The 57671-nt window shown below is 56.8% G+C and carries 34 protein-coding genes and 2 tRNA genes (2 of these 36 running past the window's edge); 21 read left to right on the top strand and 15 right to left on the bottom strand.

The annotated features are described in order from the left end of the window. Positions 1-221, top strand: partial view of an ATP-dependent zinc metalloprotease FtsH gene (ftsH, locus tag NZ823_02845; protein MCS6804063.1) — the 3' end only. The gene continues 1702 nt to the left of window position 1, outside the view; only the last 221 of its 1923 coding nucleotides appear in the window; its start codon lies off the left edge, out of view; it ends in the stop codon at positions 219-221. 110 nt (positions 222-331) lie between these two features. Here ftsH and NZ823_02840 read toward each other — a convergent pair whose 3' ends face one another. The 8 genes from NZ823_02840 to NZ823_02805 form a co-directional block, all read right to left on the bottom strand. After that, entirely contained in the window at positions 332-3160 is a 2829-nt protein-coding gene (locus NZ823_02840) for a ComEC/Rec2 family competence protein (GenBank protein MCS6804062.1), read from the bottom strand. After that, entirely contained in the window at positions 3153-5165 is a 2013-nt protein-coding gene (locus NZ823_02835; protein MCS6804061.1) for a UvrD-helicase domain-containing protein, read from the bottom strand. The genes NZ823_02840 and NZ823_02835 overlap by 8 nt, the downstream gene beginning before the upstream one ends. A 109-nt stretch (positions 5166-5274) precedes the next feature. After that, a complete protein-coding gene (gene alaS / locus NZ823_02830; protein MCS6804060.1) occupies positions 5275-7926 on the bottom strand; it encodes an alanine--tRNA ligase in 2652 nt (883 codons plus the stop codon). A gap of 311 nt (positions 7927-8237) precedes the next feature. Continuing rightward, positions 8238-9287, bottom strand: coding sequence for a twin-arginine translocase subunit TatC (tatC, locus tag NZ823_02825; protein MCS6804059.1), 1050 nt, complete (start codon positions 9285-9287; stop codon positions 8238-8240). A gap of 9 nt (positions 9288-9296) precedes the next feature. Continuing rightward, positions 9297-9596, bottom strand: a complete 300-nt coding sequence (locus NZ823_02820; protein ID MCS6804058.1) for a twin-arginine translocase TatA/TatE family subunit — start codon at positions 9594-9596, stop codon at positions 9297-9299. Between the two features lie 1042 nt (positions 9597-10638). Then, a complete protein-coding gene (locus NZ823_02815) occupies positions 10639-10854 on the bottom strand; it encodes a hypothetical protein (GenBank protein ID MCS6804057.1) in 216 nt (71 codons plus the stop codon). 72 nt (positions 10855-10926) lie between these two features. Further along, positions 10927-13014 (bottom strand): hydantoinase/oxoprolinase family protein, encoded by a 2088-nt coding sequence (locus NZ823_02810; GenBank protein MCS6804056.1) that lies wholly within the window; start codon positions 13012-13014, stop codon positions 10927-10929. A 160-nt stretch (positions 13015-13174) separates the two neighbouring features. Then, a complete protein-coding gene (locus NZ823_02805) occupies positions 13175-13528 on the bottom strand; it encodes a 4a-hydroxytetrahydrobiopterin dehydratase (GenBank protein MCS6804055.1) in 354 nt (117 codons plus the stop codon). Between the two features lie 339 nt (positions 13529-13867). Between NZ823_02805 and NZ823_02800 the strand changes: the two genes are divergently transcribed. The 14 genes from NZ823_02800 (at position 13868) to NZ823_02735 (ending at position 40016) form a co-directional block, all read left to right on the top strand. After that, positions 13868-15139, top strand: coding sequence for a redoxin domain-containing protein (locus NZ823_02800; GenBank protein ID MCS6804054.1), 1272 nt, complete (start codon positions 13868-13870; stop codon positions 15137-15139). Between the two features lie 432 nt (positions 15140-15571). After that, a complete protein-coding gene (locus tag NZ823_02795; GenBank protein MCS6804053.1) occupies positions 15572-18469 on the top strand; it encodes an extracellular solute-binding protein in 2898 nt (965 codons plus the stop codon). A gap of 459 nt (positions 18470-18928) precedes the next feature. Continuing rightward, entirely contained in the window at positions 18929-19714 is a 786-nt protein-coding gene (locus tag NZ823_02790) for a porin family protein (GenBank protein ID MCS6804052.1), read from the top strand. 442 nt (positions 19715-20156) lie between these two features. Beyond that, a complete protein-coding gene (locus NZ823_02785; protein ID MCS6804051.1) occupies positions 20157-20801 on the top strand; it encodes a TetR family transcriptional regulator in 645 nt (214 codons plus the stop codon). An 8-nt stretch (positions 20802-20809) separates the two neighbouring features. Continuing rightward, complete coding sequence (locus NZ823_02780) at positions 20810-22612, top strand: long-chain fatty acid--CoA ligase (GenBank protein ID MCS6804050.1); 1803 nt, start codon at positions 20810-20812, stop codon at positions 22610-22612. A 60-nt stretch (positions 22613-22672) separates the two neighbouring features. Then, positions 22673-25081, top strand: a complete 2409-nt coding sequence (locus tag NZ823_02775; protein MCS6804049.1) for a 3-hydroxyacyl-CoA dehydrogenase NAD-binding domain-containing protein — start codon at positions 22673-22675, stop codon at positions 25079-25081. A gap of 16 nt (positions 25082-25097) precedes the next feature. Next, the gene (locus tag NZ823_02770; GenBank protein ID MCS6804048.1) at positions 25098-26279 is read left to right on the top strand and encodes an acetyl-CoA C-acyltransferase; all 1182 of its coding nucleotides are present in this window, start codon (positions 25098-25100) and stop codon (positions 26277-26279) included. A gap of 79 nt (positions 26280-26358) precedes the next feature. Next, positions 26359-28143, top strand: coding sequence for an acyl-CoA dehydrogenase family protein (locus NZ823_02765; GenBank protein MCS6804047.1), 1785 nt, complete (start codon positions 26359-26361; stop codon positions 28141-28143). A gap of 92 nt (positions 28144-28235) precedes the next feature. Then, the gene (locus tag NZ823_02760) at positions 28236-29180 is read left to right on the top strand and encodes an MBL fold metallo-hydrolase (GenBank protein ID MCS6804046.1); all 945 of its coding nucleotides are present in this window, start codon (positions 28236-28238) and stop codon (positions 29178-29180) included. 993 nt (positions 29181-30173) lie between these two features. After that, entirely contained in the window at positions 30174-31208 is a 1035-nt protein-coding gene (locus tag NZ823_02755; GenBank protein MCS6804045.1) for an aminotransferase class I/II-fold pyridoxal phosphate-dependent enzyme, read from the top strand. Next, on the top strand, positions 31205-31882 hold the full coding sequence (cmk, locus tag NZ823_02750; GenBank protein MCS6804044.1) for a (d)CMP kinase: 678 nt from the start codon (positions 31205-31207) through the stop codon (positions 31880-31882). The genes NZ823_02755 and cmk overlap by 4 nt, the downstream gene beginning before the upstream one ends. Positions 31883-31959: 77 nt before the next feature. Next, positions 31960-36012 carry a translocation/assembly module TamB domain-containing protein gene (locus NZ823_02745; GenBank protein ID MCS6804043.1) on the top strand — a complete coding sequence of 1351 codons (4053 nt, stop codon included), beginning with the start codon at positions 31960-31962 and terminating at the stop codon, positions 36010-36012. A 103-nt stretch (positions 36013-36115) separates the two neighbouring features. Beyond that, positions 36116-39049: an outer membrane protein assembly factor BamA gene (gene bamA, locus NZ823_02740; GenBank protein ID MCS6804042.1), complete on the top strand. Its 2934-nt coding sequence runs from the start codon at positions 36116-36118 to the stop codon at positions 39047-39049. 190 nt (positions 39050-39239) lie between these two features. Then, the gene (locus NZ823_02735) at positions 39240-40016 is read left to right on the top strand and encodes a SurA N-terminal domain-containing protein (protein ID MCS6804041.1); all 777 of its coding nucleotides are present in this window, start codon (positions 39240-39242) and stop codon (positions 40014-40016) included. 108 nt (positions 40017-40124) lie between these two features. Here the strand turns inward: NZ823_02735 and NZ823_02730 are convergent, their stop codons facing one another. The 3 genes from NZ823_02730 to NZ823_02720 form a co-directional block, all read right to left on the bottom strand. After that, entirely contained in the window at positions 40125-41084 is a 960-nt protein-coding gene (locus tag NZ823_02730; GenBank protein MCS6804040.1) for a hypothetical protein, read from the bottom strand. A 20-nt stretch (positions 41085-41104) separates the two neighbouring features. Further along, positions 41105-45151, bottom strand: a complete 4047-nt coding sequence (locus NZ823_02725) for a carboxypeptidase-like regulatory domain-containing protein (GenBank protein MCS6804039.1) — start codon at positions 45149-45151, stop codon at positions 41105-41107. A gap of 177 nt (positions 45152-45328) precedes the next feature. Then, on the bottom strand, positions 45329-47044 hold the full coding sequence (locus NZ823_02720) for a serine/threonine protein kinase (GenBank protein MCS6804038.1): 1716 nt from the start codon (positions 47042-47044) through the stop codon (positions 45329-45331). Positions 47045-47365: 321 nt separating this feature from the next. Between NZ823_02720 and NZ823_02715 the strand changes: the two genes are divergently transcribed. Continuing rightward, a complete protein-coding gene (locus tag NZ823_02715; protein ID MCS6804037.1) occupies positions 47366-47824 on the top strand; it encodes a hypothetical protein in 459 nt (152 codons plus the stop codon). A 193-nt stretch (positions 47825-48017) separates the two neighbouring features. Here the strand turns inward: NZ823_02715 and NZ823_02710 are convergent. Both NZ823_02710 and NZ823_02705 read right to left on the bottom strand, forming a co-directional pair. Beyond that, positions 48018-48092: transfer RNA gene (locus NZ823_02710), tRNA-Cys, on the bottom strand. 50 nt (positions 48093-48142) lie between these two features. Next, positions 48143-48217 (bottom strand) — tRNA-Gly (locus NZ823_02705). Between the two features lie 199 nt (positions 48218-48416). Between NZ823_02705 and NZ823_02700 the strand changes: the two genes are divergently transcribed. From NZ823_02700 to NZ823_02680, 5 genes are all read left to right on the top strand, one after another. Then, positions 48417-49247 (top strand): DUF4394 domain-containing protein, encoded by an 831-nt coding sequence (locus NZ823_02700; GenBank protein MCS6804036.1) that lies wholly within the window; start codon positions 48417-48419, stop codon positions 49245-49247. Positions 49248-49364: 117 nt separating this feature from the next. Continuing rightward, a complete protein-coding gene (locus tag NZ823_02695; protein ID MCS6804035.1) occupies positions 49365-50174 on the top strand; it encodes a DUF4198 domain-containing protein in 810 nt (269 codons plus the stop codon). 181 nt (positions 50175-50355) lie between these two features. Beyond that, positions 50356-52653, top strand: coding sequence for a TonB-dependent receptor (locus tag NZ823_02690; protein ID MCS6804034.1), 2298 nt, complete (start codon positions 50356-50358; stop codon positions 52651-52653). 158 nt (positions 52654-52811) lie between these two features. After that, positions 52812-53855 (top strand): asparaginase, encoded by a 1044-nt coding sequence (locus tag NZ823_02685; protein MCS6804033.1) that lies wholly within the window; start codon positions 52812-52814, stop codon positions 53853-53855. Further along, on the top strand, positions 53852-54973 hold the full coding sequence (locus NZ823_02680) for an aminotransferase class V-fold PLP-dependent enzyme (protein ID MCS6804032.1): 1122 nt from the start codon (positions 53852-53854) through the stop codon (positions 54971-54973). The genes NZ823_02685 and NZ823_02680 overlap by 4 nt, the downstream gene beginning before the upstream one ends. A gap of 139 nt (positions 54974-55112) precedes the next feature. Here the strand turns inward: NZ823_02680 and NZ823_02675 are convergent, their stop codons facing one another. Continuing rightward, positions 55113-56297 (bottom strand): acyl-CoA dehydratase activase-related protein, encoded by a 1185-nt coding sequence (locus tag NZ823_02675; protein ID MCS6804031.1) that lies wholly within the window; start codon positions 56295-56297, stop codon positions 55113-55115. Next, on the bottom strand, positions 56236-57671 hold the 3' portion of the coding sequence (locus NZ823_02670) for an acyl-CoA dehydratase activase (protein MCS6804030.1). Its footprint extends 733 nt past the window's final position; 1436 of the gene's 2169 nt are visible here — the last part of the coding sequence; its start codon lies beyond the right edge, outside the window; its stop codon occupies positions 56236-56238. The genes NZ823_02675 and NZ823_02670 overlap by 62 nt, the downstream gene beginning before the upstream one ends.

Genomic DNA, 57671 nt, shown 5'->3' with positions numbered 1-57671 from the left:
ATCGAGACGCTGTCGAACGATTGGCGCAAGCCCTGCTGGAACATGAAACCTTAGAAGGATGGCAGATCAAACGGCTTGTCGAAGGCCTGCCACTGGACGATTCCGAGCCGTCTTCGCCGCCCACTCAAGATGGTCAACCACAACCGGAGGAAGCTAGCCCTGGCCTGCTGAAGCCGTCTCTGATTCCACCGGTCCGTGGTGGCACGCCGCAACCAGCATAGGAAAAACAGCTACCCGAGCGGCTTTCACGTGAATTTACCTGGCACGCCTCTAGGCTGTACCCTCGTGGCTTCGTGTGCGCTTCGACTGACTGGCCACTGCGCTCAGGCGGCTAACCCGATGGCTGCCGAACATGCGTGGAAATCTCCAACCGCGTCCCATCGGTTCGGATCGTGATCGTCCCTGAATGGCCGGTCTGCCAAAGTCGAACGCGCCGCGCTCGGTACCGCGCCACCACCTCTTGATGCGGATGTCGGAATGGACTGTGCGCCCCGACCGGAATCACTGCATCACGCGGCCGGACGCGATCAATGAACGCTTCCGATGATGAGGTGCGACTCCCGTGATGCGGCACTTTCAATACGTCGCAGGAGAGATCAGGATACCGCCCCATCAGCACCTGCTCGACCACCTCTGTGATGTCGCCGGTCAACAGAATGCGCCGATGCCCATAGGTCAACTTCATTACGACCGATTCATCATTGCCCCACCCTGCGGGTTGAACAGGGACGCGCGGCGGCCATAAGACATCAACGGCGACGCCATCAATGCTGAATCGGTCGCCGGCGGCAATCGCTTGAATTGGAATTCGATTGGCCCGACGCGCCGATTCCAACAATGTGAACTCGGCATCCTCGGTCGGCAGGCGAGCCAACAAGACACGACCAACGCTGAAGTTGTTGAACACATCGCTGAACCCTTGTATATGATCCGTGTCAGCATGCGTCGGCAGCGCGTAATCAATCCGGGTGATGCCCTGTGCCCATAGGAAATTGGAGACGACTGCCTCGCCGATTGTTTGTGTGTCTTCGATAAAGTCCGATTCCTCAGCGCCGGATGAACCGGTCGCGCGAAATGATGGGCGACCGCCACTATCCACCAGCATGCTCGCGCCCTGCGGAAATTGAATCAACACGGCGTCGCCCTGACCAACATCCAAAAACGACACTGTCAACCAACCCTCTTGATGGCGCACGCTGCCCGGATGGGTCACGATGATCACCACGTTGAAGAGCAGCAACAGAGCAGCCGCTTGATGACGAAATCGCCATAACGATTCTCCAACGGAACCCAACCATGTTGCGCTTGACGGCGCGACGGAACGTAGCCGTGTTGCGCTTGACGGCGCTGTCAGCATCGTCGCGCTGCCAATCCGAAGTGGCTGCCATCTGTGCACGGCAAAGACAAAGAACACGAGTGGGACGAAGTACAGCCCGTAGACCCATCGCGCATCGGATGTATACTCGGCAACGCGAAAGCTCGCCCAGCGAAATTGCAACAGCGGCTGCATACTCTCGTTCATGCTCGAGGCCAACCAATCGGCAAGCTTCACCAACGGGCTTGCCCACGCCATATTCAGTTGCGCGATTGCGAATGCGAGAAAAGCAATGAGCATCAGCAGCGCGATGAACAAACTGACAGTCACATTGAGCAAGACGCCGGCCAATGTCACACGATGGAAATAGAGGATCATGGCCGGCAGCATGACGATCTGCACGACTGATGAAATGACGAGCGAGAGGCAGACAGCCCGCAACAGCGGTTGCACACCAATGAGGCGATTGATCCACTGCGCCAGTGCGGCCTTTTCAACGCGAAAGCGAATCGGCGACCGTTGTTGCTCTCGATCAAAGGCACGTTGATCCCAGTACATCACTTCGGCCAGCCAACGACACCACGGCGGGCATTGCGGCGGGTAGGGCGCTGACGAGGATGGGCGCCACGTCCCAATGGCACGCCATCGAGCGATCAGTGGGAAGGCCAACAACACCATCGAAGCAACGGCCAGGCAGGTCAGTTGAAAGCCGGGAGCAAACAACTCACTCGGTTTGATGACGAGCAAGATGAATGCTGCCACGCCCAGCATATTGGCCGCCTGCGCCTGGCGAAACACAATGAGCGCCACGAGCGCCACCGTTGTCATCACGGTCGCTCGTACAATCGGCGCTTGATCGAGGCCAACCATCAACGTATAAGCCCAGAGCAACCCGCTGACGGCGACAAATTGAAACCAGCGATTCCGCCACAGCGTCGAGAAAATTCCTATCAAGATGGCTGCCAGAAAACTAACGTGTGACCCGGAGATGACCAGCAGATGGAAGGTTCCGCCCGCGCGGAATCTCTCAGCTACATCGCGGCTGAGAAAATATCGGTTGCCGAGAAAGACAGCTTTGAGAATTGCCGCCGTCTGGCCATCGAAGAGGCGATCAATAGCGGCTTCAGCGCGCCGCCGGCCTTCATACAACCGCGCCATGAGCCGATGACCTTGATCGCGCGCAAGCACACTTACTAAGCGTGGACTCTTCAAGACACCTGACGCATCAAAGCCTCGTTGGTCGAGAAATTCCGTGTATTCAAACGAGCCGGGATTGCGATACCGATCGGCCCGTTGCAAGGTGGTGAGCGCTCGAATGCGAACGCCGTAACTCAGCCGGAGCTGATCCGAGAGTTGCTGCATCACCTCGTCGGTCAACGGCAGCATCAGCCGCACACGACCACGCGCATGCTGCTCGACCGTGCGCGACTTGACCCGCTGAACTTCTATGTCCAAATAGACGCGCTCGGGCGCCGCGACAGGCATGCCTGAAAGCACGCCGATGATCTGCACAGGCTCATGGGGCTGAATACGCCCGGCTTGATACAACGAACGAATGCGATACGGCGCCGGCGCCGATTGCTCAAGCCGAAACAATAAACCGCCGGCGCACACAAACCCAATCAGCAGCGCGGCAGACGTCATGTGAGCCCCATACCGACCGGCACGCGATGAACCAACAATCAAGCCGACCAGAGCAATCAAGCAACAGATCAAGGCGAGTCCATACAACATGAGCAGCGGCATGTTCAGACTGCCGGCCAGCGCAATGCCGACGCAGTACGCCGCTGCCACAAACAACATTGGTTGGAACGTCAGAGAGAGCGGGGCGAAACGCTCACGCATGCTCGTCGAAGGGTTCGACTGTAATCATCCATTCGTCCATCAGCGAGGGATCAACCTCCTGAATGAACAGGGATGGGCTGAGAATCAGAGTTCGATGGCGTTCTCGCGCCAGCAACGGATAGCACAAGTAAAGCTCGTCTTTGGCGCGCGTCACCGCGACGTAAAAGAGCCGTCGCTCTTCTTCGATGGATTCCTCGTCTTGCAAAGCGCGAGCTGAAGGAAAGCGGCCATGAGCAGCCCAGACCAGGAAGACGACGCGCCACTCCAAGCCTTTGGCTTGATGAATCGAAGAGAGCACCAAAAACTCCTCTGGGTCGCCGCTCTGCATAACATCTTCGCCATGCAAACCGTCGCGCCAACTGAAGCGCTCAGTGCCGATCAGCGCCACTTCGCTGAGGAACGCTTCCGCCGATTGATAGCGAGCGGCGAACGTGGCCAATTGCCGCAAATCATCGAGCCGCGCCTCGGCGTTGGCATAGTTGGCCCGCACGTGATCCACATAACCGCTATCGAGCACAGCTTCAATCTGCGCCGATGGCGAATCAATATGCTGCACGTCAGTGAGCCGCGCGACCAAAGAAATAAACTCCTTCCAACCAGCCTCAGCCCGCGCCGGCACGAGCCCCAACGTAGTGACTGCTGTCAGCGGGTCTCCTGTCGCGGTAAGCTGTTGCCACACCCGCGTCGCCGTGTTTTTGCCTACGCCGGGTATCAATTGAAGGACGCGCATCCAGGCCAGCTCGTCGTATGGATTGCTGACGAGCCGGACATAAGCCAGCACGTCTTTGATGTGGGCTTGCTCAAAAAATCGCACGCCGGACCGCACAAGGTAAGGAATGCCTCGTCGCACTAATTCGACTTGAATTTCCATCGAGTGATAATGCGACCGATAGAGAACGGCCATCTCGCTCAGCGGAATGCCGGCATCGCGCAGCTCCAACGCGCGACTGACGACGAAATCAGCTTGCTCATACACATCGCGCGCCGGAATGAGCGCCGGCTTCACGCCACCGCGACGCCGGGCGCGTAGCGCCTTAGGAAATTGCTTCTGGTTGCAAGCAATCGAGGCATTGGCTAGCTCTAACACAGGCGGCGTGCTGCGATAATTCACTTCCAGCCGCACCACCTGCGCGTCGGGATACCGCGCGGGAAATTCGTAGATATTGCGAAAATTCGCGCCCCGCCAGCTATAGATTGACTGCGCGTCATCGCCGACGACCATCACATTCCGATGCACGACGGCCAGTTGATCAACGATGTCAGCTTGGATCGCGTTCGTGTCCTGATATTCGTCCACCAGGATGTGCATGAATTGGTTGGCATAGCGATGGTGAATCGTTGGATGCTCATCAAGCAACCGTTTCCAATTCAGCAGCAGGTCATCATAGTCCATCAAATTGTCACGTTGCTTGCGTTGGCGATAGATCGCGCTGACCAGCGCGATGTCCAGTGTGAGCGGCTCAAAATAGGGATAGGAACGTTCGATGACCTGCTCGATCGAACTCGAGGTGTTAGCCGCAAGACTGATGATGTCGCCCAGCACTTCACCTCGCGGAAACCGTCGCGCCTTGATGTCAATCCCTGCCTCGCGCACGCACAGGCTGATCAGGTCGCGGCTATCTTCTGCATCGAGGATTGTGTAATTTGGCGTGTAGCCTAGAAGCTCGGCATGTTCCCGCAAGACGCGATTCGCAATGTGATGAAATGTTCCACCCCACAGTTGCGGCAAGCTGGTTTGCAATAGCGCTTCGACGCGCCGGAGCATTTCGCGCGCCGCCTTATTGGTGAATGTCACCAGCAAAATCCGTGATGGATCAACGCCGTGCTCGATGAGCCAGGCGACGCGATAGGTCACCACGCGGGTCTTGCCCGAGCCCGCGCCGGCGATCACCAACAACGGCCCTGCGCCCGCTGCGACAGCGGCATACTGTTGATCGTTCAACTCAGCCCGATAATCAACGCGCAGTCGCTGCGTAGTCGGACGCTTCAGAACATACCGTCTCATCGCTGCTCGGCAGGGCTTTCTTGCGCCAGTGGTGACGCTCGCTGTTCAACGCTTCGTCTCTTGAATCGCGCACCGCCAAGGCGCTCAGTTCCTCGCGCCGGTGGCGGCGCTAGCTATTCAACAACCGCTCGATCACTTCGACGCTCGCATTCAGCGCGTCGTCCAGCTTCTCCGGCGAACGTCCGCCAGCCTCAGCCAAATCGGCTCGCCCGCCGCCGCCACCGCCGACCTGACGCGCCAACTCTTTGACAATCTGGCCGGCATGCAACCGTCCAACCAAATCTTTGGAAACACGCACGACAAGCGAGACCTTTTGATCTTCGACGCGCCCCAACACGACAACACCGGATTCGAGCTTACTGAGGAGCTGATCGGCCAATTCACGCGCGCCGGCGGCATCCAGGCCTTCGATCCGCTCAGCCAGCACGCGCACGCCGTTGACCTGTCGCACACGTGAAGCAATCTGACCGACCGACTGCCGAGCCAGCTTCAGTTTCAATTGTTCCAACTCCCGCTGCGTCGCCTTCAACTCCGCTTGTAACCGCTCGACCATCGGCACAACCTCCTGCGCCGACGTATTCAACATGGCGGCCAGTTGCGCGAGCCGTTCTTCATCTTCCTGAAATCGTTCGAGCGCGGCTTTGCCGGTAACCGCTTCAATTCGACGCAAGCCGGCGCCGATGGACTCTTCCTTAATGATCTTGAACACGCCAATGTCGCCGGTTCGACTAACATGCGTGCCGCCGCACAACTCGACGCTAAAGCCAGGCACCGTCAGCACGCGCACATGCGTCCCGTACTTCTCGCCGAAGAACGCAATAGCGCCGGCATTGAGCGCTTCGTCCAGCGGCAAAACATCAGTTCGCACATCCGCGTTGCGCAGGATTTGCTGGTTGACGAGCGCTTCAATTTCTTCGATTTCGTCAGGCGTGAGCGGCGCAAAATGCGTGAAATCGAACCGCAAGCGGTCCGGCGCGACCAGACTTCCCGCTTGCTTCACATGCGGGCCTAGCACGGCGCGCAATGCGGCATGAACCAGATGCGTAGCCGTGTGATGAGGCCGAATCCGCGACCGACGTTCAGCATCCACTATTGCTCGGACAGAATCGCCAACCCGAATGTAGCCTCGCTCGACCACGAGCTGATGGACGTGCTTGACATGCAGCGCCGTCCCTTGCTCAGTGAACGTCTTCGATATGCAGTCTGTGACCAAAGCTCTCAGGTGCTCGCCTTCGATCACGCCTGTATCGCCGATTTGTCCGCCAGCTTCGGCGTAAAACGGCGTCCTGTCCAGCACGACATCAGCCTGCATGCCTTCTGTTGCTTCTTCAACTTTTTGTCCATTCACAAAAATGTGGGTGACGGTCGCCTCCGCTTCGAGCGTGTCATATCCTAGAAATTCACTGACGATCTCTTGTTGAGACGTTGCCTCGACGGCCCCTTGTTTGTCGGCCAACGAGGCTTTCCATCCAGCCTGCGCACGCTGACGTTGCTGCTCCATCTCCTGCTTGAATCCCTCCCAATCCACCGCATAGCCGCGCTGGTCGGCGATGTATTGAATGAGGTCCTCGCGCAGCCCGAATGTGTCATACAGCATGAATGCATCCTTACCGGCGATGACCTGCCCGGCCGTGCGCGCCATAACTTCGTCGAGCTTGCGCAACCCGCCGGCGATGGTCGAACTGAACAATTTCTCCTCGTGCGTCACCACGCGCTCAATGGTTGACCGCGCATCCAGCACTTCGGGAAAAGCCTGCCCCATCAGGTCAGCGACGAAGATGGCCACCTTGTAAAAGAACGGCGACTCGATGCCCAGTTTGCTGCCATGCCACAATGCGCGACGCATGATCTTTCGCAACACGTAGGCGCGCGATTCATTGCCCGGAAACACCCCGTCGGCGATCAAGAAGGCAGTAGCGCGGGCATGGTCGGCGATCACCCGCATGGATACGCCATCGTCGCTACTAGCGAGGTAATCCTTGTGCGCCAATGAAGCAATGAACTCAACAATCGGGCGGATCAGGTCTGTTTCATAGTTCGAGCGTTTGCCTTGCAACACCGCGGTGAGCCGCTCCAGGCCCATGCCCGTATCTACTGACGGCTTCGGCAGCGGCGTCATCTGGCCTGTTTCATCACGATTGAACTGCATGAACACCAGATTCCAAATTTCAATCGTCTCATGGCCTGGCCCATTGACCAGCTCAGCGCGATTCTGACTCAAATCGTCGCCCTGAAAGTAGTGAATCTCACTGCATGGCCCGCACGGGCCGGTCTCGCCCATGGCCCAGAAGTTCTCTTTCTCACCAAATCGCAGGATGCGCTCGGGCGCAGCGCCAACTTTCTTCCACAATTCAAATGCTTCGTCGTCGTTTTCATAGACGGTGAACCACAAACGCTCAAGCGGCAATCGGTAATAATCAAGCAGCAACTCCCAGGCAAACTGAATGGCCTCTTCCTTGAAATAATCGCCGAACGAGAAATTCCCCAGCATGGTGAAAAACGTATGATGGCGCGGCGAAGGACCAATCTCGTCCAGATCATTGTGCTTGCCCGATACACGCAAGCACTTTTGCGCGGTGGCAGCGCGGACGTATGGCTTCTTTTCGCTGCCGAGGAAGACGTCCTTAAATTGCACCATACCGGCATTGGTAAACAGCAATGTGGGATCGCTGCGAGGCACCAGCGATGAGCTGGCCACGATCGTATGACCTCGCTCGCGGAAAAAATCAAGAAACATCTGCTGAATTTCCAACCATGTCATAGGCTTTGTTTGCTCGTTGTGCATAGTCTTTGAAACGGCAAAGGATACTGCACTGGCAGAGTCCTGACAACCGGCGCAATGAGCCTGATCGGTTCGGCTTGCTGGGCGCCATTCCACGGCGTGGCTCATCCCTTTCTTAGATGAATCGCTCATCTACCCACACGCCACGAAGGACAAAACCCGCACGTGCCTGTTCGGAACAGGCTCAAAGGCATGCCAAGAGGTATCACACCCAGAGACTCTTTGAGGCAAAAGAGCCTGAGATGATCTGCGCGGTGGGCAATCAACCAGCAGGCCTCCGTTCATCACTTTCAGGAGGAGAGCTCCTCCTGGCGCGGCTTGCCGAATAACCACGCAATCCCGATGCTCAGGATATACAACAGGATCATCGGGAGGGCGAACACCAACAGATTCGGAATGTCGCCGGTCGGCGAGATCACCGCAGCAACAACAAAGATGGCGACTAAGACGACCCGCCACGGCTGCACCATCTTTCGCGGCGTCACCACACCGATCCGCGCCAAGAAAAAGGTGATCGTAGGAATTTGGAACACAGCGCCCAGACCGAGCATGATGATCAGGATGAGATTGAAGTATTCACCAGCGTTGATCAGCGGACGAAACCCACTGGCCAATCCCAACAACCACTCGGCAGCGCGAGGAAAGGCAATCTTGTAGCCGAAGGCCGCGCCCAAGAGGAAAAAGATCGAACCCATGAATATGAACGGGAGCGCGTAACGCTTTTCGTGTTTGTAAAGACCCGGTGAAACGAATGCCCATGCTTGATACAAGATGAATGGCATGGCGAAAAAGATGGCGGCATAAAAGGCTACTTGAATGTACAACGAGAAAGCGCCCGGCACTGTGCTAATAATCAATCGTTCACTGGGTCGAGCTGGCTGGACCTGAACAGGCAGCGGCGTTCCTGCCGGAATCACGGTTTGGCCGACAACCCACGCTTCTTTGGTCACCACTACCAGTTGGCCGTTGCGGCGTTGCACTGTGCCCGGTATGGTGACGCCCGCCGGAATGGGAATATCGCCCAGCCGACTCTCCTCACGGAACGTGTATTGAACGGAATCGTTCTCTTGCAACGACCAGACGGGTGTCGAACGAACGACACTGGCCAACTGAGTACGTTCGACTCGCTCCAACACTTCCAGCACCGGCTTCTCTAAGAAGTGATAGAGACGCTCAGCAAACGTCCAACTGAGGACGAAGAAGACTGCCACCGCAATGGCAGAGTAGGTCAACCGACGGCGCAGCTCGTCCAAATGATCGAGCAGCGACATCTCACCTTCGCGGAGTTCCTCTGCTGCCTCATCCGCGTCCGTCGGCACGCTCACTCGGTTGCTCATCATGGGTTATCATCAGGCGCTGAAGCGCGGGTCTTCCTCCGTCTCGGTGTGAACTGCCGGCGTGGGCGTCACCGACGGTTCGGTGGACACGGCGCCACGCGGCGAAGCAGGCGACGCGGAGGATTGAAGACGTTTTTCCTCCATGGTGATCTCTTGCTCCCAGGAGCGTTTGAAATCTTCCGATGCGCGGCGAAACTGAGCGAGGCTCTCGCCAATCGTGCGACCCAGTTGTGGCAGCTTGCGCGGACCGAAAATAATCAGCGCAATTACGAGGATAAAGATGATTTCAGTTGTTCCCAACGAACCAAACATCGTGGCCTCCGTTCGAGTTTCCCATATCAACCGTCGTTAGGATTTGGGCACGAGCCGGACCGGCCTGTTTTCCCCTACAGTCATTGAATGGATACTATCCGTCACAATCGGAGCTGACGTCAAGGGAGCACAAACAGTGTGGCGTTGCAATGTGACTGCTCGAAAGACGAGATTTCCGTTGACAAGGTGGTGCGATCATCTCGATTGTGCTTTGAAAGCGCCATGCACAGTTGCTCGTGAGTGCTTCTCAGTTGTGTCAATCCGCAACCCACACACAGGGTGAGTTAATTGAAGCGGGTGCGTAAATCCGCCGCGCGGGTGGCGCAGTGAAGTGAGCTCGGTTTTTCAAAGCCAATGGCATGAAGTTAAAAAGCTCATAGAACACGGATGACGCGGATTTGGCTGATCAACGCGGATCAATCGGCGATAATCCGCCGCATCCGCCGCATCCGCGTTCTATCCAAACTCCACGATTAATGCCATTCATGGAACACGGATGACGCGGATTTGGCTGATCAACGCGGATCAATCGGCGATAATCCGCCGCATCCGCCTCATCCGCGTTCTATCCAAACTCCACGAACTAATGCCATTCACGGAACACGGATGACGCGGATTTGGCTGATCAACGCGGATCAATCGGTGATAATCCGTCGCATCCGCCTCATCCGCGTTCTATCCAACTCCACCAACCTAATGCCATCGGCCACACAGGGGCACCGCTACAAGAACGTGGTCTTTCTTTCCGCATACTAAGTAGGTGGACATGGGAGATTTTGGGGGACGTTTTGGCGTGCGGTGACGTGTCACCGCTTTCCGGCCAAAGCTGCGACACATCACAGCACTCCAGAAACGCCCCGAACTTTTTGTCACATTACTTAGAGCGATTTTCAATTACCTTTAGCTTGGGGGCCGCTGATGCACGCTGCAAGCGTGCGCTCCCAAGACAAACTCATTCGCAAACCGCTCTAGGCTCATTTTTGCTGAGCCGCGCCAGCGGCGGCGAGAAGGTAGCCAGACGTGCAACGTCTGGGACAGTAGATCAAACAATGGTGGCGCGTTGGAGACGCGCCAAGACATGCACGTTTGTGGCCAGCGACCAAACAGCATGAACGACCGATGAGGGAACGGGCGGCGCTCCTTCAGGCGTGATGAAGTGGGGATGGCGCCCTTCCAGACGTTGCACCCTACAACCGCCTTTACCCTGCTCTTCGCCCACACAGATGAAGTGGGGATGACGCCCTTCCAGACGTTGCACCTCTGGTGAACTGCTGTTTACGTCTCCGGCGCAAGCTGACCTTGACGGTGCTCACTGGCCACTTGCCGTTGGTCAAGAAGAAAAGCGCAGCCGTTGCTCAATGAGCATGTTTTTGAACCGATCCACCTCAAGCGCGAATTCCGGTGGGATGAACGTCGTCGAGCTATACTCGGTGATGATGACCGGGCCTTTCAACCGGCACCCGACCGGCAAATCATCGCGCGAATAAACGGCCACTGGTTCAGCATGGTCTTTCACCACAACCAACTCATAGCGTGGTCGTGGCCGCTGGCGCGCATCGGCTTGATAGGATTTCAGTCGGGGTTTCTGGACGCGCCCGATGCAGCGAATTCGCGCCGAGACGATCTCCGTCGGTCGAGATGGATCGGCATAGCCGTAACGAATTTGGTGCGCCTGATGAAAATCGCGCTGCCAGCGGTGGCTCCAGGGAATTTCCAGCTCGAACGACTGACCGCAATATCGAACGGCGCAGGCGCGTTCGACACGGACTTGATCGGGATGGAAACCTTCCGACGCTAATTCCTTGCGACCAACCGATTCCAGTCGTCGAAAGACGCGCTCCAGTTGCATCTGGCTGGCTTGCTCCCCTGGCAACATCACGGTCTGCGAATAATCTTTCTGCACATCGGCCAGCAGCGCGCCCAGCGCCGAGAGCGTCCCTGGGCTCAACGGGACAATAATCCGACGGATGCGTAGCGCCTGCGCCAGCGCGCACACGTGCAGTCCACCCGCGCCGCCAAAACACACCAGTGTGAAGTCACGCGGGTCATAGCCGCGCTCGATAGAAATTTTCCTCAGCGCCCCTTCCATGTTCGCGTTGGCTACGTTGACAATGCCAAGCGCCGCCTGCTCGCGGCTGATCTTTCGGCCTGTGGCCTGCGACATAGCCTGTGCAAATGCGTCCATGTATGACGCGGCCCGTTGGTCATCAAGCAACATCTCACCGCCGAGCAACGCGCGCCCGCCAAAGCGACCGAGAATCAAATTCGCATCCGTGACCGTCACCGCTTCACCCTTGCCGTAACAGACAGGTCCTGGATCAGCGCCGGCGCTTTCAGGCCCGACCCGCAGCGCGCCGCCGGCATCCAATCGCGCAATAGACCCACCGCCAGCGCCGACTGTGTGAATGTCAATCACCGGGATCGCGACGGGCAAGTCAGCCACCTGCGCTTCATTGGTCGTCTGTACACGCCCAACGCACAGCGATACGTCCGTCGAGGTTCCACCCATGTCAAACGTGATGATACGGTCAAAGCCGCTCTTGCGAGCCACAGCCAAGGCGCCAACGACGCCGCCTGCCGGCCCCGATAACACAATGCGGACCGGCTCGCGGGCCGCGGCCTCAGCAGACATTGAACCGCCACTGGACTGCATCACACGCAGCCTGACGCCGCCCTCACGCCCCTTTCGTTCAGCTCGTCGCGCGCGCGCCGTGGCGTCAAGTTGACTGATGGCGTCAAGCTGCCTGACGCCATCGAGCAACCGCTGCAAATAGCGCCCGGCCAACGGCATCACATAGGCGTTGATGACAACGGTGCTCGTGCGCTCATACTCGCGATACTCAGGCAAAATCCTATATGAGGATGAAATAGGCAAGCCGAGCGCCTCCATGGCCTTTTCGATCAATTGCTCATGTCGCGGGTTGACGAATGAAAACAAGAGACAAATAGCTAGACTCTCAACGCGAGCTTTTCGCACGGCAGCGACTAGCCGCTCAATTTCCGCAGGCTGTAATTCGATAAGCACGTCGCCACGTGGGCCGATGCGTTCGCGTGCGCCGAATCGCAATCCCGCCGGCACCAGCGGTGGCGGCCGATCCACGTTCAAATCGTATAATCGCGGACGCGCTTGCCGACCAATCTCCAGGACATCTTCAAATCCGGCAGTCGTGACCAGCGCCGTCCGCGCGCCGCGACGCTGAAGCAACGCATTGGTGGCAATGGTTGAGCCATGCACAATATCGAATGGCGCACCGGGCCACATCGCTCGGATGCGGGCCAAGCCCTCTAGCACCGCTTTGGCTGGATCATGAGGCGTTGACGGCAGCTTGAAATGCTGCGCCTGCGCATCATGAACGATCACAAAGTCGGTAAACGTACCGCCCGTGTCAATGCCGATTCTGATCCGTTTGCTCGTCATCCAATCAGTCAAGCGATGCTCGCCCACGCTAACCAACAGAGCGGCAGATGAGCAATCATGTCGCCTGCGCCTCAGAGCGACTTTCAGTTGCCTTTAGCTGGGGGCTCCACATCATGCAGGCTCATGCACGCTGGAAGCATGCGCCGCAGGGCAAACTCATTCACAAACCGCTCTGCTCCAGCGATGAGAAGACCTGGTCAGCTTTGGCTGCCCATACAAAATCGCTTTCGGTCAGCCCGTTGATCTTATGGGTCCAAACCATCAACTTGACTTTCCCCCAAGCCAGATAAATATCAGGGTGATGATTCTGCGCTTCAGCCAACGCGCCAATGCGATTGGTGAACTCGAGTGCTTCACGAAAATTCTTAAACCTGTACTCTTTCTCCAGGTGATGCTCTTCAATCACCTGCCAACCGTTGTTCAGTTGATCGAGCAACGCTTTCAGTTCAGGGCCGGTCAAGGGCGGCACGCCACCCCGGCAGGGCACACATTCTTTGTTGGCTAATTCGCTCATCCGTTCAACCTCCTGACGATGTGTTGAAGCGTTGAGTGTACGCAATGGGCTGCGCTTGAGCAAGCACGTTCCCACTGGGATCATTCACATCAGAACCCGACTGAGAGCAGAATAGCCGCTGCTGCACTCAATCGCCGCTGAGGTGACCAGCCGTGCACTGTGCTTCACAATGGGGACTCTGACGAACCTGGCTCAGTAGTCTCACCGACATGAACTGGTTCATCGGGCATGCCTTTATGCGCTTTTGAAGAGGTGGACGCGATTTATGAGATCGCTTCTAGTGTCCCAATCCTGATTCATGTTACACTCTAGGCCTCCAAGATCATCGAGGTAGCGATTATGAAACTTACAGTCTTGTTGTTTGTTCTTGTATTGACCGTGATGGGCCTACCGGCTCGGCACACGGCTCAATCGAAGCGGTCGGCGCAAGAGTACGTCGAGGAAATCAACCGATTGCTATTTGAGGCCGAAGCGGCGGACATTAACGACCTTGAAGCCGATGCACGTCGTCAGCGCGCGCGCACGCTGGCCGCGCAATATGCAGCCAGAGTCAAAGCCGGCAACCCCACGGGCGCTGATCGGCTGTGGCTCGCTTATTTGTACCTTTTCGCTAACGACACCGAAAGAACCATCGTGGCGTTGCGCGAGCTACTGGACGATAAATCGCTCACCGAGGAATACAAGCAGCAAGCGCGACTCTTGTTGGTTGGGCGGCTCTCCGGGCTTGGACGGATGGACGAGGCCGAAGCTATGTTGTCGGCCATTTCTGCCAGCTCATTCAACGTGGAAGAGGCCCGCACACAAGCCCACGAAGCGCTGACGGTCGCCTACACGCGACAAGGCCAGATGGAGAAAGCCGTGCGCCACCAAGAACAGGCTCTGGCTGATGCCCGGCAATCGGGTCTGATTCCACGCATCTGGTACACCGGCGTGGCGCTCGCACAACTCTATGTAGCGATGGATCGCAAGGCCGACGCCGTTAAACTCATGGATGAGCTGAAAGCTTATTTCGAGCGGCAGATGCGACTGGCCGGCGGCGAGCCATGGGACGCGATCGAAACGGCGTTGGAACAAGTGGAAACAACGATCGCCCAGCTTCAGTTGATTGACAAACCGGCTCCCGACATCGCTCCGGTCAAATGGATTAAGGAAACGCCGACGACGCTGGCGGCGCTGCGTGGTCAGGTGGTCGCGCTAGAATTCTGGGCTGCCTGGTGTCCCGACTGCCGGCAGTTTATCCCGGAATTGCGCAATTGGCACATGCGCTACAGTAAGAGCGGCCTCAAGATTCTTTCTCTGACGCGCTTTTACGGATTCAATGGTCGTGAGACCGGCAAAGCCTCAGAGGCTGAAGAACTCGCCTTTCTCTCCAAATTCAAACTTGGCCGCAATATCCCTTACGGTGTGGCGATTGATGACGGTCAAAAAGGCTTCGACGCCTACCACGCGCGTTCGATTCCGACGCTCGCCATAATTGATCGCGCGGGCCGCGTGCGCATGATCTTCACGTGGCATACGAATCCGGCGTTGGCCGAATACATGATTAAGAAATTGCTAGCCGAAGCGGCGCCCACTCAAAGCAATCCCGAACCGAAGCCGCCATCGGAGTGAAACCTGACAACCGATGATGGTGCCATGAGGATTCTGGCGTTTTTGTGTCACAGCGGCGCACGAGTGTAGGAATGTTGCTAAATGAACGCCCGCAGGCCGTGGACCTCAGTTTGCGCCACTGCCTCCGAAGGAATGAGGCCATAGGCGATCAACCGTCTGTTGCTGTTTCTTGAGTCTTAGAGCGGTTTGCAGATGAGTTGACTCAGCGACCGCACGCTTCCAGAGTGAACTCATTCGCAAGCCGCTCTAAAATCAGAATAGGTTTATTGCTCCCTCAGCGCCGTTTGTATTGCCACACTGAGCCATTTGCTCCGAATGACGCGAGAACAGGGTAGCATGGAGGCTCTAGCACTGATCATTTTTTGCATGGACATTGGCTGAATCGCCACATTACATTTACTAATGACGCATACGCAAAGGTGGATGGGTGTTATGAAGGCGCTGAGCAGACTGATTGCAGTGACGTTGGTATTGGTGGCGGTCTGTTTGGGCACCTCTATCGCTCATGTCGCTGATGAGCCATTGCTGCTGATTCGCATGCCGGATGAACCGCCGGCGTTGACAGCGCCGACAGAAGTTGACATCCGACAATTCACCAGTCGGCATCGCGCTTTGCTGCACAACACGCCGGATGAGCTGCTGAGAGACCCGTCACTAGCACGTCAGGTGCTCGGTCAACAGCAGATCTTCGAGGAATTGGCCATCTTTCAGGCTCAACACGGTGTGCCTGTCGCTGTCAAATTCATCACGTGGGTGGACGCCTTCCGCTACTTCACCGATTACGTCTCAGATGCCAGCAATCCGCCTGTCGTGGCGCAACTGGGTGACACCTGGGCGGCTTACTTCCGCTGGCTCGGCGTCATGCCCTACGAGCAACGACACACCTGGGACGTGCGCGTCCTGTGGTACTGGAAGGACATGGTGCAGGCTGACGCCATTAGCGATGAGCAGGGATTCATTGCCGCCTGTGAACGCTTACGGGCGAGCTCGCCAACATTGATTGCGCCGCTGGCGATTCCCACAGGGCTGGATTGGAATTTGCTTCATGACTTGTCTGTCTGGCTCTACAACGCGGGCTTGCCTTCACTGATCTCGGTAGACAAAAAATTTGGGCTGCTGCCCTGGCGGGAAGCGCGGTTTGGCGGCCCGCAAGGCGAACGTGCGGCGCAATTCTTGATCCGGCTGGCGCGGCACGGCTACGTCGCGTTGCCCGAACAACTGAGCACGGATGTGGTCGAAGATTTTCTGGCGCGACGCTACGCGATGGTCATCCTTGGACCGTGGGCGACGGAGCGGGCGGCTCAACGCTTAGGGCCTGACTGGCAACAGCGCATCGGCCTGACGCTTCCGCCGAGGATCGGCGCCGAGCGAGCGACGACTGTTAAGGGCGGCTCGCTCCTGGTTGTGTTGGACCCCAGCGGTGGTCGTTACCCGGCCGAGCTGGAACGCGCCCGCCGGTTGGTCGAATTTTTTGTCGGGCCGGAAAGTCAACGGCGCTACACGCGCGCGCTGGGCGCCTTACCCGGCAATCCGCAGGCACTGGCTCAATCACCGTTAGCCGCCTTATTTCACTCGGCGCTCGAGCAGGCAAAAACCTATCCGGCAATGCCGGAGTGGGCGCCGATCGTGGAGAATCTGGCGACGCGCGATAACCTCTATGCTTTCTGGAAACGATTGTCGGCGCTGACGACTGTCCATTCCTCGGCCAACCCGACCGAGCAAGCAGCGCGCGAAAAGCTGATCCTGGCCGCGCTCCATTCGGCTGAAGCCGACATCAACAAGGAACTCTCGCCGGGCCGGCTGGCAGAGCTGTGGCCGTGGTTGGCGGCTGTAGTGCTGCTGGCTGTGGTGATCGCCGCTGGCGCTGTTTGGCATCGGCGCGTCGAACGAGACCGCGTCGCTCAACTGCGCCAAGCCCGCGACACATTGGCGACACTGCAACGCCGCATGACCTCATCCAGTGAGGTCATCGCTCAGGATGCAACGCCGTTGTCTGATTCATCCACAGTTGCCACCAAAGGATATCCGGCGCTCTATCTTGACACGGTCAAACGCAAAGTGCTACTGCGCAAGCAGGCGTCAGAGCCGCTTGAAGAGTTGATCCACGGCGCCGAATACGAGTTGTTCCGACACATTCTCGAATGCTTGCAAGTGGGTTGGCACGAAACGCACTGGGTGTGGAGCTATGTGATCTGGCCAACTGCTCAGCCAAAATATCCGAAAGAAGCCTTCGCCACTCATTGCACGAAACTGCGCAAAAAGATCGAAAATGTCTGGGCGCTGGGCAGCATGTTGGGGCGTGGCTCACATCGGGGCGGAGCGATCCCCATTCAGGTGCGCGATGTTCATTTCTACACGACCGCCCAACCGGAAAACGGCGCTCATCCCGTGTGGACATTGTTTGAAACGGTTGAACGCGCGTTCGTCGCGTTCAAATCGCAACGCTGGGACGAGCTCTGCAACCTGCTTGAACACTTGCTGCAAATTGATCAGGACAACTGGTCTGCCCACATGCTCATCGGTCACCTGATCGTTCACGGCCATCTCGACATTGAGCATCGGCTGGCGCGCCAGGCTCTTGAATTCATTCAGAAACAACGCGACTGCTATGAACACGCTGTTGAACGGATCAACCAACTCTCGCCCGACAAACTCAATCCCGAACAGGCTGATCGCCTCCGCGCGCGGCGCGATAGCTTGCAACGCTTGATTGATCAATTGCCGCCGATGCTCATGCTGACCTCGCCCCCGGTGGCGCGAAAACCGTGGCGAACGCGCCAACAATTGGCTGCCTGGGCCAGTTATCTCAGCGGCGACGCGAGCGCCTTGCCAGAAGAGGAAACCAAGGTCCTCAAAAGTATCAAGCGATTCGTTCAGCAACGGCTTCATTGGAGCCCACTGCAAGAAACCGACGAGCGGTTCCGTGAGCTGATCCAAGATATGGCGCTGGACACATCGCGCTGGCCGGATGAACGACTGCCGGTTAGCGAAAAAGCGTTCAAGTATCAAGCGCTCGATCATGTTTTAGCTGGCGTCCTTCATCTCTCTGACGATGCGCAATCACGGTCTGCCACAAAAGCGCAAAATCTGCGGAAACTGTGGAGCGCGCGCGCCAGCTTACGTCAACAGCTCAGCGACGAGCCAACACTAGAGCAATTGGCCGAGGCGTGCCGGCAACGCTATGGATGGACGCGAGCCGCTGTTGACCAATTGCTCAGTTTGGAACAATCGGCTCGGCCGCAAAGGTGGATCGAGAGCTGGTGGTTGGATGAAGACGCCGATGATGAGAATCACGCTGACGCTGACTCGGAGCGCAGCAGGCTGTTCTAGCACGAGTTGGCGAGCACGAAGATGATCGGGAGCCGGGCTGTTGCTCAGACGGGCAGCACGGTCCCCGCACTCATCCTAACATGAGGAATGCACGTCTGCATGAACTATCCAATGCGGCAGATCAAACGTGAACTGAGTAGTACTGCGCATCGCTGCCGTTCCGAGCACGAGACGAGCTGTCGTATGAGGCGGATCGAGTTCCTACGACGGCGTCGCAAGATGAGGATGGAGCACAGGCAGGAATGCCTGCGCCACATTCTTTCAGCAGCACAAGCAAGAATGCCTGTGCCACATTCTTTCAGCAGCACAAGCAGGAATGCCTGCGCCACATTCTTTCAGCAGCACAAGCAAGAATGCCTGTGCCACATTCTTTCAGCAGCACAGGCAAGAATGCCTGCGCCACATTCTTTCAGCAGCACAAGCAAGAATGCCTGCGCCACATTCTGATAAGGAGGGAGAGTGCGGCTCTATCACATTCATCTCATCCGTGTTCTATGCAGAGCGGCGCTGGCACTGATCTTTCTGCTCTGCGCATCGTCCATCGCACAGCCGTGTTTTGCCCAAGATGCGAATCGAGGAGAATGGGTTGTTGCTGGCTATCTTGGGGGCGCGCACACGGCGTCTTCATCACTCCGCATTTCGCAACCGGCGCTGGGCACGAACATTGAGTTCGACGGCGTTCGGTATGACGGCCAGTCGTTCGATCCACCGCTTTACTACGGGTATCGAGTTGGCTACTTCGTGCCGCGAATCTCGTGGCTTGGCGTGGAGGCCGAGTTCATTCATTTGAAGGTCTTCTCTGACCCGCAGCAGCGCGTGCAGGCCACAGGCACGCATCGTGGAGCGTTCATCAATCGTGAGCTGCCGTTGGGTCAGATCGTGCAGCAGTACTCTGTTTCACACGGGGTGAACCTTCTTCTCTTCAACTTCGTGGGTCGCCATCGCGTGGATCGCGGTCGGGAGCATCCTAGAGGCCGTTTCATCCTGGCCGGGCGGTTCGGCATCGGGCCTACTTTCCCTCACACCGAGAGCAGCATTGATGGTCAGTCGCAACAACAATATGAAGTGGGGCGCGTCGGTTGGCAGGCCGCGGGCGGCGCAGAGGTTCACCTGTGGCGCGGCCTATACGTGCTGGGAGAATACAAATTCACCCGGACGCAGCAGCGCGGAAAAATCTTCGCTGGCAAGGCCCAGTCGCTCCTGCGCTCACATCATGGAGTCTTCGGTTTCAGTTATCACTTTTGAGAAAGAAGCTTCTGACACTGCCAGACAAAAAATTTCAGCCCAACACGATGTCTCTCTGCACAGCAGCCAGGAGCGGCTCAATGCGTATAATGAGCCGCTGAGGCAACTTCCGCAACAGCGTGAGACCAAACTCAAATCGGAAGAACAATCGAAGAGCGAATCAAGAACCAGGCGGTGAGAAGTGGTTGGCGCTCTGGGCACCGAAGGAATCGCTCAAGCCGTCAGCACCCTCACTGCGAGTTGGAGGAATGCCTCACCACCTATCCGATCGCCCGGACGAAGGAGCCGATAAGGGACTATTTCGCCTGCTTGCTCTGCTTCATCACACTTGTGCCCTTGCCAATTGATGCGGTCTGCCGTATAGTTTCCGCGCCACTGAATGAGTATTCATTCAGTGACAACGCGGTTCAATTCGTAACGCTCAATCAACACGGAGAGGCTCGTGGCAACAGCACGCAAAGCAGCTAAAGCGGTGGCCGCCAAAGTCAACGATAAACGCACAGCCATTTTGCGGGCGGCGACGCGCGTTTTCGCCCGCAACGGCTACTTCAATTCCAAGGTCGCTGACATCGCTCATGAAGCGGGGGTCGCTGACGGCACCGTGTATCTCTATTTCAAAAACAAAGACGATGTGCTCATTTCGCTGGTCAACCAGATGATGGATGAATTCATCTCGGCGGGACGCGCGCGCATTGCCAAGCTGAAAGACCCACGCGATAAAATTCGTACGATTGCCCGGATGCACCTGGAGAGTCTGGGCGCAGACCGCGACCTGGCTATTGTCTTTCAGGTGGAGTTGCGTCAATCCACGAAATTCATGGAGCAGTTTTCAGCCACCAAGATGGCTGAATACTTTGGCGTCATTCGGCAGGCGATTGAAGAAGGTCAGCGCCAAGGCTTGTTCCGTCGTCAGCTCAATCCGAAGGTGGTCGCCAAAATCCTATTTGGCGCGTTGGACGAAATGGCCACCAATTGGATTCTGAGCAACAAGAACTATGACCTTGGCTCATTCGCCGACCCAGTGATTGATGTGTTTCTGAACGGCGTGCAAACGCCTTCGGGTGGTGACGGCAAGCGCCGTAAATGAGGCTCGCGATGGTAGCTCAGCCGATTACTATCAATCAGCTTATCACGCAGGCGATTGAGCGGTATCGCCACAAAACCGATTGGCTGAATTACAAGCAGGAAGGCCGGTGGCATGCCGTCTCGGCTGATCAATTGGCTGAGCAAGTTCGCGCCGTGGCGCTAGGCCTGTATGCGCGAGGTATTCGTCCGGGCGAGCGCGTGGCGATCCTTTCAGAAAATCGGCTGGAATGGAATCTGGCTGACATGGGCGCGTTGATGATGGGCGCAGTCGTAGTCCCGATTTACGCCACACAAGCGCCGGCTCAAGTCGAGTACATTTTGCGCGATTCCGAGGCGCGGTTATTATTCATTTCGACACCGGCACAACGTGAGCGTGTCAGCGATGTGCTGGCGCGTCTGCCAGCGTTGAGCCATCTGGTGACGTTTGATGCCATCAACCAGCTTGAGCCGCTGAGCAAGCTGCAAGCCGACGGGGTAGCTCTGGCCGCAGCCCAGCCCGACTTGTACGACCAATTATGGCAAGCGGTGAAACCCGCCGACCTGGCCACGCTCATCTACACCTCAGGCACAACGGGCGAGCCGAAAGGCGTGATGCTCACCCACTGGAACATTGCTTCCAATGTGCTGGCGGTGGCTGATGTGTTGAATTACGCCGACAACGACATCACGCTCTCGTTTCTTCCGTTTTCGCACATCTTTGAACGCGCTGCGTTCTATGGCTACCTTCATCAAGGCGTGCAAATCTACTATGCCGAAAGCCTCGAAGCAGTGCCGCGAAATTTGCTTGAGGTTCGGCCGACTGTTCTGGTGACAGTGCCCCGCGTGTTTGAAAAAATCTATGAACAGATTGCTGCGTTGGCTCAACAAGCCTCGCCGTTGAAGAAACGTCTCTTCTCGTGGGCGGTGGCCATTGGCAAGGAATATGCTAAGCGCCACGCGCGCGGCGCGGTTGGCCCGTTACTGCGCTGGCAATACAAATTGGCCTATCGGCTGGTGCTTTCGCGTTGGCGTCCGCGTCTGGGGATGGATCGTCTACGCTGTGTCATTTCAGGCGGCGCGCCATTGTCTCCGGATTTAGCGTATATCTTTCGGGCAGCCGGCGTTGAGATTCTTCAAGGGTATGGGCTGAGCGAGACGTCGCCGGGCGTTACGTTGAATCGGCCGGACGCCAATCGCATCGGCACATCAGGCCAGCCGCTCGGCGGCGTGGAAGTTCGCATTGCTGAGGATGGTGAGGTATTGGTACGTGGTCCGAACGTCATGCAAGGATACTATCGGCGCGACGAAGACAACCGACAGGCGTTTACCGAAGACGGTTGGTTCAGGACAGGCGACATTGGACAGATAGACGAGGACGGTTACCTGACGATCACCGACCGTAAGAAAGACTTGATCAAAACGAGTGGCGGCAAGTATGTTGCGCCGCAGCCGATTGAAGGACGGCTCAAGCTGAATCCTTATGTCGCCGAAGCTGTCGTCATTGGCAATGCGCGCAAGTTCCCTTCGGCGTTAATTGTTCCCAACATGGAGCTGCTTCAGCAGCTTGCCCAGCAACAACAGATTTCCTATCACCAGCCGCAGGAGCTGCTGGCGCATCCTGAGGTGGCCAAGCTGTTCGAGCAGATCATCCAAGATTCGAATCAAACGCTTTCTCGGCACGAACAGATCAAACGATTTGTGTTGCTGCACGAGCCGTTCTCAGTTCAGAACGGTCAACTGACGCCGACGATGAAAGTCCGGCGTCAGGTCGTCGAGCAACAGTACCGCGACGTGATCGAAAAGCTCTATGGTGACAGTTCCGTATCATACTGACCGGCGCGCGAGGACTAACGAATGTCCCTCATCGCCGGTCTCTTTCAAGAGGGAGGCATCATGAAACGAAGCATCGAAACAGCCGCTGTGCTTGGCGCCGGCGTCATGGGCGCGCAGATTGCCGCTCATTTGGCCAACGCCGGCATTGCTACGATTTTGCTTGATATGGTTCCACTGGAACTGACCGACGAAGAAAAACACAAGGGTCTCACCTTACACTCGCCACAGGTTCGCAATCGCATTGTCAACAAGGGTCTGGAGTATGCGAAAAACATCAAGCCGGCGGCATTCTTCTCGCCGGAACTGGCCTCATTGATCACCACCGGCAATTTCGATGACCATCTTGATTGGCTCCGGCAGGCCGACTGGATCATCGAAGCCGTCGTGGAAAATCTGGACGTGAAGCGCCAATTGCTGGCCCGCGTCGAAGCCGTCCGCCAACCTGGCACCATTGTTTCCTCCAATACGTCTGGCATTCCTATTGCGAAGATCGGCGAGGCGCTCTCATTAGAGTTTCGTCAGCATTTGCTGGGCACACACTTTTTCAATCCGCCGCGTTACTTGCGGCTGTTGGAAGTCATTCCGGGTCCCGATACGTTGCCGGAGGTGGTGGAGCGGATCGCCGAGTTCAGTGAACGACGATTGGGCAAAAACATTGTCTATTGCAAGGACACGCCGAATTTCATTGCTAACCGCATCGGCACGCTGGCGGCGATGCATGCCATTCGTGTGATGGTCGAAGATGGCTATACGATTGAGGAAGTGGATGCCATGACCGGGCCGGCTATCGGCCATGCCAAGAGCGCCACGTTCCGCACAATGGACCTGGCCGGATTGGACACTTGCCTGCACGTCGCGCGAAACCTCTACGAGAGCGTGCCGGACGATGAGAAACGGAACCTATTTGTGCCGCCCGATTTCTTGCAAGAGATGGTTCGACGCGGCTGGATCGGCCAGAAAGCCGGCCAGGGATTTTATAAGAAAGAAAAGACAGGCGATGGCAAACAGATTCTGGCGCTCGATTACACCACGATGGAGTATCGTCCGCTGCAAAAGCCAACATTTCCTTCGCTGGAAGCAGCCAAGGGTATTGAGTCGCTGGGCGAGCGGCTGAAGAAGCTGGTTTACGGCGACGACCGCGTCGGCCGATTTCTGTGGAAGACAACGAGTGAAACGTTGCTGTATGCCGCCAATCGCGCTGCTGAGATTGCCGATGACATCGTGCAAATTGATCGCGCCATGCGCTGGGGCTTCAACTATGAGCTGGGGCCGTTTGAAGTCTGGGATGCCATTGGCGTCGAGAAGTCGGTGCAGCGGCTGCGTGAGGAAGGCCGTCCGATTCCGGCGTTGGTGGAACAACTGTTGGCGTCAGGCAAAACGTCATTCTATGAGACGCGCGAGGGAGAAACCTTCTACTTCGATTTTAAGACCGGTCACCATAAACCGGTCGCGCCGCGTCCGGGCGTCATTGTGCTTCGTTCGTTGAAAGACCGCCAGAAGGTCATCAAGAGCAATGCGGCAGCCAGCTTGATTGACATCGGCGACGGCGTCGCCTGCTTGGAATTTCACAGCAAGATGAATGCGATTGGCGGCGACACGATTCAAATGATGAATTTCGCCGTCAAAGAAGTGGGCGAGCGATTCGAAGGATTGGTCATCAGCAATCAGGCCGAGAACTTCTGCGTTGGCGCCAACATTATGATGATCTTGATGGCCGCGCAAGAAGGCGAGTGGGATGAGATTGATCTATCGGTTCGCGCGTTTCAAAAAGCCAACATGGCGTTGCGTTACAGCGACAAGCCGGTGGTGGTGGCGCCGTTTGGATTGACGCTGGGCGGTGGCTGTGAAATCGCGTTGCACGCTGATGCTGTGCGACCGCATGCTGAGTTGTACATGGGGTTGGTCGAAGTTGGCGTCGGATTGCTGCCGGCTGGTGGTGGTACGAAAGAGATGCTGCTGCGGGCGCTGGACTGCGCGCCGAAAGATGAGCAGGTTGATCTGTTGCCATACGTCAGGCCGGTGTTTGAAACGATTGGCATGGCCAAAGTGAGCACCAGCGCCGTCGAAGCGCGCCAGCTTGGCTTTTTGCGTCCGACCGATCAAATCACGATGAACAAAGATCGCCTGATTGAAGACGCCAAGCAAACGGTGCTGGCGATGGTCCGCCAAGGGTATCAAAAGCCGAGACCGCGAACAGACATCCCGGTCCTCGGTGAATCGGCGCTAGCTGCCCTCAAGCTGGGCATTCATCTGATGTACCGCGCTGGCTACATCAGCGAGTATGACAAACATATCGGCAACAAGATTGCCTGGGTGCTCTGCGGCGGCGACATCAAATCGCCGACGACGATGCCCGAGCAGTATTTCCTCGACCTCGAACGAGAAGCATTCGTGCAATTGTGCACCGAACGCAAAACACAGGAACGCATTCAGCACATGCTGAAGACAGGCAAACCACTGAGGAACTAAGCAGGAGGGTATCACTATGCGAGAAGCTGTGATTGTATCTGTCGCACGCACGGCGGTGGGCAAAGCTCACAAGGGAACATTAAGCACCACACGTCCTGATGATATGGCGGCGGTGGTCATTGACGAGGCGATTAAACGAGCCGCTGGATTGCAGCCTGAAGAGGTTGAGGATGTCATCATGGGCTGCGCCATGCCTGAAGCCGAGCAAGGCATGAACGTCGCGCGTATCGCCAGTTTGCGCGCAGGGATTCCTTATACTGTGCCGGCGATGACCATCAACCGGTTTTGCTCATCTGGCTTGCAAGCGATTGCGTTGGCGGCTGAGCGGATCATGTGTGGTTTCGCTGATGTCATTGTGGCCGGTGGCACGGAATCCATGACGATGATCCCGCGGGGCGGGAATAAGGTCACGCCGAATCCTTATCTGATCGAGCATTATCCCGATGTCTACTTGAGCATGGGCCTGACCGCAGAGAATCTGGCGAAGAAGTACAACATCTCGCGCCAGGAGCAAGACGCCTTCGCTTATCGGAGTCACCAACATGCTATCAAGGCGATTGATTCAGGCAAATTCGTCGAAGAGATCGTCCCGCTGACGGTTGAACGCGAGCAGGTCTCAGCCAACGGCGAGCGCCAGGTGGAGTCGGTCGTGTTTGATGTGGATGAGGGGCCGCGTCGGGATACATCGTTGGAAGCGTTAGCTAAATTGAAACCGGCGTTCGCGGCCAACGGCACGGTCACGGCAGGCAACTCGTCGCAGATGAGCGACGGAGCAGCCGCGGTAGTCGTCATGTCGCGCGACCGCGCCAGTCAGCTCGGCCTTAAGCCGATGGGCCGATTCGTGGCATTTGCGTTGGGCGGCGTTGCACCCGAAGAAATGGGCATCGGCCCGGTGGTGGCGATTCCCCGTGTGCTTCAGATGGCCGGATTGCGCATGGACGACATTGACTTGATCGAGTTGAACGAGGCGTTTGCCGTGCAGGCATTGGCGGTCATTAAGTATCTTGATTTGGACTTGAACAAGATCAACGTCAACGGCGGCGCGATTGCGCTTGGGCATCCACTTGGTTGCACCGGCGCGAAATTGACAGCATCGCTGTTGTACGAGATGAAGCGCCGACAGGCGCGCTATGGCATGGTGACGATGTGCATCGGCGGCGGCATGGGCGCTGCCGGCATCTTTGAACGAACGGACTAATTGAGCGATCAGATGATCGCGGATCAGGCAGCAGATGCGTTCGATGTCTGACATCTGATTTTCATGGAGGCATAAGACGATGACAGGTACAACACGTGAATCAACCCGTATCAAAGGCGGCGAATTCCTACTGACCGACACACCGGTCGAGCAGGTGTTCATTCCCGAAGAATTTAGTGAAGAGCATCGCATGATCGCGCAAACGACGGAAGCGTTCGTGAAAAACGAATTGCTCCCGCACGTTGAAGAGATCGAACATCAGAACTTCGAGTTGACACTGGACTTGGTCCGAAAGGCTGGCAAGTTGGGGCTGCTGGCGGCGAACATCCCTGAGAAATACGGCGGTCTGGGCCTGGACAAGATGAGCGGCATGCTGATCATGGAGAAGCTGGCCGGCGTCGGTTCATACAATACCACGCATGGCGCGCACACGGGCATCGGGACCGAACCGATCATCTATTTCGGCACGGAAGAGCAGAAACGAAAATACCTGCCCAAACTGGGCACAGGCGAATGGATCGCCGCCTATGCGCTGACCGAACCGGGTGCCGGCTCCGATGCGCTGGGCGGGAAAACACGGGCTGACCTGACACCGGACGGCAAATACTACGTGCTCAACGGCACCAAGATGTGGATCACCAATGCGTCGTTCGCCGATCTGTTCATTGTGTTCGCGAAGGTCAACGGGGAGCAGTTCACCGCCTTTATCGTTGAGCGGCAGACGCCCGGCTTCAGCGTCGGCAAGGAAGAGAAGAAGATGGGCATCAAAGGCTCGTCAACCTGCGCGCTCAACCTGGATAACGTCCATGTGCCGATTGAAAACGTCTTGGGCGAAGTTGGCAAAGGCCACAAAATCGCGTTCAATAGCCTCAACCTGGGACGGCTAAAACTGGCCGCTGGCGCGGTCGGCGGTTGCAAGGTCGCGTTTAACTACGCGCTGCAATACGCCAAGGATCGTCACCAATTCGGCAGGTCCATCAGCGAGTTTGGCCTGATCAAGCACAAGCTCGGCGAGATGATCATTCGCGCGTGGGTCAATGAGAGCATGGTCTACCGCACCACCAAGTTGATTGACGAGGCGCTCGAAGGCATTGACGTGGACGACACACAGGCGCAAATGGACGCCATCGAGGAATACGCCATCGAATGCGCCATCAATAAAGTCATGGCCAGCGAGGCGCTCGATTACGTAGTGGATGAGATGGTGCAAATTTTCGGCGGCAACGGATACAGTCAAGAGTATCCGGCTGAGCGCGCCTACCGCGATTCGCGCATCAATCGCATCTTTGAAGGAACAAATGAAATCAATCGGCTGTTGACGACCGGCATGTTACTGCGACGCGCGATCAAAGGCGACCTGCCATTGATTCCAGCGGCCAAGGCGCTGCGTGATGAACTGCTGGCCTTCCCCGGCCTGGAGGAAGAATCCGATCAGGTGTTGGCGGCGGAGAAGAAAATCGTCGCCAACAGCAAGAAAGTGGCGCTACTGCTGGCCGGCACGGCGATGCAGAAATACAGAGAGGCGCTGACCGAAGAGCAAGAAATCGTCGGCGCGATCAGCGACACGGTGATGGAAATCTACGCCATGGAAAGCGCGCTGCTGCGCACGCAGAAACTGATCGCTCAACGTGGTGAGGCGGCCAATGGCGCGCCATTGCAGATCACGCGCGTTTACATCAATGATGCGATCGAGCGAATCCAGTCGCATGGCAATCGCGCGTTGGCTGCGATGGCCGAAGGCGATGAATTGAAAATGCTGCTGGGCGCGCTCCGACGCTTGACCAAGCATACGCCGATTAACACGGTCGCCGCTCGACGTTACTTGGCTGATACGATGTTGCAAGCAGGACGATACACACTTTAACAGCCAGCAGCGTTCGGCCTTCCGGCGACCAAACTGGCGTCGCGTCGAGCTGGAAGCTGAGCGCTGCTTGGTTGATCCCCGATCACTGAGCTATGAACATTCACACATTGCGCGTGCCCACGCCATTTCCTATCGGCCCCGTTAATCTGTTCCTCATTGAAGCTGACCCGCTTACACTGATTGACACAGGTCCCAACATAGACGAAGCGTTCGATTCGCTCAACGAACAACTGGACAGGTTGAAACTGCGCATTGAACAGATTCGCCGTGTCATTATCACTCATGCGCACGAAGACCATGCTGGGCTGGCAGCGCGTATTCAGCAGATGTCCGGCGCGGCTGTGTGTGTTCATCCCTGGGATGCGCCGCGCTTGACTGGTGAGCAGCGATTCCTGGTCGGTCATCAGCTCTTGCGCCGAGCCGGCGTGCCGGCTGACGCGCTCGAGCAGATGCAACAGCGGCGTGAATATCATCGCCGGTTGATGCAACCGGTCACGGATATACAACTGCTCCGCGAAGGCGATGAAATCTCGTTTGCGTCAGAGTCGTGGCGCGTGCTGCACACACCGGGGCACACACCGGGGCATCTGTGCTTATGGCATGAAGGCAAGCGCCTGTTGATCGGCGGGGACACCATCTTGAAGCGCGTATCGCCCAATCCGATTATTAACCCGGACCCAAGAAATCCCGAACGCCGGTTCCCTTCTCTGGCCATGTATCTCGACACGCTCGCTCGACTGCGTGACTTGGGACCGACTCGTGTTCACACCGGTCACGGAGAAGACGTCAACGACATGCAGGCATACTACACAGCCAGCTTGCACCATGCGCGGCAGCGGCAAGCGCGATTGCTTGAGCTCTTTCCGCCGCAGGCGGCGACAGCGTGGGAACTCTCGTTTCGTCTGTTTCCTGAAGCGCGTGAAGAGCAGCGGTTCCTCGCTCTATCAGAAACCAGCGCCCATCTGGATTGGGCCACCGAGCAAGGCAAATTGAAGCGCGACGAGCAGGATGGGATAGATTACTACCTCCGGATCTGACAATGTAGCAAATGTGCTGCCTCCGTATCGTTGCAGGGCTTACGGGATAGAGCACTACCGGCGCGTCTGACAATATAGCCCTGCTGGCCGCTCGCTGCACTCGCAGGGCGAGCGATTCTGCATGGATGCGTTGATTCTGGTGACAAACAGCGTTTCCATGCATGGCCTGTGTCCCGGTTGCTTGACGCGCTCGCGCGAACCCGATACTTTTCTTAGCCGGAGAATCGCTCATGAGCTTACGCTCGCCACGAACCATGAAAATGGTTATTTCTAGAGGAGCCAGCTCGGGAAGCAGCGTCGGTAGACGCCGCCAGAGGGTAGCCAGACGTGACACGTCTGGGTTGGACATCATCCCCAATTCCCAAGGCGCCTTGGAGAGGCGCCAGCAGTTCTCCCATGAGATCGTTCGTGCAGGTGAGCTGCTCGCCGCGAACACCCGTGGCTGGGCGTGCCTGCAGCGCGCCGCTCTGGTTCGATCGGTTGTTCCAGACATTGCACGTCTGGCGACCTGCTGTTTGCGCCTCCGTCGCACGCTGACCTTGAACGTTTTCGGAGGAATCGCCCGTGTGCAAACGCACGCCACGAACGATGAAAATAGAATTCTTTCGTGAGGTTCGTGTGTTTCGTGGACTATTTTCAGAGGAATCGCCCATGAACTTACGTTCACCACGAAGGATGAAAATGTTATTTCAGGGGAGCATACGTTTTGGAGTGCGGCGGCAAGCCCGCAGGGCGCGACGCCGCTTTGGGCTGGTGCGCAGTGTCGGGACAGAAAGCGCCGTCGCCGCTTGGCTCTGCCGGCGCACTCCAAGATAAAGTCAGGACTCGCCCGTGTGCAAACGCACGCCACGAAGCATGAAAATGGCGCACAGGCGGGAACGCCTGTGCCACATTCTTCAGAGGAGTTCTATATGCCGTCTAGACGATGCCCAGAAACAATGAAAAACACCACGGGCGGGGAACGCCTGTGCCACTTTTTCTGAGGAGTGAGTCATGAAACTGATTGATCTACGCAGTGACACAGTCACGCGCCCGACGCCGGAAATGCGTGCGGCGATGGCACAAGCCGAGGTTGGCGACGATGTATATCTGGAAGACCCAACTGTCAATCGGCTCCAAGAGCGTGCAGCGGAAATTTTTGAGCGAGAGGCGGCCCTGTTTGTGCCGTCAGGCACGATGGGCAATCAAATTTGCGTGAAGCTTCACACGCGACCAGGGCAAGAGGTCATCGTCGAACAAGACGGGCACATCTACAATTACGAGATGGGCGCGATGGCGGTGATCTCCGGCGCGTTGCCTCGTCCAATTCGTGGCGAAAGCGGCATCGTTGACTGGCCGACCATCGAAGCCGCTATTCGTCCGCCAATTTATTACTGCACTCAAACAGGCCTCATCTGTTTAGAGAACACGCACAACATGGCCGGCGGCACTGTCATGTCAAAAGAACGGATGTATGAGATCTGCCAGAAGGCGCACGCGCGTGGTTTGCCGGTTCATCTGGACGGCGCGCGCATCTTCAACGCAGCCGTGGCGCTTGGTCAATCGGTCGCTGAATTGACCAGACCATTTGATTCTGTCATGTTTTGTCTGTCGAAAGGACTTGGCGCGCCGGTCGGTTCACTGATTCTCGGCAGCCGCGAATTCATCGAGCAGGCGCGCGTCTTCAGAAAGTTGCTTGGCGGCGGCATGCGTCAGGTTGGCGTGCTGGCAGCGGCAGGATTGATTGCGCTGGAAAAAATGCCGTGGCGGCTCCATGAGGATCACTCGAATGCTCGTCTGCTGGCTGAAGGGCTGGCCCAGATGCGCGGCATTCATCTTGATCCCGAAGCGGTGCAAACCAACATCGTCATCTTTGACATCGGCGAGACAGGCCTGCACACGACCGAGTTCACCGAACGGCTCAAAGAACGTGGTGTCTTGGCCAACGGCATCAATCCGCGCCAGATGCGCATGGTGACTCATTACGACGTGTCGCGCGAGGATTGCCTGGCGGCGCTGAAGATCATCTCCGATATTGTGCACGCATGAGCGCTGATCGAAAACTCATCATTGCTATTGATGGACCCGCCGGTGCGGGCAAAAGCACGGTGAGCCGGCGCCTGGCCAAACGGCTCGGCTATACTTACATTGACACGGGCGCGATGTACCGTGCGTTGGCCTGGAAGGTGCTGCAATTGGGCCTGTCACTAGACGACGAAGCAGGATTGACACGGTTGGCCGAAACATCGCGCATCGTGTTACAAGGCGAGCCAGATAATCTGCGCGTGTTGATTGATGGTCAGGACGTCACCGAGCTTATCCGCTCGCAACAGATCAGCGAAGCGACGTCACAGATTTCCACCATCGCTGGCGTGCGACACGCGCTCGTCGCTGAGCAACGACGCATGGGCCAGCCGGGCGGCGTCGTGCTGGACGGACGTGACATTGGCACACAGGTCTTTCCTCACGCTGACGTCAAATTCTATTTGGACGCTACGCTTGATGTTCGTGCCGAACGTCGCATGGCTGAAGAACTGAGTCGCGGGCGGCGCTTGACGATTGAGCAGGCGCGCGACGAAGTCCAACAACGCGACCGCCGCGATAGCAAGCGAGCTGTTTCGCCGCTGCAACGCGCCGAGGATGCCATCTACATTGATTCGTCCGAGATGACTGTTGAAGAGGTCGTCGAACAGATGCTCGCCGCCATCCAACGCTGCCGATGAATGTAGCATCCGAATCGGGCTGAGTTTACCGGCCTCCGTTGCCCCCTCGAAGGCCGTTCACTATCATCTAGCAACTGATGTGGAAGAGAGTCTTTCAAACGCTCGTAGTGATTGTGTTGGTGGCTGCACTTGGCGTGCTCGCGCTGCTGGGCTGGGTTAGCAGCAGCGGGTTCGACCGCTACGTCGCCGGCCTGATCCAACGCGAATTGACCAAACTGAACATCCGCGCCGAGATCGAGCAGGTTGACGTCAATGTGTTTCAGGGAACGGCGCAGATTGGACCTGGTCGGCTGTTCGTTGGCCAGCAGGCGACGCCGTTTTTTGAGTTCGCGCATCTACAGATCAAGATTCGAATCCTGGATTTGTTCAGCCGTCATTTTGAACTTAACCAGTTGACGCTCGCCAATCCCACCGTCAATCTGATCTTCGATGAGGCAGGAGGCTCAAATCTGACCGGCATTGACCTGTCGCCGTTGAGGAAGCGGCGCGCCCCTGATGAACCTGACATCGAAATTGGGCGCATCGTGATTGATGATGGCGCTGTTGTTTTCAATCATCAGCCATCTCGTGTGAGCGGCCAAGCGCAGGCTTTGCAAATCGGCGTTGAACCAGAACAACAGGCAACCCGATTGAGAGTGAACTCTGATCGTGTCATCCTGCAACTGGATCAACGTCGCCTGGATAACCTTGCTCTTGAATTGAACGTGCTCTTGACACGAGATGGAGCCAGCATCGAGCGCGGCCGCATCGTCAATTCATTCGCCGATGCGCTCATCAGCGGCGCCGTGCACAACTGGAGCAAACCGAGCTATGAGCTGTCGCTGGCCTCCACCGTTGATCTGACTCAGTTGATGCGCCAGCTAAGCCCTGCTGCCTCGTTGAGCGGGACTGCCGAACTGAATGGGAAGATCACCGGTGAAGAAAAAGAATTTCGCTTCAAAGGATACGTTGCTGCTCCCCGACTTGATGTGACCGGCATACGCGCGACTGAGCTGCGATTTGACGGCGAAGGCGGCACAGCCGACGCCGCGCCAGCATCCGACGCAGCCATTTTGGAATGGCAGGGATCGCTACAATCCCGGTTGATTCAGGTCGGCTTCGTTCAGTTGGAGGGGTTTCGCGGTCTGGTCTATGTGACGCCGAAGGAAATTGAAATCCGCCGTTTTTCGGCCACGACGCTTCACGGCAGTGTGGCCGGCGATGCCACCATTGCGTTGCACGGCACATCAACAGTTGACGCGACATTGCGCGCGCTCAATGTGCGCCAAGCAGTCACCAAGATCATCCGGCAGCAACTCCCTCTGGACGGTCGTCTCAGCGCTCAGGTTCGAGTTCAATGGCCGGCCACCAACGTTGGGCAACTCGTCGGGCGCGCGCGCGTCAGCATTGAACCCCCTAGCCCTGGTGCTGGCGAATTCCTACCGGTCAGCGGCGCAGCCGACGTGGACGTGACGCGACGCGGATTGAGCGTCGCCCGTTCAAACATTCAACTTGGTTCAACGCAAGTAACCGCAGCCGGCACGATTGCCTGGAACGGCGCGATGGACCTGCAACTGGACGCCGAGTTTGAGAATCTGGCCGAACAAAACCGTATGCTGGAAGCGCTCGGCGTTGATCTCAGTCAACTGACGCAGGGCGCAGTCACGGCGCTGTCTGGCCGCGGCCACTTTTCCGGTCGCATTCAAGGTCGAGGCCATCAGCTCACGCTCGCTGGCACAGGAACGATCCGCGAGCTCGATCTAACCTCAGGGCGGCTCATGGCAGGGCAGGCCGACGTCGAGTATCGAGCCGGCGTTGTCACATTGACCAACACATCGGCGACATTCGACGACGGCGCGCGCATCGAATTAGCATCGTTTCAAACCGGAGCAATGCAGCTTGGCGGGCTGACGCTTCGTGGTCAGATCAACAACCTGGACGTGCGCTCGTGGATGAACCGTATCGGCTTGAGCATCCCGCTGACAGGCGCTGCCACCGGCCAGTTTGATCTGACCGGTTTGCCACATGCCCCTCGTGGGCGCATTGATGTAACCGTTGTCAAAGGCCGCTTGCAACCGCCGCAGTTCACGGTGGCCTTCGATCGGCTGACCGCCACTGTGCTGGCGACTGAGACTGGCTATCAGATCGAGCAGCTCAAATTGGAGCGTGGCCCCAACATCATCACGCTGGCAGGCTCGTATCAGCCGCAGTCGCGCGCCTATTCACTCGCGGCACGCGGCGTTGATCTGGATATTTCACGGTTCGATGACGAGCTGGAAGCGCGCGGTTACCCATTGACCGGACGATTGAGTTTTCAGCTTTCCGGCAGCGGCAACTTGGCTGAGCCGGCTCTGGAAGGAGATTTTCAGCTCACCGGATTGACCATCGCGGGGAAACAAGCCGGCACGCTTCGCGGCGAGCTTCGCGCGGCGCGCGGTGATATTCGCTGGAACGTGCGCTCAGAACTGTTTGAGCAACGACAAACATTGACAGGGCGATTGGACCTGAGCGACCCAGCGCAGCCGCTCAGCATGCACGCTCACCTCACGCAACTGGACGCGACGCCATATCTCCGGCTCTTGGGCGCGCCGGAGGCGCTCGGCCTGACGTTGAGTGGAGAGATCGAATTGGCGTACCCGCTGGTCTTTCCTGAGCGCCGGCGGTTGACAGCCACGTTGACACAGGCGCAGGTCGCCATCGGCAACTTTCGACTCAACAACCAAGAGCCCTTGATCCTGAGCATGCAACAATCGCGTGTTGAAGTGGCGCCCGTTCGATTCCAGGGCGACAATACGATGCTGCGGCTCAGTGGCGCTGTGGATGTTGAGCCGATGATGCAGCGGGGCGGCTCGTTGGGGCAGGCTCAACTGAATATGATTGTGGAAGGCGCTGTTAATCTCCAGATGCTCGGCGCGGCCTATCCGGGTCTGTTTACCGGCGGGCAGGCGCGGCTGCATACCACCATTCGCGGCACGTTGAGCCAACCAGCCATGAGCGGCACAGCCGAGATTGAAAACGCCAGTGCGCGGCTGGTCAACGTTCCGCTGGCACTCGCTGAGGGCAAGGGAACAGCACGGTTTACCAAGGACCGTTTGCTGTTGGAACGCTTCGTCGGGAAGGTCAATGATGGGCAGGTGAGTATTGATGGCGGGCTGCTGGCCAGAGAATTTCAACCGCAGCGATGGAACTTCAATATCCGCGCCGAAAGCGTCAACGTGCGCTATCCCGACGGCTGGCAGTCCGTGCTCAACGGTGAGTTACAATTGCAAGGCAGCCGACAATTGCAAATCTTGAGTGGGCTGGTCAACGTCCAACGCGCCCAATATACCAAAGATGTGGACTTCACCCAGTGGCTACTGGGCAGAGCGCCATGGTCGGGCATACTCCCCGGCAGCAGAGAAGCTGCGCTGCCAGCGTTGGCGCTGGACATACGCCTTCAAGCAACCGATTCTGTCTTCATTCGCAACAACTTCGTGAATGCCCAAAGCAGCGCCTGGTTGCATCTGGGCGGCACGCTCAACCAGCCGACGCTGTCAGGACGGGCTAGCATCATCCAAGGCACAGTTGAATTACAAAATCGCGAGTACCAAATCAACGTTGGAACATTTGAGTTTCCTGCGTCGCCCAATCAGGAGCTGCGATTCAACATCGAGGCCGCCGCTGAGATCAGCGGGTATCAAGTCTTCCTCGGATTTTCCGGCACGCCGAGTCGGCTTAAACCGACGCTGCGTTCTGAACCGCCGCTGCCCACCGAAGCCGTTTTCGCGCTCATCACAACGGGTCGCGTAGATACAGCGACGCAGACGGCGCAAACAGCGACACAATCGAACATCGGCGTCGTGACCAGCCTGCTGTCGGAAGCGTTGTCGCAACAACTGGAGCAGCGCATCGCGCGGCAACGGTTTTTTGGCATCAACCGGTTTCAAATCGAACCGCTGTTGACAGGCAGCGGCGCTGACCCAACGGCTCGCATCACCATCGGACAACAGATTACCAAAGACCTATCCGTCCAATACTCCATCAACGTCGCCTCTAATGAAGAGCCGATTGTCATCGTGGAATATAAGTTAACGGATCGTTTTTATCTGGTGGGTTCGCGAGATGAAAAAGGTCAGTTCAGCATTGATGTCCGTCTGCGCAGGCGTTTTTAAGCAGAAGCCAGGAGCGGGAGCCAGAACGTAGAATGAAGACGCGCGGTAGCAGGAAAAACGGAAGGGGCTGGCCGGATCTCTTTAGCGGGAGCCAGAACGTAGAATGAAGACGCTCACGGCGAGAGGCATTGCTCTGGCGGCGCGCATCAGCCATCGTCATCCTGGTCGGGTTGATTCTCGAAAACGCCGATTAGTTTTCTTCTGGTTCCCGATTCCTGTCTCCCGGCTCCTGACTGCTAGCTCCCGGCTGCTGACTCCTAGCTCCCGGCTCCTGACTTCTCTCTTCTGGCTCCTGGCCGCTGGCTGCTGGCTCCTGGCCGCTGCTGCCCAATCGTCAGACTTCACGCCATATTTAGACCGACCAGTCAGTCAAGTTCTCGTTCTCTACGGCGAGGCGCCGATCACTAAAGATGAGGCGTATCTGGCCGATCTGATAGGAATTCGCTCAGGCGATCGGCTTCACCTGCCAACGGTGCGCGAGAGCATCATTCGCTTGATCAAATCGGGCAATGCGGCCAACGTCGTTGTCAACGCAGAACAAACGCCGACAGGTTTGCTCCTCACATTCAACATCACGCCCGTGCCCTTGCTCGAGCGTGTCTCGTTTGATGGCGTCGCAGAGGAGCGGCTTGACGAGCTGCGCCGGCGCCTGCCGCCACTGGAGCCCGGCACGCGCATTACGCCAACTCTGCTCAATCGCGCAGCCGACGACATCGTCCAGTACCACAACAGCCTCGGTTATTTCACGGCGAGCGTCGCCTACGATCTCAAGGTTCAATCCGGCGGACGACGCGCGCTGGTCACGTTCAAGGTCACCGCCGGACCACGAGCGACGGTCAAGACAATAGAATTTGACGGTCCGTTGAAACTCGATCGGCAGCGTGTTTTGTCAGCGTTCCGCCTGCAAGCTGGAGCGCCGTATAGCGAGACCATGCTGCAAGAAGACATCGAACGCCTTCGACGGCTGCACATCGAACAAGGTTACTTAGCGCCGCGCATCAGCACGCCACGCATTCGACCCGACCGCGAGCGGGGCGACGTGACCATTACCATCCCGATTGATTCCGGGCCGCTGGTTGATGTCCAGATTCAAGGCTTCAGCATTCCGAAATCAGACACGCGGATCATTTTCCCCATGTTCGAGAGTGGCGGCATTGATCCGGCGACGCTGGAAGAAGGGCGCCTCAAGCTGATTGATTATCTGCAACGCCGGGGATACTTCTTCGCTGAAGTCACACTGGCGCCGGTCCAATCAACAGATGATCGCGTCGTCATCAGCTACGAGGTTGACACGGGCGGCATCTACAACCTGAAGCAGATTCGTATCGAAGGCGCTGAGTCGCTCTCGTATGAGACACTCAAGCAAAACCTTGGTTCGCGTCCTGGTGGGCTTTTCAGCCGTGGACTGACCAGCCGAGAATTGATTGAGACGGATCAACGAGTCATCGTCGAGCACCTGCGCGCGCGGGGCTACCTCAACGCTCGTGTCCGTGAGACGCGCCTTTCGATTGCGCTCAACCGTGAGGACCTGATCATCATCTACGTAGTGGCAGCCGGTCAGCAGAGCGTCATCACAAACATCGCGTTCAACGGCAACACAGCCATCTCTTCGGCGGAACTCATGGCGCAGCTCAGCTTGAACGCAGGCGATCCGCTGTCGCAGCCGCGATTGAATGAGGATGCGACCCGGCTGGCCGCCCTCTACAGCTCGCGCGGCTATGCCGAAGCTCGCGTTGACGTGCAGGTCGAATTCCCACAATCGGAGAACGCTCAGGCGCGCGTCACGTTCAACATCAGCGAAGGGCCGCAATTGACGATCCATCGCATTCTGTTTCGCGGCAACACGCGGACGACAGAACGTGGCTTGCGACGCTTTCTCGCGTTTCAGGAGAACCAATGGCTGGTGAATGAACGCTTGATCACGACCGAACAAGACCTTTACGCAACCGGCGCGTTTCGCCGCATTGTCATCAACAAAGAGCCGGCTCCCTCCCCTGATCAACGAGATGTGGTCATTGAGCTGGTTGAAGCGCCTCGCTATGTGATGTCATACGGCGGCGGGTTTCGCACCGATGATGGACCGCGCGGATTATTCGAAATTACCAATACGAACTTGCTGGGCCGACTCTATACCGGCTCGTTTCGCGCGCGGGTCAGTCGGCGTGAACAACTGGGTCAATTATCCTTCACCAATCCGCGACCGTTTGGTTACCGATGGGCTACGTTGGCCTCGGCCTTTTATCAGCGCGAAGAGCGCGATCCATTCGATGCCAATCGGCTCACCGGACTGCTGCAAGTCGAACGGCAATTCTCCAATGAACGACTGCTGATCGTGCGCTACAGCTTCAGCAATGTCATCATCTCTGAGGTCACTGATCCCGAACGCTTGCGACGCCAGGACACGACGGCCAAGATCGGGCGACTTTCCGGTTCGCTGCTGTGGGATCAACGCGACTCGGCGCTCGATCCGACGCGCGGCCATTACACCACCTTGGATTTTTCCATCGCTGCCGACCAACTGGGCGGTGACGAGAATTTTGTTCGGTTCTTCACCGAGCATCAACGCTACTACCAGTTGCCGCTCGGCTCAACCGTGATGGCCACCAACGTGCGGATCGGATTGGCCGACCCGTTCGGCCGCTCAACAACCATTCCGATCAGTGAACGCTTCTTCGCCGGCGGCTCGACGACGCTTCGCGGCTTCAGCTTTGAAAACGCCGGTCCCCGTGAACTGAATCCTCGTCGGCCCGGCCAAACACAGCCGATCGGCGGCAACGCGCTGACCATCATTAATGCTGAACTGCGATTCCCACTGTGGCGACGGGTGGGACTTGGCGCAGCCCTGTTTTATGACGGCGGCAACGTATTTGCGAAAGTTTCTGACATCGAATGGAGAAAGATGAGTCATACCGTCGGATTTGGCTTACGACTCAAGACACCGGTCGGACCGGTGCGATTCGACGTGGGGTTGTTGGTCAAGCGCGAGCCGTTAGTGCCGCGCACGCGGTTCCATTTCAACTTCGGTCCACCGTTCTGATGGTGGATCCATGATGAGGAGAAACGAGCATGAAGAAAGATCAGGCGATGGCTGCGGAGCGGCGCAGTGACTGTAGCCGTGCGCTTCAGTGCATGGTGGACAGAGCCCTCACCAGCGTATCGTCGCGTGAGCGACGGCTGAGTCTCGCTTCGGCCAGACGTGCCGAGCAGTCTGTTGAAGGAGATGGATCATGTCACACAAACGGCGAGTGAAGCTCGCAGATCGCTGCTCGGTCAGTTCAGCTCTTGGCATGTTTTTTGGCTTCATGAACGTGGTCTTTCCCTTCGCAATTGGTATGAGCATGATCATCTGCATGATGCTAGTTGGCCATGCAAGCACCGGCCAAGATGGAACCCATCAATCCGCAATGCGTCATCCACCATCCGTCATTCTCGTGGATCGGCTCGTCGCTCTCGTCAACGGCGAGCCGATCACCGAAAGCGATTTGCTCTGGCTGATGGCGCTGGACCCGCAGCAGCCCGAAGGAACGTTCACCAATCGCGCTAAGCGATTGCGGCTGGAACAAGCCATTGACCAGCAACTGCTCTATCAAGAGGCACAGAAACTACCGGCCATTGATGTCAGACCAGAAGACATCAGCCGATTCATTGCCGAGCTCGTCAGACAATTTCCGTCAGAATCAGTCTTTCGTCGTCGGCTGGAAGCTGTCGGACTGGATGGGCCGGCTTTACAACAGCGCGTGCGGCAGCAGTTGATCATTCTGCAATTCATTGAATTTCGCTTCCGCTCATTCGTGCTTGTGAGCGACGCAGAGATTCAAACCTACTACCAGAGCCGCGTGGCGCGGCTCCTGCAAGAGCGTGGTGAAACGCCTCCGCCGCTGGATGAGAAACTGCGGAGCGTGATTGAACAGACCATCGTAGAAGATAAAGTCCAGTCTGATTTGAATGATTGGTTTGAGGAAGCTCGCCTGCGGGCCGAGATCGTCCGGCTTGTTGAGTATTGAGCCGGATGGCCTGCAAGCAAACAGACTGACGCATCACGCCGATTACTTCTCTGTCCGTTCATGCACACGTTTTTGAACCGGACGGAACCGGGAAGCCCGGTTGGTTGCTCACTGGCAAGGGACGGCGCTAATCAGTCCGGCCAACAGATCAACTTGTCGAACGAGGTTGTTGCCTGTGTCGGCAATGAGTAAGCTGCCCATCACGCTACCGAGGCCTTTGGGGTCGTTCAACAAGGCCAGAACGGCTGGTCCACCATCGCCGGCCAAGCCGCTCTGGCAACCAAGCACGCCACCGCCAGCAACTGGCAGCGTGATACGTTGCAGATCAATCCGTAGAACCCGGTGACAGGCATCAGCGATATACAATCCGGTTGTCAATATGACGAGATCGCTCGGCTGGTTCAACATGAACGCGCCTGTGGCCAAGATTGAGGCGGGGGCCGCATCGCAGCCCGGATTGCGACGGATGATTCGATTATTGCCTGTGTCAGCAATAAACAGATCGGTCAAGCTCACCGCCACAGCGTGCGGACGATTCAGGGTGAACTGCGGATCGGGACTGACCGGGCATATCCGGCCGGTCGCCGCGCGATAGAGAATACGATTGTTGCCTGTGTCGGCGATATACAGGCCGCCAAAGGTGTCAACGTCCAAGCCGGTCGGCTGCTTCAGGATTCCAGAGACACACACCGACACGGCATAGTTGCCCAGATTGACGCACAGGACGCGGTCGCGGCCGTGCTCAGCGATATAGAGCAAATTGCGCTGACGATCAACCGCCAGACCCCACGGCTTGAGCAAACTGCCCACGACAATGCGGGCCTGGCCGCCACTGATCATCACGACGCGGCCGTTGTCAGTATCAGAAACATAGAGATTGCCCACGCCATCGCTGGCGACATCACTGGGCCGATTGAATTGGCAGACCGATGCCTGATCCACGTCGGCTGACGCAGGACCAGCGGGCCACAGCGCCGGCGCAAGAGCCACCAGCAAGATGATTGCTCCAACGCTACACCACAGCGCGATTCGATATAAGGAGATATAACTGCGGTGCTCATGACTCATGATAGAAAACCTCCCACCTCTCAAAACGAATATGCAACGGAGAACTGAATCCTCCGCGCCGGGCTCGATGTATTGACAGAACGACCGAAGGCTGGGGCCTCCAGTAACCGTACAGGGATGCCAAAATGTGAACGATTCAACAGATTAAATGCTTCAGTACGAACGACGAGCTGGTGGCGGTCGCCTATACGAAATTGCTTACTGACAGCCATATCCAACGTCGCCGTTGCTGGAGCGCGAAATGTATTACGCCCGACCGCTCCTACTTTTCCGCTCTCAGCCAACAAACTGGCCAAGGTGACGCCACGTGCCAGCTCGATTCGCACGGGTCCCTGATTGCGCACAATCAATCCAGCCGTTCGATTCAACCGATCCGTCAGATTGCCGTCTTCGTTGACATCAATGGTACTATTGATGGTGAACGGTTGACCCGATTGAAGCGTCAGGATGCCGGCCAGTTGCCAATTCCCTTTCATCCAATGCTGCCCTCCGTATGGAATGTCCCAAATGGCATGCGCAACAGCACGGTAGCGGCTGTCAAAACTGGATGAGGCCCGTTCGGCGCGTAGGTGACGACTATCTTGCGGCAAAGCATACGCGCCTCGCGTGTCGAACAAATCCGAGGCATCGTCAATAGCGTGAGAGTAGGTGAACGCCGCGCTGAATTGAAAGCCGCGAGCGTACCGTCGGCGAACATCCAGTTGCAGCGAATGATAGGTAGACGCGGCACTACTCTCAATCTGTTCATGTGGCACCAGGACGCGATCCACCGGGACCTCGCGTTGCGGAAACAGAGCGAATAGGTCAAAACCGGGCAGTGAGGGCGTTCCTGATGTCACGCCGGCGCCGATCAATTGAATGATTCGACTCAGCCCTCCATCCGGCGTGGTCAACCGTAGCAATCGAATACCGCGTGTGCCGACGTAAGCTGCCGACACGAGCAGATGTCCCGGCCATTCATGCTCGAGCGTGAGACCGTATTGATGCGCGTAAGGAACCTTCAATCCGCGCGGCAGCGAAAACGGCAGCAATAACAAATTCACATCCGTCGCGCGCATCAGGAATTCTTCCGGCGCCACAGCCAGCTTGTTGAGCGTGCCTGGCGTTACCAACGTCTGCACCGGCAGCGCAAAGTCGGCCCGACCTTCAAGCAATAGTAAGTTTTGCGCGAAGAAATCCGTCGGCAGCGTATGGAATTGCTTGGTAACCGTGCCCAAAAATTGATCGAAATAGAGGCCATACCCGCCCCGCAGGATGGTTCGTCCGCGACCCGTTACATCCCATGCCAGGCCGACACGCGGCGCGAAATTATTTTCAACGAGGAAAAACGGCGGCTTCACCAGGTCCACGAACTGCTGGAACGCTGGACCAAATCGCTCGAAGAAGGATTGTGTCTCAGCCAGCGAACGATCGAGGCGATTGCCAACCAGATCAGGTTTTGTGTTCAACTCATATCGAAGGCCGGCAGTCAGAATGAATCGTGGCAGGCGAAATTCGTGATGAACGAAAAAGTTATATTGCGTGAAACGAATTCCTATGTGCGTATTGGGAACAGTCGTGTTGGCCAACGTCTGGAAGAAGCCGCTGGGCGCGCCTGCCGCCGCGAGTGTAGCGCCGGAGAGGAATGGTTGCTGCACATTGGCAGGGATGCCCGGCACGGAAAATGGATTCAGCACGCCGTTGAAGACAAGCCGTGGCCGGAAATTTCGATCCACGAAGCTGTTGATCTGCGTGCGGCGCACGTCTACGCCACCGGTGAAAATATGCCGCCCGCGAACAAATGTGACGGTGTCGGCTGCCTGGAATGTGTTGTTGACGCGGCCTTGTGGGAAGTTAAAGACATCCACGCCAATCGGACTGAAGCCGGCCAGGTGAATCTGACCGACAGGCCCGGTGAGGGTTTCAGTTTCTGTCAGAAAGAGCAGCTCTGGCCGGCTCGAACCAGCAGCGAACGTCGGTGGCTGCCCCGGCGTGGTCACATTCAGTAACAACGGCGCGTTCAGCAAAAACGCCTGATCCGACGGCGCGTCACTGAGGCGCGACGGCAACAAAAATGGATCGCGCACCTCGGAAAAACGGAGGCTCGTGCGACCATAGGAAAATCGCGCCGTGCTGGACGTCGTATTGGAAGGCGTCGTGTTCAGCAGTAGCGAAAGATTTTGCGTGCGCACTTCTGGGCGCAACGATGAGAACAATGCGTCGCCTGTTGTTGGCAGCACGCTCTCGTCATCGGTGAAGTTGTAGCGCCCCGTTAATGTATGTGTCCAGTTTCTGATCCAGCGGAAGTTGTGATCCAGTTTGCCAGAGAAGATCGTTCCCGTTCCGTCCGCCGGCAAGATGGCTGTGTACGTGTTCGGTCCGTATGGGCCGAGGGGATTGTTGGGAAACGGAAACAAGCTGAGAACGGCATTGCCCGGTAGCGACGCGGGCGCTGCCAGTGAGCCATCGGTCAACGTCAAGCCGCGGTCACCCTGCTCGAACAGGCCTCGTTGAGCAACAGTCGGCACAGCGAAGTGAGATTCCACACTGGCGTGCATCTCCTGCCGCTCGAACGAGCCGAAGAAGTACGGTCCGCTGGACCGCACCGGCCCGCTGATGACCAATCCACTCTGCACACGGGTGAACGGATTTTCACCGCCGGTGGGATTGCGTTGAACACCCACACCATCTCTGACGCGAATCGGCCCAAGAAAACTCGAACCGAGATCGAATCGCACCGGCGTTCCGCTCAATGTTCCATCACCGGTAATAGGAATCTCCCGCCGCAAACCGCCGGTAAATCGCTCAGCCTCGAAATCGAAAACGTCGCGCGCATTCAATCGGCGATCGGTGAAAAAGCCATAGAACGCGCCATGCAGCTCGCGCCCGCCATATTGGGAGACCGCATTGACCTGCGCGCCCATGTTGCGGCCAAATCGAGCATCGGCCAGGGCAGTGATGATTTGAAATTCCTGCACGCTTTCAATCGGCTGCGGCACGAGCGACACAAACCCTTGCCGGCGAACGCCCACATCTTCTTCGTTATTATCCGAGCCATCCACGGTGAAGTTGTTGGCGCGGCTTCTCAACCCATTGACGGCGAACTGACCCGAAGAGCCAACGCCCGAACTGATGCCAGGGCCCTGCGTGCCAAACGACGCCGGTCCGGGAAAAACGCCCGGCGATAACAATGCCAGTGAATCAAACGTGCGAATGCCCGGCAGCGGCAGCGATCTCAATTCTCGCTCTGAGAAAAGGCCGCGCCGAATCGCATCGCCCAGATGAGCGCCTGCCGCTGCTTGCGCTGCATCAGGCGACGGCTCCAGTCGAATGAAGCCCACTCGTTTCACTTTCTCCTCAGGCCTCACTCTGACAGCAATCGTCTGTTCACGATACCGCTCCGTGCCAACGACGACCGAGTATCGTCCCGGCTCACTGACCTCAATGACGAACTGACCGCGTTCATCGGTGATCGCAGAAAACGTGGCATCCGATTGATCGGATAACACGACCACCTCGATGCCGGGCAGCGGATTCCCTTGCCTGTCAACCACAACGCCTGTCATCACAGGCAACGCTTGCTCAGCTTGCTCAGCTAACATCAGGCGGGTGTCTGCGGCCGGTTCGTTCATCGGCTCCATGCGCAGCACGACTTCCAGGAATCCGTCTGGGTGCACATTCAGAGAAGTGCGGCGAACCGGTCCGGGCGCGGCGACGACCCGTCGCAGCGGAATGGGATTGGGCTCGGCAATATCCTTGCGATCACCATGAATCTCCAATCGCGGCTGGAAAATCGGCTGCCCTGTTTTGGGGTCTTTCCGACACTCAAATTCGACTTGCGCCTCGTACCCCGGCTTGTAAATCTGCAAGCACCAGACACCAATTTGCAGTCCGGTGATCTGAAAAACGCCATCGGCGTTGGTCTTGACCGGTTTTTCGCGGAAGCCTGTCTTGCGATTGATTGGGCGGACGATCACGTTGGGTACGCCTTCTCGCCGTTCGTTGACGACACGGCCTTCGGCGACATATCCCGCCACCAAGTTCTGTCCATAAGCCGGCGCCAGTGCCATACTCAGTAACAGCGGCATCACACCGCCTACTTGCCAATTTCGCGCCGTCCTGATGCAAACTCGTAATGCGATCCGCGCGATCTTCATTTCCTCATTCAGCAACAGTACGGCATCTTATCAACAACCGAGCTTATTGTTTGATGACTTGAGGCGAGTTGGTGAACATTGTAGCGACAACTTGTGCTGATCGCAACCTTAGGGCGAGTTTTTTTCCCAATGTGGTCCAACGGCCTTGAGGATATTGATGCTCTCTACCTTCACCGTTTCGTCACCGTTGAGCAAGCCAAAGCCAATGGCGCCGTAGCGGTAACGTGGATACTGCGGGTCTGGCCACAGGCGGATCGTGTACGGTCCTTCAGTTTGATCGCCGCGATCACGGATAAACTCACATTTGAAGACATACTCCTCGGCGGTGAACTCGATCCAGTAAAAGTCCTCCGGCTGAGGTTGATCAAACGCGGTCAACGTTTGCATCGTTTGAATAAACGAACCTGGTTGCGGATACGCAGCATTGTAAACGTAGCCGCGAAATTGAGCAGTCTCCTTATCGGTTTGCGGGAAGCTCAACTCAAACAGATAGAAGTCCCGACGATTGGGTTGCACCCGAACAGCCCACTTGATTTTTGTGCCTCGCTCCACCACGACGCCGAAACGCACGACAAAATCATAGAGCATCGTTTCTCCCAACATCGGCAGCGTGCCTAGCTCCGGCCCACGCACGAGCAGTGCCCCGTCATGTTCACCCTCCGCGCCACGCACAAAGCGCCACATCGCGGGAATGGCCCATCGCTTATCCTTGGGTTGACCGTTTTCCAGTGTCATATCTACCAACATGCCCGGATCGTTGATGATCCATGGCTCGGGCAACGACTCGCGCGCGGTGAACAAACGCCAGGCTATAACCATGACCACGATGATCGCAACGGCGACGAGGATCATCCTGCTGCTGAACCGACGCGGCGACGATCCGAGCAGTTCCTTGCTGGAGACATGAACTGTTGGCGGAATCTCCGCGGTTGAACCCACAGGAAGCTGTTCAGGCTGTGTGATGGCCTTTTCCAACTCGTCGCGCAACTGCAAGGCCGTTTGGTAGCGTTTGTCGGGGTCTTTGGCCATCGCGCGAAACACCACGCGTTCGACGCTGGCTGGCACGTCTGGGCGCACCTCGCAGATGGAGGCCGGTTCAGCGTTGATATGTTGTGTGAGAATAGCAAACGGCGTGTCGCCCTTGAACGGCAACGAGCCGGTCAGCATTTGATACAAGATGACGCCGAGCGAATAGATGTCTGAGCGCCCATCAATCGGCCGGCCGGCGCATTGCTCTGGCGATAAATACTCCACCGTGCCGAGCACCATGCCGCTCTCGGTGGCCGGATCCGCCGCTCGCTCTGGCGCGTACTGCTGAAGGAACTTGGCCAGGCCGAAATCCAACACCTTCGCCGTCTCAGCCTCGCCGGAAAATCGCTGGACAATGATATTACTGGGCTTCAAATCGCGGTGAATGATGCCTTCTTCGTGGGCATAATGCACTGCCGAGCAAACACACTTCATGATGGAGAGCGTCCGCGAGAGCGACAGCTTCCCTTCGGCCAGGATCACATCGTTGAGCGGTTTGCCTTCAACATACTCCATGACCAGGAAAGGACTATTGTTCTCCGTGACGCCCACATCCACCACAGACACAATATATGGATGATCGAGCTTGGCCAGGGCGCGGGCTTCGATCTCTAATCGCTTCCGGCGCTCGTCGCTAATCTGCCGCAGAATCTTCACAGCGCGTGGTTTTCCCAGCCCTAAGTGTGTTGCACAATAAACCACGCCAAAGCCCCCTTGGCCAATCTGGCGGTCAATGCGATATTTCCCACCGATCACTTGGCCGACCAGTGAATCTGAGGCGATTGATGCGCTCATAAGGCAACCGGGCTTTCCCTCATCGTCCAATTCAAGTCATGCAAATTACGCACAAAGCATAGCACACTCACCAACCAGATTGAAATCAGATTGCGGTCTGCCAATGGCCGATTATAATAGGCCCTTCACGATTCAGATTGAATGGTTTCATATCGTCGGTGACGACGCCCAGAAACGATGAAAAACACCACAGGCAGGAATGCCTGTGCTACTTTTTCTGAGGAGTTTTACATGCCGTCTGGACGACGCCCAGAAACGATCAAAAACACACAGGCGGAAACGCCTGTGCCACTTTTTCTGAGGAGATCAAGGACAACGTTTATGAGCACACTGGTCGAACTAGCGAATTCCTATGTTCAAACGGAAACGCCGAAGTGGCGTGAGAAAGCTGCCGAACGGATCAGTCAATTGAAAGCCAAGTATGGGATTGGCGGAGGGTGGAAATTAGTGCAGCCCGGCCCGCTGTGGGAAGCCTGTGAAATTTGGCTAGATGAGACCCGACAGTTCGGATTGGCGATCATTGATCATGTTCTTCAGCAACGCGGAGAATCGCTGGCTCCAGACGACGTCGAAGCGTTCCGCCGATTCATCTACGAGTGGGCGCAACGCGAACAGGAAGACTACATCATGCCCAGCTTTGAAGCGTTCATGGCTGAGCGCGGCATCAAAGTGCCGCAGCAAGTGGGCAACACGCGCGAACAAGTTCAATACCGCATCGCGCAGATGACCAAGGAATTTCTCATGAAAATCTTCAAGGCCAGCCGCACGCAGGCCGCATAGCAAGTGCACGGCTTTTTGCCCTTCACGAGCTAGAGCGATTTCAATTCATTTAACTTGGGAGCACTACGCCTGGCGGGCTGAGGCACGCTGGAAGCGTGGGCTTCTAGGGTCAACTCGCTCGTATACCGACCTAATACCAATTGCGGAGAAAAAGACCACGTTTATGGAGCCAAAAACGTGGAGTGGGATGACGTGGAGGCGGCGATCGGAATCGAACCGATGCATAGAGGTTTTGCAGACCTCCGCCTTACCACTTGGCTACGCCGCCTTGATATTGCCTCTCACTTTCAAGCATCCGATTGACGTGTGATTGGAGTGTGGAGCGGGAGACGGGATTTGAACCCGCGACTTCAACCTTGGCAAGGTTGCACTCTACCGCTGAGTTACTCCCGCTCACATCACGCCTTCAATTGTATTCACCTGCCCTGATTTGTCAAGCTGGACTGAGGCCGGCATTTGGTCACCACCAGCCGCAGGCAGCGAGCTTTCGCTTCCTATGCTCGCGGTTCATCACACACATCCAATTACACCACCTACTGCGTAGATACGAGGCTGGGCGAAAGCATGACAATACCATCTAGGAGGAAAGGCTATGAACAACACTAGAGGATTACTCTTGTGCACCCGGAAGGCACTTCTGGCGTTGGTACTGAGCGTGATCTGCTTGACGCCTCTTATCAGCAAAGCCACCAGTGGCAGCGATACGTTGTACGCCATTGACAGTAACAACAACCTCATTCGCTTTAGTTCCGGCAACCCCGGTGAGGTTGTCATGGTCGGCCCGACGCTGCCCTTTGTTGGCATTGATTTTCGTCCCGCCGATGGCAAGCTATACGGCATCACGGATGGCGCGATACCAACGATTTACGTCATCTCAACCGAAGACGGCCGCGCGACTCCCGTGGGCAGCCCGAGCAGCACGCCGTTGGATGGAGACTCCTTCGGATTTGACTTCAATCCATTGCCTGACCGAATTCGCATGACCACGGATAATGACGCGAATCTGCGGCTTAATCCCAACAACGGTGCTTTGGTGGCCATAGATGGCCGCTTGAATTACGTGGCTGGGGGTAAGGTTCACATTGTGGCTTCGGCCTACACCAACAACTTCGGGCCATCGCCGCGACAGATGCCCGGCACAACGCTCTACAACATTGATTCGCTGCGCGACGCGTTAGTCATTCAGAATCCACCCAATGATGGTGTGCTCAATGTTGTCGGCTCGCTTGGCATTGATGTCAATGCGCAGACAAGCTTCGACATCGTGGGCGCGGACAATGCAGCCTACCTGAGCGCCGTGCTTCCGGGTGAGACTGTCAGCACGTTGTTTTCGGTCAATCTGACAACCGGTCAAGCCACCGCCATTGGTCGGATCGGCGCCTCAGGTCCAATCCAAGCGATGGCGGCGGTTCTCCGACCATAGTTCCCCTGCGAGGCGGACACGATTCTCTGATGAAGCAGTGTCGTGTCCGTCTTTTTCTCACCCCCGCATGATCTCTTGCCTATTGTCACGAGATTGATTATTTTCCTGGCCACAACAATGAAGCGATTGGGGATCATAGTAGGCGTTCTGGTGGTCAGTTTGGCGGCGTCTGTCGGCGCTCATGATACATTCCTCAAATTTGATTCCTATTTCCTATCGCCTGATTCGTTAGTCACGGTGAACCTGCTGACCGGCACTTTTCAACAAAGTGAAAATCCCATCGCGCGAGAGCGCATGCGCGACGTTAGTCTGATCACGGGTCAGGGCAAGCGTATCCACCTGCCGCTGACGGCGTGGCGGGATGAAGACAACATGTCACGACTAGAATTGCGGACGGCAGCGCCGGGCACGTATGTCGTCGGTGTCGCGCTGTACCCCAAAGAGATTCATCTGAAAGCGGAAGAATTCAACGAATATCTGGAGCACGATGGTATCCCCGATATGCTCGTTGAACGACAGAAGCAAAATCGCCTCGGCGAGGATGCCCATGAGTTATACTCCAAACATGCCAAGGCGATCTTTCAAGTGGGCGAGCGCCGCACTAAGAGTTTCAAGCAGCCATTGGGGTACGCGGTGGAGATCATTCCGCAGCAAAATCCTTATACCGCGAGGGTCGGTCAAACGATGTCGTTTCTGTGCACCAAAGATGGCAAACCGATTCCTCGGCAGTTTGTCATAGCTGGCTGGGAAACGCCTGATGGACAAACCGGCTCACTCTCAGGGCGAACCGACGAGCAGGGACTTGTACGCTTTCCGTTGAAGATTGCCGGTCGGTGGTACGTCAAATTCATTCACATGGTCTCACTGACCGGTCAGCCAATCAACTATGAGTCGAAGTGGGCAACGTTGACGTTTGAAATAAGGTAATCGTTGTGACGCCTGTTCCTGGCCAGTATAATGGCCGGCCACCCTTTGCGTGATAAATGGCTGTATGCTGACGCACAGAAGCAAGAAAGCGATATTTTTGGAAGCATGAAAATGGTTTGAAGAAATGGTTCATGTGCGAACGCACGCCATGGAAAATTCTATTTGCGAGTGAGGTCATGGCATGAAGCGTTTTCGATTGAGGTTGATTCCCTCGTTACTGTTGCTGGTCTGCGGTGGCGGCACGGCGCTAGCCCAGACCGAGCGCACCGTCGCCGGCGTAGTTGTCACATCCAGAAACGAAGCCGTCGTTGGAGCCAGGATTATCGTTCGTTCAGCGTCAGCCGAACGAAGTACGACCAGCGGCGCTGACGGCAGTTTTGCGTTACCGGCTCCGAACGAACCGCTCATCATCAGGGTTGAAGGCAAACACATCAAGCCGCAACAACGAGAAATCGGCGCAGGCGAAGCTGCCGACAATCTGAGAATCGAAATCACCTACATTATTCCGCCGATTCACGACAGCATTGTCATTCAAGCGTCGGCGCTGGAGCCTCGGATTGAACGGCGCAACGAAGCAGTGTATCGTGACACGCTGTTTTCGCGCGATGATCAAATCTTCTTCACGCTGGACGCCGGCATCAACGCTGGTCAACACGAAGGAGGGGGCAAGTCGCTGGAGATTCGCCGGTTTGGATTCAACACCGATCATGGCGGGGTCAATGGTGGGCTGAAGGTGCTGATTGACAACGTGCAACAAAACCAGGGGACGCAAGGTCACGGACAAGGCTACCTGGGTCAGTTGAAATCGCTCACGCCGGAATTGGTTGAAGAAGTCAATATCGTCAACGGTCCGTTCAGCGCCGAGTATGGCGACTTTTCTGGTCTTGGCGTGGTTCACATCCGGTTACGTGAGCAGTTGCCTGATCAACTGACCTGGCGTGTCCAAGGCGGTCGCTTTGATAGCTTCCGGAGCTTTCTGGCCTACAGTCCGGCGTTGAAATCGGCTCGCTCATTCATCGCCTACGAAGCCTCGCGCACGGACGGTCCGTTTCTCAATCCGTTGCGTTACAAGCGAGACAACTTGACCGGCAATTACACCTGGCAACGGCGCGCCGGTGAAGCCATCGGCTTCAAGATGAATCTGAGTCGCAATGACTTTTTCTCGTCAGGGCAAATTCCGTTGGACGAAGTGGACGCCGGACGCCTCGACCGCTTTGGCTTTCTCAATCCGTTCAACGGTGGGCGTGTGCGTAGCGGCATGGCTGGCATGTACTATCGCAAGGAGTGGGCTTCGGGCGATTCATTGAAACTGGATGGATTTGTAGCGCGCTCTTTGTTCGATCTGTTCTCTGATTTCACGTTCTTCCTCAACGATGAAGAAAACGGCGACGAATTTCAGCAGCACGATTCGCGCTTACAACAAGGCGTCAACGCGCAGTACCTGAAGCCGTACACGCTCGGCCAGCATCAGGCTTTACTGACACTCGGTGCTAACTTTCATGACAATCAAATCAACGTCGGGCTATACAACACGGTCAAGCGTAATCCAATTGCCACGGCCACCAAAGCCAACGCTCATGTCACCAATGGCGCTTGGTACGTGCAGCAGGGCATAGACCTATGGCGCGGTCATGTGCACCTGGAAGGCGGCTTGCGATTTGACTATTTTCGCTTCGACGTGGATGACAAAATCATGCCGAATTTGTCCGGCACACAAGGGGCATCGCGCTTTCAACCCAAGGCGGGCCTGGCCGTGGTACCGACAGACCGCATTCCGATGACACTCTACTTCAACTACGGGCGTGGCATCACCAGTCAGGATGCTCGCGGCGTTGTACAGCGACCTGACAATCCACGCATTTCGACGACCGATTTTTATCAACTCGGCACGGCATACAGTTGGCGGCGGCTTTCGCTCAGCAGTCATCTATTCTGGATTGATCGCTCCAACGAGCAAGTTTACATCCCCGACGATGGCAGCATCGAATTTCAGGGCCCGAGCCGAGCCTACGGCTTTGAAGCAAGGACATCGGTGCAATTGCTGCGCCACCTGAGTTTCAACGGCGGCCTGACCAAGGTTGGTAATGCCTTTTTCCGCGGCACAACGCCGCGCGTTTACGTTGATCGCGCGCCACACGTCGTGTCCAATGCTGGATTGACGTTGACCGATTGGCGCGGGTTCACCAGCTCGTTACGATTTCGCTATATCAACAGCTACCGTCTGGATGGCGAAGACCCTACGATTCGCGCATCAGGTCTCACGGTTCTGGATTGGAGCCTGGCCAAACGAGTGCGCCGCTGGATCGAGTTGAACATGTCCATTGATAATCTCACCAACAAGCGCTACTACGAAACGCAAAACTATTTTGAATCCCGACTGCGACCTGGCGATCCGGTCATCGCGCGGATTCACGCGACGCCGGGCTATCCCATCACGGTGACGGTCGGCGTCACGTTTCGCCTGTTCGCTAAAGATTGATTGGCAAGGCCCGCGCCATTCAATCACAGCCGACCAGCGCTTTGGCTGGCGTAGGCTCCCATGAAGAGCCGTCTTTAGCGCTGCGTCGCGCTCAGCGGCTCAATGGAACATCGCTTCCAGTTGCCGATGCGGTCAATCTTTGATACTGTATCCGCGCTATGGAACAAGCGCCCATCTTGGTCGAAGTGACGCGAGCAGACACGGTCGAGTCGCGGCATCGCGGCATGATCGCCGTCGTCAACAATCGAGGCGAGCAGATTGCTCATCTTGGCGACACCGGGTTCGTCACATTTCTGCGTTCATCGGCCAAACCATTTCAAGCCATCCCTGTGTTGACCAGCGGCGCTGCCGAGCATTTCCAGATCACTAACCGCGAGCTGGCCATCATTATCGCCTCACATAACGGATTGGACATTCACACGGATGCTGTTGCCGGCTTGCTGGCGCGCGCCGGCTTGCGCGCTGATATGCTCAAATGCGGCGTTCACCCTCCGTATGACAAAGCAAAAGCCAATGAACTCGGGCCTCATGGCGCGACGGTTCTTCACAATAACTGTTCGGGTAAACACACCGGCATGCTCGTCGTATGCAAATTCCTAGGCTATGACCTGGCCAGCTACGATCAACCGGATCACCCGTTGCAACAGCATATCCTGAGCTTACTGGCCAGATTCGCTGACATGAGCACAGGTGACATTGCCATTGGCGTTGACGGATGCGGCGTGCCGACGTTCGCTCTTTCGCTCTACCGGATGGCGCTGTTGTATGCTCACCTTGTCAATCCGAACGAAGACCGGTTGGAACTCCCTTTGCGTCAAGCGTGTGCGCGCGTGACCACAGCCATGATGGAGTTCCCCGAAATGGTCGGCTCAACACATGGGCGATTCGATTCTGACTTAATGAACGCAACACGCGGGCGACTGATCGCCAAAGTTGGCGCTGAAGGCGTCTACACGGTCGGCGTGATGCCCAATCAGCAGTATCCGACTGGATTGGGCGTGTCGGTCAAAATTGAAGATGGCGACGATCGCCGTGTACGCGCGATGGTTGTGTGCGAAGTGCTCAAACAGCTCGGCGTGCTGACCAATGATGAACTTGAGCAATTGACGCATTGGCGCCGTCGCGATGTGAGAAATCGGCGAGGCGAGGTGGTGGGTCACATTGAGCCTGCCTTTCAGTTGAGCTGGAGTTGTCGCTCATGAACGAAGCTCTTCGCGCGCTATTCCCCATCACACAGCATTATGTTTATTTGAACCATGCGGCGGTCGGCCCATTATCCGTCCGCTCGCTCCAAGCGATACAACGGTTCTTACAGGAAGCCACCACGGAGGCTGGGTTGAAGTGGATGGCGTGGATGCAAGAAGCTGAGCGCGTGCGCCAGCAAGCAGCCCGATTGATCAACGCGAAGCCGTCAGAGATTGCTTTTATGCAGAACACATCGGCGGCACTGTCGGCCATTGCCAACGGGATTGATTGGCGCGTCGGCGACAATGTTGTCAGTTGTGGTTGTGAATTTCCGTCAAACATCTATCCCTGGATGCGGCTGCAACAGTATGGCGTGCAACTGCGCCTGGCGCCGGAGCGCGACGGTCGCATCGAGACGGACGAGCTGCTGTCGCTGGTAGATGAGCGGACGCGCGTCGTCACCGTCAGCTTCGTTCAGTTCATCAACGGCTTTCGCATGGACCTGTCAACCATCGGCCACTTTTGTCGGCAGCGCGGTATTCTGTTTGTCGTTGACGCGATTCAGGGGCTTGGCGCGCTCCGTCTGGACGTTGAGCGAGACGCAATTGATGCGCTGGCGGCTGATGCGCACAAGTTCCTGCTTGGCCCGGAAGGCATCACCATCATGTACATCTCCGAGCGAATCATGCCGCTGATTCAACCCACAATTGTTGGTTGGACGTCGGTCAAAAATAGCTTCGACAAGCTGCTCGATTATGAGTTGAATTACCGCGACGGCGCGCTGCGTTATGAGCCTGGTTCATTGAACTCAATGGGCATCCATGCATTGGGCGCATCGCTTGATCTGTTTCTGGAAGTGGGCATAGATCGCATCGAGCAGCATCTATTGAATCTGACCGATTATTTGGTTGCAGGCTTACGGGAGAAAGGCTATCGCGTCATCAGTTCGCGGCGACCGGGCGAGGCTTCGGCGATTGTCTGTTGCATGCACGAGCAGGTTCCGGCGGTCGAGCTGCATCGCCGGTTGCTTGCCCATCGCATTGTCGTGGTTCAGCGGCTTGGGCGGTTGCGCATCTCGCCGCACTTTTACAACACGTCTGAAGAGATTGACGCGCTACTGGAGCACCTGCCATAGCGACGGTCTGATGACAGACAATGTGTTTGAATCCTCTATTGGCGTCTGGCAGAGAGCCTGGCACAAGCCAGCCCAAACGCGCTCACCGACGGCGGCAAGGCGATTGTCACCTTGCTCAGGCAACTTGGTAGACGCTGTATCACAACAATGGACATGGCTCGGGCAGCCAGGCCAACTTTCTTTGAATGATCTCCTGAGAATACTTCTCAACGTAATGGACGATGGTTTCCACACGAATGTTGACGCTGCCGGCGGGCTTGGTAGCGTCCAGATCGCCGAACTTGAAGAAGAGCGTGCGGGACGCCTCGACAATCTTCTGAGTCGGCGTGTAGGTCGGCTGATCCATGCCGCACTCATAGCTGGAGAACCGAATCACGCACGTGATCCACGGACATCGAGCGGCGACTTTGGCGCCCCATAGGATTTCGTTTGTGTTGCTGCTGTAGGAAGAATCCCACACATCGGAAATATCAAAGGGACTGCGGATGCGACCAGCGCGGAGGTCGGGACCGAATAACCAGTTCATCAGGTCATCATCAATCGGGAAGTACTGCATCCACAGAATCGGGTAGCCATGTGTTTGCAGGTTCACTTCAATCTCATGGCCAATGCCAGGGTCCATGTGATAAGGACGCGCTAAGATCAAGATGCAGGGCTTCTGGTTGCGCGCGCACCAGGTGAGAATTTCTCGGCTTTTGGCGCGCATTCGACGATTGAAATTTTCTAGCGCCTCATATCCGGCTTCCACAGCTCGGCGTGTTTCCTCGAAGTCGAGATCGAATACATCTTTGAGCGATTCATACAGCTCTTTGGGCACCATCTGCGGATCGCCCATGCTCACGAACGGAGAGGCATAGATGATGTCGTTTTCAGCGAAGACGTCCCGCTCTTTTTGAAAGCCGGCGCGGATGTTTTCCGGTCCTGCCATGACGCGGGTGCAAGTAGCCGTGTCGAGCACATGCCCACGAAGAAACGACGGCAATGTGTAGATCATCGGACTCAGGAGCACGTTGATTTTCTTCTTTTGACCGAAGATCAATTCACCGTAGTGCCCGCTCATGCACTTGACCGGATAGCAGCAATCCACCGTGCCGCGGCCTTTGCCAAATTCGCGGAATTGCTCTTCCGAGGTATCGGAGCTGAAGACGATATTCTCGCCAGGAATGCCCAACGCCTTCAAAAATCCGATCCAGAATTGATGCGTGCTCCAGATGTTCAGGACCTTGGGAATGCCGACGCGAAGACCTGAACGATCCTTCGTCTTAGCCGGCAAAGCGGTGGAAGGCTTGGGCCCGAACCATGTCCGCAATGTTGGGAAAGGCATGTTTAGTCTTCTCCATCTCGGCTTTAATCACCCGCATTTCGTTGGCATCTTCCACCAGTCCTTTGGGACAAGAGTTATTGACGATCACGCGTTCCCATCCTTCGGCTAGCGGCACTTTGCTCCAGGGTCGGCCTTTGCCGCCGGGAAGCCGAACATCAATGAAGGTACGCTGGCAAGAGACGGGACACCATTTGCAGACCGTGTCGAGCGAGGTTGTGGTCTCGTAGCTCAACTCCTCGATAACCTGAAACCCGCGGAAACCGGTCTGCCCGCCGCGCTGCCACCAATCGAGCGCCACCAGTGCCGCGCCAATCGCGCCGGCTTCGCCCGAATACGGGTGCACCACTACCTCAGCATCCGGAATCTTCGACTTGATGAAATCCACCTGGGCTTTGACCACAGCCAAATTCTTATGACTGCCGCCTTGCAAGATGAATTTCTTGCCGATCTGTGACAGGTTGTTCAACCCGCCGGCATAAATCCACACATTGAGCGGCAGAATGGCGCACAAGCCAGCCAGAATTTCTTCTGCCTGCCAGCCTTTGCGCTGCTGATTGACGATGTCGCTCTGGAGGAAGACGCCGCAGCCCATTGACAACTGCGGGATGGCTTGCGCCGCGAACGCGCGGTCGGCAATCTCGCCGAGTTCGATATTGAACCGCTCAGCCACACCTTGAAGAAATGCGCCGTTGCCAGATGAACACTGCGAGTTCAGGCGGAAATCGGCGACAGTGCCGTTATTCAGAATCATGATCTTGACATCCACGCCGCCGACGTCGCAAATACAATCGGCGTCAGGGAAGAAGTGCAGTCCGGCAGTCGCATGCGCCACCGTTTCGACCACGGCGCAATCGGCGCCGACAATGCCTTTGAGCAGGTCTTTGCCGTATCCGGTGATGCCGAGCGAAAGAATCTGACCGCTGCTGCCAAGCGCCTGTCGAATTTGCCGGAAGAGCGCCCGAGCGTCTTCGATCGGATTTCCCTTGCTGAGCGCGTAGCAGGAAAAGACCAGTTCCTTCTGCGGCGAGAGACAGACGGCCTTAGCCGTGGTTGAACCGAAGTCACACCCGACGACGACCTGAGTCAACTCTACGTTGACCGCCGGCTCAGAGTGTGTCCGACCATTGGGACGGCCATAGATCGCTTTGAAGGCGTGCAATTCCTCCGGCTCACGCCACAATCCGCGTTTCCCTTCCTTCTGCTTCTCTTCGTGTTGACCCTCTTCGATCCACCATTTCAATCGCTCAGTGCCGGCATAACGACCGACGCGCTCCGGCTCTCCGCGTCCTGCTTCGATGCAGCCGAGCGCAGCGTAGTAGAGCGCATTGGTAGGAACTTGGATCAACTCGGCCGGGTCCTTGCCGGCAGGCAGCG

Source organism: Blastocatellia bacterium (genome assembly GCA_025054955.1).
GTDB lineage: Bacteria > Acidobacteriota > Blastocatellia > HR10 > J050 > JANWZE01.
Note: the sequence above shows the minus strand (reverse complement) of the source record. Positions and strands in the feature narration are given on the sequence as shown.

Excerpts from the sequence above, each read along its gene's own strand:
- NZ823_02685 (MCS6804033.1), top strand. The coding sequence starts at position 52,812 with ATGGAACAAGCGCCCATCTTGGTCGAAGTGACGCGAGCAGACACGGTC.
- NZ823_02835 (MCS6804061.1), bottom strand. The coding sequence starts at position 5,165 with ATGAGACGGTATGTTCTGAAGCGTCCGACTACGCAGCGACTGCGCGTT.
- cmk (MCS6804044.1), top strand. The coding sequence starts at position 31,205 with ATGAGCGCTGATCGAAAACTCATCATTGCTATTGATGGACCCGCCGGT.
- NZ823_02700 (MCS6804036.1), top strand. The coding sequence starts at position 48,417 with ATGAACAACACTAGAGGATTACTCTTGTGCACCCGGAAGGCACTTCTG.
- bamA (MCS6804042.1), top strand. The coding sequence starts at position 36,116 with ATGAAGACGCTCACGGCGAGAGGCATTGCTCTGGCGGCGCGCATCAGC.
- NZ823_02780 (MCS6804050.1), top strand. The coding sequence starts at position 20,810 with ATGGTAGCTCAGCCGATTACTATCAATCAGCTTATCACGCAGGCGATT.
- NZ823_02775 (MCS6804049.1), top strand. The coding sequence starts at position 22,673 with ATGAAACGAAGCATCGAAACAGCCGCTGTGCTTGGCGCCGGCGTCATG.
- NZ823_02810 (MCS6804056.1), bottom strand. The coding sequence starts at position 13,014 with ATGACGAGCAAACGGATCAGAATCGGCATTGACACGGGCGGTACGTTT.
- NZ823_02760 (MCS6804046.1), top strand. The coding sequence starts at position 28,236 with ATGAACATTCACACATTGCGCGTGCCCACGCCATTTCCTATCGGCCCC.
- alaS (MCS6804060.1), bottom strand. The coding sequence starts at position 7,926 with ATGACATGGTTGGAAATTCAGCAGATGTTTCTTGATTTTTTCCGCGAG.
- NZ823_02795 (MCS6804053.1), top strand. The coding sequence starts at position 15,572 with ATGAAGGCGCTGAGCAGACTGATTGCAGTGACGTTGGTATTGGTGGCG.
- NZ823_02755 (MCS6804045.1), top strand. The coding sequence starts at position 30,174 with ATGAAACTGATTGATCTACGCAGTGACACAGTCACGCGCCCGACGCCG.
- NZ823_02765 (MCS6804047.1), top strand. The coding sequence starts at position 26,359 with ATGACAGGTACAACACGTGAATCAACCCGTATCAAAGGCGGCGAATTC.
- NZ823_02800 (MCS6804054.1), top strand. The coding sequence starts at position 13,868 with ATGAAACTTACAGTCTTGTTGTTTGTTCTTGTATTGACCGTGATGGGC.
- NZ823_02695 (MCS6804035.1), top strand. The coding sequence starts at position 49,365 with ATGAAGCGATTGGGGATCATAGTAGGCGTTCTGGTGGTCAGTTTGGCG.
- NZ823_02840 (MCS6804062.1), bottom strand. The coding sequence starts at position 3,160 with ATGCGTGAGCGTTTCGCCCCGCTCTCTCTGACGTTCCAACCAATGTTG.
- tatC (MCS6804059.1), bottom strand. The coding sequence starts at position 9,287 with ATGATGAGCAACCGAGTGAGCGTGCCGACGGACGCGGATGAGGCAGCA.
- NZ823_02770 (MCS6804048.1), top strand. The coding sequence starts at position 25,098 with ATGCGAGAAGCTGTGATTGTATCTGTCGCACGCACGGCGGTGGGCAAA.
- NZ823_02730 (MCS6804040.1), bottom strand. The coding sequence starts at position 41,084 with ATGAGTCATGAGCACCGCAGTTATATCTCCTTATATCGAATCGCGCTG.
- NZ823_02690 (MCS6804034.1), top strand. The coding sequence starts at position 50,356 with ATGAAGCGTTTTCGATTGAGGTTGATTCCCTCGTTACTGTTGCTGGTC.
- NZ823_02745 (MCS6804043.1), top strand. The coding sequence starts at position 31,960 with ATGTGGAAGAGAGTCTTTCAAACGCTCGTAGTGATTGTGTTGGTGGCT.
- NZ823_02675 (MCS6804031.1), bottom strand. The coding sequence starts at position 56,297 with ATGCCTTTCCCAACATTGCGGACATGGTTCGGGCCCAAGCCTTCCACC.
- NZ823_02715 (MCS6804037.1), top strand. The coding sequence starts at position 47,366 with ATGAGCACACTGGTCGAACTAGCGAATTCCTATGTTCAAACGGAAACG.
- NZ823_02725 (MCS6804039.1), bottom strand. The coding sequence starts at position 45,151 with ATGCCGCTGTTACTGAGTATGGCACTGGCGCCGGCTTATGGACAGAAC.
- NZ823_02735 (MCS6804041.1), top strand. The coding sequence starts at position 39,240 with ATGTCACACAAACGGCGAGTGAAGCTCGCAGATCGCTGCTCGGTCAGT.
- NZ823_02680 (MCS6804032.1), top strand. The coding sequence starts at position 53,852 with ATGAACGAAGCTCTTCGCGCGCTATTCCCCATCACACAGCATTATGTT.
- NZ823_02720 (MCS6804038.1), bottom strand. The coding sequence starts at position 47,044 with ATGAGCGCATCAATCGCCTCAGATTCACTGGTCGGCCAAGTGATCGGT.
- NZ823_02805 (MCS6804055.1), bottom strand. The coding sequence starts at position 13,528 with ATGAGCGAATTAGCCAACAAAGAATGTGTGCCCTGCCGGGGTGGCGTG.
- NZ823_02820 (MCS6804058.1), bottom strand. The coding sequence starts at position 9,596 with ATGTTTGGTTCGTTGGGAACAACTGAAATCATCTTTATCCTCGTAATT.